At 39.2% G+C, this 57671-nt stretch carries 51 protein-coding genes, 2 tRNA genes, 1 other RNA gene and 1 pseudogene (1 of these 55 running past the window's edge); 36 read left to right on the top strand and 19 right to left on the bottom strand.

The window, feature by feature from the left end; translation table 11 throughout:
* A protein-coding gene (locus AABE15_RS01590; RefSeq protein ID WP_338329529.1) for a hypothetical protein crosses the window boundary here: on the top strand, positions 1 to 41 show its 3' end. It extends 577 nt beyond the left edge of the window; the window shows 41 of its 618 coding nt (coding positions 578-618); its start codon lies beyond the left edge, outside the window; the stop codon is at positions 39 to 41.
* Positions 42 to 181: 140 nt separating this feature from the next.
* On the opposite strand, the gene AABE15_RS01585 is transcribed toward AABE15_RS01590, so the two are convergent.
* Positions 182 to 1690 carry a succinate CoA transferase gene (locus AABE15_RS01585; RefSeq protein ID WP_338329528.1) on the bottom strand — a complete coding sequence of 503 codons (1509 nt, stop codon included), beginning with the start codon at positions 1688 to 1690 and terminating at the stop codon, positions 182 to 184.
* Between the two features lie 163 nt (positions 1691 to 1853).
* Here AABE15_RS01585 and AABE15_RS01580 point away from each other — a divergent pair, with 163 nt between their 5' ends.
* From AABE15_RS01580 to AABE15_RS01565, 4 genes and pseudogenes are all read left to right on the top strand, one after another.
* On the top strand, positions 1854 to 2546 hold the full coding sequence (locus AABE15_RS01580; protein ID WP_338329527.1) for a metallophosphoesterase: 693 nt from the start codon (positions 1854 to 1856) through the stop codon (positions 2544 to 2546).
* Between the two features lie 37 nt (positions 2547 to 2583).
* The gene (locus tag AABE15_RS01575; RefSeq protein WP_338329526.1) at positions 2584 to 2901 is read left to right on the top strand and encodes a chorismate mutase; all 318 of its coding nucleotides are present in this window, start codon (positions 2584 to 2586) and stop codon (positions 2899 to 2901) included.
* Positions 2891 to 3400, top strand: coding sequence for a histidine phosphatase family protein (locus AABE15_RS01570; RefSeq protein WP_338329525.1), 510 nt, complete (start codon positions 2891 to 2893; stop codon positions 3398 to 3400). Before AABE15_RS01575 ends, AABE15_RS01570 begins: the two co-directional genes overlap by 11 nt.
* 100 nt (positions 3401 to 3500) lie before the next feature.
* Positions 3501 to 4825: pseudogene (locus AABE15_RS01565) on the top strand (citrate synthase).
* 28 nt (positions 4826 to 4853) lie between these two features.
* Here AABE15_RS01565 and AABE15_RS01560 read toward each other — a convergent pair.
* Positions 4854 to 5096 carry a hypothetical protein gene (locus tag AABE15_RS01560; protein ID WP_338329524.1) on the bottom strand — a complete coding sequence of 81 codons (243 nt, stop codon included), beginning with the start codon at positions 5094 to 5096 and terminating at the stop codon, positions 4854 to 4856.
* Positions 5097 to 5296: 200 nt separating this feature from the next.
* Here AABE15_RS01560 and AABE15_RS01555 point away from each other — a divergent pair, with 200 nt between their 5' ends.
* Together AABE15_RS01555 and murI are read left to right on the top strand one after the other, a co-directional pair.
* The gene (locus AABE15_RS01555; protein WP_338329523.1) at positions 5297 to 6058 is read left to right on the top strand and encodes an orotate phosphoribosyltransferase; all 762 of its coding nucleotides are present in this window, start codon (positions 5297 to 5299) and stop codon (positions 6056 to 6058) included.
* 12 nt (positions 6059 to 6070) lie between these two features.
* Positions 6071 to 6889: a glutamate racemase gene (murI, locus tag AABE15_RS01550; protein ID WP_338329522.1), complete on the top strand. Its 819-nt coding sequence runs from the start codon at positions 6071 to 6073 to the stop codon at positions 6887 to 6889.
* On the opposite strand, the gene AABE15_RS01545 is transcribed toward murI, so the two are convergent.
* Positions 6886 to 7887 carry a polyprenyl synthetase family protein gene (locus AABE15_RS01545; RefSeq protein WP_338329521.1) on the bottom strand — a complete coding sequence of 334 codons (1002 nt, stop codon included), beginning with the start codon at positions 7885 to 7887 and terminating at the stop codon, positions 6886 to 6888. The genes murI and AABE15_RS01545 overlap by 4 nt on opposite strands.
* Positions 7888 to 8076: 189 nt before the next feature.
* On the opposite strand from AABE15_RS01545, the gene AABE15_RS01540 reads away from it, so the two are divergent.
* A complete protein-coding gene (locus AABE15_RS01540; RefSeq protein ID WP_338329520.1) occupies positions 8077 to 8877 on the top strand; it encodes an N-6 DNA methylase in 801 nt (266 codons plus the stop codon).
* A 68-nt stretch (positions 8878 to 8945) separates the two neighbouring features.
* A complete protein-coding gene (locus AABE15_RS01535) occupies positions 8946 to 9950 on the top strand; it encodes a ribonucleotide-diphosphate reductase subunit beta (RefSeq protein ID WP_338329519.1) in 1005 nt (334 codons plus the stop codon).
* Positions 9951 to 10070: 120 nt separating this feature from the next.
* Here AABE15_RS01535 and proP read toward each other — a convergent pair whose 3' ends face one another.
* The 5 genes from proP to guaA form a co-directional block, all read right to left on the bottom strand.
* Complete coding sequence (gene proP, locus AABE15_RS01530) at positions 10071 to 11573, bottom strand: glycine betaine/L-proline transporter ProP (RefSeq protein WP_338329518.1); 1503 nt, start codon at positions 11571 to 11573, stop codon at positions 10071 to 10073.
* 314 nt (positions 11574 to 11887) lie between these two features.
* Positions 11888 to 12727: an aldo/keto reductase gene (locus tag AABE15_RS01525; RefSeq protein WP_338329517.1), complete on the bottom strand. Its 840-nt coding sequence runs from the start codon at positions 12725 to 12727 to the stop codon at positions 11888 to 11890.
* 77 nt (positions 12728 to 12804) lie between these two features.
* Positions 12805 to 14664 (bottom strand): ribonucleoside-diphosphate reductase subunit alpha, encoded by a 1860-nt coding sequence (locus tag AABE15_RS01520; RefSeq protein WP_338329531.1) that lies wholly within the window; start codon positions 14662 to 14664, stop codon positions 12805 to 12807.
* A 370-nt stretch (positions 14665 to 15034) separates the two neighbouring features.
* Positions 15035 to 15850: an abortive infection family protein gene (locus AABE15_RS01515; RefSeq protein WP_338329516.1), complete on the bottom strand. Its 816-nt coding sequence runs from the start codon at positions 15848 to 15850 to the stop codon at positions 15035 to 15037.
* Positions 15851 to 15957: 107 nt separating this feature from the next.
* Positions 15958 to 17538 (bottom strand): glutamine-hydrolyzing GMP synthase, encoded by a 1581-nt coding sequence (gene guaA / locus AABE15_RS01510; protein WP_338329515.1) that lies wholly within the window; start codon positions 17536 to 17538, stop codon positions 15958 to 15960.
* A gap of 157 nt (positions 17539 to 17695) precedes the next feature.
* On the opposite strand from guaA, the gene AABE15_RS01505 reads away from it, so the two are divergent.
* The 3 genes from AABE15_RS01505 to AABE15_RS01495 all read left to right on the top strand — a co-directional run bounded on the left by AABE15_RS01505 (position 17696) and on the right by AABE15_RS01495 (position 18718).
* Positions 17696 to 18148 (top strand): hypothetical protein, encoded by a 453-nt coding sequence (locus AABE15_RS01505; protein ID WP_338329514.1) that lies wholly within the window; start codon positions 17696 to 17698, stop codon positions 18146 to 18148.
* 62 nt (positions 18149 to 18210) lie between these two features.
* A tRNA-Arg gene (locus tag AABE15_RS01500) sits at positions 18211 to 18287 on the top strand.
* Between the two features lie 284 nt (positions 18288 to 18571).
* On the top strand, positions 18572 to 18718 hold the full coding sequence (locus AABE15_RS01495) for a hypothetical protein (protein ID WP_338329513.1): 147 nt from the start codon (positions 18572 to 18574) through the stop codon (positions 18716 to 18718).
* Positions 18719 to 19236: 518 nt separating this feature from the next.
* On the opposite strand, the gene cas13a is transcribed toward AABE15_RS01495, so the two are convergent.
* Positions 19237 to 22896: a type VI-A CRISPR-associated RNA-guided ribonuclease Cas13a gene (gene cas13a / locus AABE15_RS01490; RefSeq protein ID WP_338329512.1), complete on the bottom strand. Its 3660-nt coding sequence runs from the start codon at positions 22894 to 22896 to the stop codon at positions 19237 to 19239.
* Between the two features lie 357 nt (positions 22897 to 23253).
* Between cas13a and AABE15_RS01485 the strand changes: the two genes are divergently transcribed.
* Positions 23254 to 23622 (top strand): response regulator, encoded by a 369-nt coding sequence (locus AABE15_RS01485; RefSeq protein WP_338329511.1) that lies wholly within the window; start codon positions 23254 to 23256, stop codon positions 23620 to 23622.
* 7 nt (positions 23623 to 23629) lie between these two features.
* On the opposite strand, the gene AABE15_RS01480 is transcribed toward AABE15_RS01485, so the two are convergent.
* From AABE15_RS01480 to AABE15_RS01470, 3 genes are read right to left on the bottom strand one after another with little or no spacing between them, the layout of a single operon-like run.
* Complete coding sequence (locus AABE15_RS01480) at positions 23630 to 25081, bottom strand: glycosyltransferase family 39 protein (protein WP_338329510.1); 1452 nt, start codon at positions 25079 to 25081, stop codon at positions 23630 to 23632.
* The gene (locus tag AABE15_RS01475) at positions 25078 to 26166 is read right to left on the bottom strand and encodes a glycosyltransferase (RefSeq protein WP_338329509.1); all 1089 of its coding nucleotides are present in this window, start codon (positions 26164 to 26166) and stop codon (positions 25078 to 25080) included. The genes AABE15_RS01480 and AABE15_RS01475 overlap by 4 nt, the downstream gene beginning before the upstream one ends.
* 36 nt (positions 26167 to 26202) lie before the next feature.
* Entirely contained in the window at positions 26203 to 26694 is a 492-nt protein-coding gene (locus AABE15_RS01470; RefSeq protein WP_338329508.1) for an Lrp/AsnC family transcriptional regulator, read from the bottom strand.
* Between the two features lie 138 nt (positions 26695 to 26832).
* On the opposite strand from AABE15_RS01470, the gene trxB reads away from it, so the two are divergent.
* The gene (gene trxB / locus AABE15_RS01465) at positions 26833 to 27795 is read left to right on the top strand and encodes a thioredoxin-disulfide reductase (RefSeq protein WP_338329507.1); all 963 of its coding nucleotides are present in this window, start codon (positions 26833 to 26835) and stop codon (positions 27793 to 27795) included.
* A gap of 33 nt (positions 27796 to 27828) precedes the next feature.
* On the opposite strand, the gene AABE15_RS01460 is transcribed toward trxB, so the two are convergent.
* From AABE15_RS01460 to AABE15_RS01440, 5 genes are all read right to left on the bottom strand, one after another.
* Positions 27829 to 29253, bottom strand: coding sequence for a mannose-1-phosphate guanylyltransferase/mannose-6-phosphate isomerase (locus AABE15_RS01460; protein ID WP_338329506.1), 1425 nt, complete (start codon positions 29251 to 29253; stop codon positions 27829 to 27831).
* A gap of 39 nt (positions 29254 to 29292) precedes the next feature.
* Positions 29293 to 29595, bottom strand: a complete 303-nt coding sequence (locus AABE15_RS01455; RefSeq protein WP_338329505.1) for an integration host factor subunit beta — start codon at positions 29593 to 29595, stop codon at positions 29293 to 29295.
* Between the two features lie 23 nt (positions 29596 to 29618).
* Positions 29619 to 30557, bottom strand: coding sequence for a signal peptide peptidase SppA (gene sppA, locus AABE15_RS01450; protein WP_338329504.1), 939 nt, complete (start codon positions 30555 to 30557; stop codon positions 29619 to 29621).
* Between the two features lie 104 nt (positions 30558 to 30661).
* Complete coding sequence (locus AABE15_RS01445; RefSeq protein WP_338329503.1) at positions 30662 to 31111, bottom strand: MucR family transcriptional regulator; 450 nt, start codon at positions 31109 to 31111, stop codon at positions 30662 to 30664.
* A gap of 1313 nt (positions 31112 to 32424) precedes the next feature.
* Positions 32425 to 32515: transfer RNA gene (locus AABE15_RS01440), tRNA-Ser, on the bottom strand.
* Positions 32516 to 32753: 238 nt separating this feature from the next.
* On the opposite strand from AABE15_RS01440, the gene rplU reads away from it, so the two are divergent.
* The 3 genes from rplU (at position 32754) to obgE (ending at position 34509) form a co-directional block, all read left to right on the top strand.
* Positions 32754 to 33068 (top strand): 50S ribosomal protein L21, encoded by a 315-nt coding sequence (gene rplU / locus AABE15_RS01435; protein WP_338329502.1) that lies wholly within the window; start codon positions 32754 to 32756, stop codon positions 33066 to 33068.
* A gap of 44 nt (positions 33069 to 33112) precedes the next feature.
* A complete protein-coding gene (rpmA, locus tag AABE15_RS01430) occupies positions 33113 to 33382 on the top strand; it encodes a 50S ribosomal protein L27 (RefSeq protein WP_338329501.1) in 270 nt (89 codons plus the stop codon).
* 83 nt (positions 33383 to 33465) lie between these two features.
* Positions 33466 to 34509, top strand: coding sequence for a GTPase ObgE (gene obgE / locus AABE15_RS01425; RefSeq protein WP_338329500.1), 1044 nt, complete (start codon positions 33466 to 33468; stop codon positions 34507 to 34509).
* 1028 nt (positions 34510 to 35537) lie between these two features.
* Here obgE and AABE15_RS01420 read toward each other — a convergent pair.
* Positions 35538 to 36143, bottom strand: a complete 606-nt coding sequence (locus tag AABE15_RS01420; protein ID WP_338329499.1) for a DUF948 domain-containing protein — start codon at positions 36141 to 36143, stop codon at positions 35538 to 35540.
* A gap of 109 nt (positions 36144 to 36252) precedes the next feature.
* Positions 36253 to 36513 carry a DUF2312 domain-containing protein gene (locus tag AABE15_RS01415; RefSeq protein WP_338329498.1) on the bottom strand — a complete coding sequence of 87 codons (261 nt, stop codon included), beginning with the start codon at positions 36511 to 36513 and terminating at the stop codon, positions 36253 to 36255.
* A gap of 257 nt (positions 36514 to 36770) precedes the next feature.
* Between AABE15_RS01415 and zwf the strand changes: the two genes are divergently transcribed.
* The 19 genes from zwf to ftsA form a co-directional block, all read left to right on the top strand.
* Complete coding sequence (zwf, locus tag AABE15_RS01410; protein WP_338329497.1) at positions 36771 to 38243, top strand: glucose-6-phosphate dehydrogenase; 1473 nt, start codon at positions 36771 to 36773, stop codon at positions 38241 to 38243.
* A gap of 4 nt (positions 38244 to 38247) precedes the next feature.
* A complete protein-coding gene (locus AABE15_RS01405) occupies positions 38248 to 38709 on the top strand; it encodes a hypothetical protein (RefSeq protein WP_338329496.1) in 462 nt (153 codons plus the stop codon).
* A gap of 26 nt (positions 38710 to 38735) precedes the next feature.
* Positions 38736 to 39353: a ubiquinol-cytochrome c reductase iron-sulfur subunit gene (gene petA, locus AABE15_RS01400; RefSeq protein WP_338329495.1), complete on the top strand. Its 618-nt coding sequence runs from the start codon at positions 38736 to 38738 to the stop codon at positions 39351 to 39353.
* Between the two features lie 64 nt (positions 39354 to 39417).
* Positions 39418 to 39810: RNase P RNA component class A (gene rnpB / locus AABE15_RS01395), an RNA gene on the top strand.
* A 215-nt stretch (positions 39811 to 40025) separates the two neighbouring features.
* Positions 40026 to 40499, top strand: a complete 474-nt coding sequence (mraZ, locus tag AABE15_RS01390; RefSeq protein WP_338329494.1) for a division/cell wall cluster transcriptional repressor MraZ — start codon at positions 40026 to 40028, stop codon at positions 40497 to 40499.
* Positions 40492 to 41475, top strand: coding sequence for a 16S rRNA (cytosine(1402)-N(4))-methyltransferase RsmH (rsmH, locus tag AABE15_RS01385; RefSeq protein ID WP_338329493.1), 984 nt, complete (start codon positions 40492 to 40494; stop codon positions 41473 to 41475). The genes mraZ and rsmH overlap by 8 nt, the downstream gene beginning before the upstream one ends.
* Positions 41472 to 42536 carry a hypothetical protein gene (locus AABE15_RS01380; protein WP_338329492.1) on the top strand — a complete coding sequence of 355 codons (1065 nt, stop codon included), beginning with the start codon at positions 41472 to 41474 and terminating at the stop codon, positions 42534 to 42536. Before rsmH ends, AABE15_RS01380 begins: the two co-directional genes overlap by 4 nt.
* 27 nt (positions 42537 to 42563) lie before the next feature.
* A complete protein-coding gene (locus AABE15_RS01375; RefSeq protein ID WP_338329491.1) occupies positions 42564 to 44531 on the top strand; it encodes a penicillin-binding protein 2 in 1968 nt (655 codons plus the stop codon).
* Entirely contained in the window at positions 44528 to 45994 is a 1467-nt protein-coding gene (locus AABE15_RS01370; RefSeq protein ID WP_338329490.1) for a UDP-N-acetylmuramoyl-L-alanyl-D-glutamate--2,6-diaminopimelate ligase, read from the top strand. Before AABE15_RS01375 ends, AABE15_RS01370 begins: the two co-directional genes overlap by 4 nt.
* Positions 45991 to 47391 carry a UDP-N-acetylmuramoyl-tripeptide--D-alanyl-D-alanine ligase gene (murF, locus tag AABE15_RS01365; RefSeq protein ID WP_338329489.1) on the top strand — a complete coding sequence of 467 codons (1401 nt, stop codon included), beginning with the start codon at positions 45991 to 45993 and terminating at the stop codon, positions 47389 to 47391. The genes AABE15_RS01370 and murF overlap by 4 nt, the downstream gene beginning before the upstream one ends.
* Positions 47381 to 48472, top strand: coding sequence for a phospho-N-acetylmuramoyl-pentapeptide-transferase (mraY, locus tag AABE15_RS01360; RefSeq protein WP_338329488.1), 1092 nt, complete (start codon positions 47381 to 47383; stop codon positions 48470 to 48472). Before murF ends, mraY begins: the two co-directional genes overlap by 11 nt.
* Entirely contained in the window at positions 48473 to 49867 is a 1395-nt protein-coding gene (gene murD, locus AABE15_RS01355; RefSeq protein ID WP_338329487.1) for a UDP-N-acetylmuramoyl-L-alanine--D-glutamate ligase, read from the top strand.
* Positions 49868 to 49875: 8 nt separating this feature from the next.
* Positions 49876 to 51039 carry a putative peptidoglycan glycosyltransferase FtsW gene (locus AABE15_RS01350; RefSeq protein WP_338329486.1) on the top strand — a complete coding sequence of 388 codons (1164 nt, stop codon included), beginning with the start codon at positions 49876 to 49878 and terminating at the stop codon, positions 51037 to 51039.
* Positions 51036 to 52130, top strand: coding sequence for an undecaprenyldiphospho-muramoylpentapeptide beta-N-acetylglucosaminyltransferase (gene murG, locus AABE15_RS01345; protein WP_338329485.1), 1095 nt, complete (start codon positions 51036 to 51038; stop codon positions 52128 to 52130). Before AABE15_RS01350 ends, murG begins: the two co-directional genes overlap by 4 nt.
* 38 nt (positions 52131 to 52168) lie before the next feature.
* Entirely contained in the window at positions 52169 to 53587 is a 1419-nt protein-coding gene (gene murC / locus AABE15_RS01340; RefSeq protein WP_338329484.1) for a UDP-N-acetylmuramate--L-alanine ligase, read from the top strand.
* Between the two features lie 5 nt (positions 53588 to 53592).
* On the top strand, positions 53593 to 54546 hold the full coding sequence (gene murB / locus AABE15_RS01335; RefSeq protein WP_338329483.1) for a UDP-N-acetylmuramate dehydrogenase: 954 nt from the start codon (positions 53593 to 53595) through the stop codon (positions 54544 to 54546).
* A gap of 5 nt (positions 54547 to 54551) precedes the next feature.
* Positions 54552 to 55499 (top strand): D-alanine--D-alanine ligase, encoded by a 948-nt coding sequence (locus AABE15_RS01330; RefSeq protein ID WP_338329482.1) that lies wholly within the window; start codon positions 54552 to 54554, stop codon positions 55497 to 55499.
* Positions 55487 to 56356, top strand: coding sequence for a cell division protein FtsQ/DivIB (locus tag AABE15_RS01325; RefSeq protein ID WP_338329481.1), 870 nt, complete (start codon positions 55487 to 55489; stop codon positions 56354 to 56356). Before AABE15_RS01330 ends, AABE15_RS01325 begins: the two co-directional genes overlap by 13 nt.
* A gap of 55 nt (positions 56357 to 56411) precedes the next feature.
* Positions 56412 to 57671 (top strand): cell division protein FtsA (gene ftsA, locus AABE15_RS01320; protein WP_338329480.1); only part of this gene is annotated, 1260 nt, incomplete at its 3' end.

The raw sequence follows: 57671 nt of genomic DNA, 5'->3' as shown, positions 1-57671 counted from the left end.
ATCGCAATCATTTTAAAGCAGTGCATTATACCCGGTATTAATTTTTATTCATCACATTAGCACCAAAAATTAAGATAATAAAGAGTATGGCTGCAATTTATTACGCGCAAACAATTATGAAAAGCCATTTCACTTTATACATAGGATTGCTACCATACACAAATTTTAAAACAGATTGGGTCTAAGCCATTGAACCTGTTTCTACAAATTTATCATGCCATGAAAGCGCTTCTTTTAGGAAAAGAGGTGTTTGTATCGATGGGTTTTGTAAACCTAATTGATAATATTCTTGCAATAATGGTTTATAAATGGGATGGGCGCAATTTTGAATAATTAATTTTGCACGTTCCTTGGGTGATAACCCTCTTAAATCCGCAAGTCCTCTTTCGGTTACAATAATTTGAACGTCTTGAGAAATATGATCTACTCGTGGCACCATAGGCACTACAGAAGAAATTTTTCCTTCCTTTGCTAGAGAAGGTGTCATGAAAATAGAAATGTAAGCGTTTCTAGCATAATCCCCAGATCCACCAATACCATTCATCATTTTTGAACCCATAATATGCGTCGAATTGACATTACCAAAAATATCAACTTCAATAGCACCATTCATGGCAATACAGCCAATCCGTCGAATAATTTCAGGATGGTTGCTAATTTCTTGGGGTCTAAGAACAACTTTTTTCCGAAAGAGCTGAATATTTTCATTAAAATATCTAGCTTTTTCAGGACTTAAGGAAAAAGACGTTGCGGATGCTGCGATCATTTTGTCCGTTGCAAGCATCGCTAACATACCATCTTGAATGACCTCAGTATAGGCTTTTAAATCGTAAAAATCCCCTTCACTGAGCGCTTCTATAACTGCATTAGCTACATTGCCAATGCCCGATTGTATAGGCAACATGTGGTAAGGAATATGACCTTTTTTTATTTCATACTTGAAAAATTCCATGATGTGGCCCGCAATTGAGCGGGCATTCTCATCGGATGCCGTAAATGGCGCATTACGATCTGCGGAATGCGTTTCCACCACAGCAACAATTTTTTCCAAATCAACCGTCATATAGGGAGAGCCAATACGATTTGAAGGATCGGAAATAGGAATTATTTTATGGGGAAAACTAGACGTTACTTCCCATATATCGTGCATACCTTCCAGTTCAGCACATTGCCAACTGTTTACCTCTATTATTACTTTTTTAGCACTATTTAACCAAAGCTGATTGTTTCCTACTGCGGTTGACGCAACCAGAGATCCATCCGCGTTGATACTTGAAACTTCAATAATAGCGACATCCATTTGTCCTAAGGCACCGCAACGGTAAAGCGGTGAAAGGCCACTCAGATGGGTATCCAAATATTGGGTATCCCCTTCATTAATGCGCTTTCTCATTTTAGGGTCAGAATTAAAAGGAGCGCGATAGGAGACACCATTAACGTCTGCTAGAGCGCCATCCAACTCAGGTCCTGTAGAAGCACCGGTTAACAATTTAATCTGAAAAGAATCCCCTTTATCATGAAATTCTTTTATTCTTTTAGCTAAAGCTTGAGGAACGGCTTTTGGATAACCAGAGCCTGTAAAGCCACTCGTTCCGACAACATCACCAGGTTTAATCCACGCAGCGGCTTGCTCTGCGCTACATAGTTTACGTTTTAATCCTAAATGCCTGATACGTTCATTATACTTCATATTATCTCCCGACCCATCGAAACTGACTTCACCCTATTCAACGTTTTCCTGAAAAATAAAAGCCTTAGTTTAAATCAACTACCTATGAATTTTTTTTCAAGAATATAAATAGTTAGAAAATATATTAGATACAAAATTATTCTTTTTAGATAAAATAAACTCCATGTCTATAGAATTCCTATCAAACTCAAAATTATTTCGCATCATCGGTGACGTACATGGCGACATTAAGGCCTTTGGTCATGCTGTCGAGACGGATAAATTCATCATTCAACTTGGAGATTTAGTAGACTACGGCCCAGATAGCGCTGGTGTTTTAGACCTTATGCTTGAAGTTCAAAAAAAACATAGAGGTCTTTTTATAATTGGCAACCATGATCGAAAACTTGGATTATATTTAAAAAACCGAAAAATTATTAAAGATTCAGCATTAACCGAAACAATTGAACAAATACAAAACCATCCAGATTCCAGTTTGGCAAGCAAAATCGAAATCGCACTTGAACGAGCGCCTGCTTGGCTTGTATTCAAAAAAACAATTTTTGTTCACGCTGGTTTTCACCCCAAAATGCTTTTTGAACCCCCACCCGATCCTTTAAAACCCGTTAACACTTTACTTTCCAGAGCTTTATATGGGGAAGTCACTAAAAAAACGAATGCACATGGCTATCCTATACGTAAATCAAACTGGATCAACCAAGTTCCTCAAGGCTACACGCTTTACTGTGGTCACGAATGTCGCTCGACCGACGGACGGCCGTGGAAATACCAAACCCCGACCGGTGCAACAATTATTTTTATGGATACAGGTGCGGGCAAAGGAGGGCATTTATCGTGGATCGATATCACTTTATAACTCAACTTTAGCCTTAAATTCAACAAGGGATTCTACAATGACTAAGCTATCCGCAGACAAACAAGCGCTTCAAAAATTAACCAAACTTAGGTTAAGTATTGATAATATTGACAACGCACTAATACATATTTTAGCAGAACGTTTTTGCTTAACGCAAACAGTGGGAGAACTAAAAGCAGCCTACAACTTACCTGCTGCTGATCCCAAAAGAGAATCACAGCAAATTGTTCGCTTACGTGCCATGGCGAAATCTGCCCATTTGGATCCAGATTTTGCCGAAAAATTTCTCAACTTTATCATCAAAGAAGTCATTCAACACCACCAGGCTATTGCTAAGCAAAAACATGACACATGAAACATATACACTTAATTTATATCTTTTAAGACATGGAAAAGCAGTCGAAGACTTTGCCAATGACTTTGATCGACCCTTAACACCCCGAGGACGAGAACAAGCAAAAGAAAAAGGACAATTGCTTAAAAAAATAGTACGTTCTTTAAATCTGATTGTATGCAGTCCTTCGTCCAGAACGCGTGAAACGCTCGACTATCTCAACATTAATCATTTCCAATCTAGGGTTTACTTTTTCAAAGAACTTTATTTAGCCACTTCTGACGACCTTATTAAATCAATACAAAATTTTAAAAACACAAACTCAATGCTCATTATTGGTCACAATCCTGCATTGCATTGCCTTAGCCATCTTTTTCTTTCCTCATCCTATTCTTCTTCAGAAAACCCAACAAAACTAACTTCTTTTCCAACTGCCGCTTTGGCACATTTTTCTTTAAATATTCAGAACTGTCATGAATTAAACATACGGCAAAGCAACTTAATTGCATTTTATCCTTAGAGCATTTTAGTCTCTTAAACGTAAATATTTCCTTTTTTTCTTATTATCCCATTCATACTATTTGTTTGGTTAACGTACTTCACAGCTTGGAAACCCGTGTATGAATAAAGACTTAATAGAAACCACCTCTTTTTTACCCCTACAAGATGAAGGGGCTGTAACGCTAACCTATACAGGTGAAACCTGTAAACTTCCTGTTTTATCTGGATCCAACGGAAATAACGTCATATATATTCAAAACCTTTCGCCTACTTTGAACCTTTTTACGTTTGATCCAGGTTTAGGCATGACCGCTTGTTGTCAAAGTAAAATCAGTTTTATTGACGGTAAAAAAGGAGTTTAACTTTATAGAGGGTACCCTATTAATCAATTGGCTGAAAAATCTTCTTTTCCCGAAGTCGCTTACCTTCTTCTATACGGCGAACTTCCCTCCCCTGACGAAAAAGATCGTTTCGTTGCGCGTTTAGAAAAAAAATCCTTACTTCACGAACAAATACGTAATTTTTTTAATGGGTTTAGGCGCGATGCCCATCCCATGGCAATTCTCTGCGGCACAATTGCAGGTTTATCTGCATTTTATCCAGAAGGGGCAGATACCTCCAATGAAATCAGTCGTAACGTTGCCGCCATACACTTAATTGCTAAGATGCCTACCTTGGCCGCTTGGGCTTACAAATACTCGTTAGGTGAACCGTTCGTTTACCCAAAGGTTGAATATTCTTACGCCGAAAATTTTTTAAATATGCTTTTTGCAAGACCCGACCGTAACTATGTGATTAACCCAGTTTTAAGTCGTGCTTTGGACAGGATTTTCATTTTACACGCTGACCATGAACAAAACGCTTCCACTTCCACAGTACGATTAGCCGGCTCTACCGGTGCCCATCCTTTTGCTTGTATCGCTGCCGGAATCGCAGCGCTATGGGGACCTGCGCATGGAGAGGCCAACGAAGCGGTTTTAAAGATGCTCCATTCCATAGGTTCCAAAAAAAATATTCCCGAATTTATCTCAAAAGTAAAAGCAAAAAATAATGAAGTACGTTTGATGGGCTTTGGTCATCGTGTTTATAAAAATTTTGATCCACGTGCACAAATTATGAAAAAAACATGTGACGAAGTTCTAGATGAATTAGGCATAAAGTTTGACCCTTTATTTGAATTAGCCATCGAACTGGAAAAAAGAGCTCTTGACGATGCTTATTTCGTAGATAGAAAACTTTACCCAAACGTTGATTTTTATTCAGGTATCATTTTAAAAGCTATGGGCATACCCGAAACGATGTTTACGACTTTATTTACAGTAGCCAGGACAGTCGGCTGGGTCAGTCAATGGAAAGAAGCTTAGCGACCCCCTAAGGCGCATTTACAGACCTAGACAAATTATACACAGGACCTGGAAAAAGAAACTTCAATAACCCATGCTAATAAAGTAAAGATACTAGGGACGGATTTTCTATTCATCACAATCGCATCCTTTAGGTGCGTTACGATGTTTATCGTAGATATGATAATCAATCCATTCCGACACCAACAACCTTGCTTCCGTAAGGGACGATTCAGGATGATAAATTCGATACAAATTGATACAGCTTTCGAATATTTGCAACTCGTCTATACCCACCAATTTTAATTCTTGATAAGCAGTCACCACTGAGCGTTCGCACCGACGAGGGATATGTTTTAATTGAGCAGCCACGATTAAATTCCAAATCAAAAGACAAGCTATAATGCCAAAGCATAAAAACCTATATACATTGAGTCAAAGACAGTTTTGACAAAATTGTGAAATGAATTACTTCTTTGATATTTTTGACACGATAACTGCTGCATTTTAAAATAAAACAGAGTATAAGTAATTCACTCCTTAGTTATCGACCGTTATAAGGCAACCTCCTAATGGCTCAAAACAATCAACAAATTTCATCAAACCAACCCCGTTCCCCCCGAGTGACCGAATGGGATCACGACGCTGCGCTTATAACAGCGAGATTATTGCTTGAAATTCAAGCGGTTAATTTTCGTCCCGAAGACCCTTATTTGCTGACGGCAGGGTGGAAATCGCCTGTTTATATTGATTGTCGTAAAATTATATTTTATCCAAGAGCGCGAGCTAAAATTATTGAATTAGGCGTTGAAAAAATTTGCAGACATGTCGGCTATGAATCTTTTGATGCGGTGGTAGGCGGAGAGACGGCAGGCATTCCATTTGCAGCTTGGTTCGCGGATCGCATGATGACACCTATGGCTTATGTTAGAAAAAAACCAAAAGGGTTTGGAAGAAACGCACAAATAGAAGGGGATATCCCTGAAAATATGCGCACGCTTCTCGTAGAAGACTTAACAACGGACGGTATGTCAAAAATAGGATTTGCCAAAGCATTACGGGATGCAGGGGCTATTGTTAATCATGCTTTTGTGGTTTTTTTCTACGGAGTGTTTTCTAGCGCTTATCAGACACTAAGTGAAATTGGCATCACCTTACATTCTCTTTGCACGTGGTGGGATATTTTAGAAGTAAGCTCAGAATACCCTTCTTTTTCTAACGGAAATACAGCAGAAATTCGTCGTTTTTTGGAAGATCCCTGTAGCTGGTCTGCCAAACACGGTGGAGTAGGAAATGAAAAAGAAGCATTGGCATATAAACAGTCTCGTCTATAAATTCAAATCATAATGGCTTATCGTATTTTAGCTTTTGATTCTGGAATAGGTGGGTTGAGTATTATCCAAAATCTCTATCCCCTTCTAGAAAACTATGCTTTGGATGCCTCCATAAGTTTTTTAGCCGACAGTCTTGTTTTTCCCTACGGAGAACAAGAAGATGCTTTTTTGATTGAGAGGATCATCGATTTAATAGATCGAGCAATACGAAAACTTCAGCCCGACATTATTATTATTGCCTGTAATACAGCCAGCACGATCGCCTTAGATCAGCTACGTGCGCTTTATCCCACCATCCTTTTTGTTGGCTGCGTGCCCCCTATAAAATGGGCAGCACAAATCAGCCAAAGCAAACATATTGGACTTCTAGCCACGCGCGCCACAGTTAGTCGTTCATATCTTGTACACTTAAAACAACATTTTGCTTCTGATTGTGAGCTTATCGCCTATGGCTCACCCATTTTAGCTTCCATCGCAGAAAAAATATTTCAAAACCAACCCTATAATTCTCATGTTATAAAACAAGAATTACAAAATTTACTAAGCCTTCCTTATGCAGAAAAAATTGATGTTATTTGTTTAGGGTGCACCCATTATACGTTCATCCTTGAGCAACTGCGATACTTCTCTCCTAAACCTATTCAATGGCTAGATCCTGCTCATGCCGTTGCCAAACATACTGTCGATCTTTTACAAACACAATGCAGTCCTTCTTCAAACAAAAGAAAACTAGATAGCGTTTTTTATCACACCTCTGCTTCCTATAAAGATAAAACATTTTTTGAAAAAATTAAACGATTAGGCTTTAATACGATTACTCAATTTGTCTAAAAATGCCGATAAACGGTATAATTAGCTATCTCTTCCAAAAGCGATTTTAAGGTGCTGGTCGGAAAACATTCCAAAGCTTGGCAAGCTTTTAGTGCGAATTTTTTTGCTTCATTTAACGTTGCCTCTAAAGCTTTATAGTGATGAATCAATTCTAAAGCGGATGCGAGATCTTCTTTATTTTGCTCTTCTTGTTCAATAACACGTTGCCAAAATGCTTTTTCTTTTTCTGTGGCTTGAGCATAGGCAACCAAAATTGGGTAAGTAATTTTTCCTTCTCGAAAATCATCCCCCACCGTCTTGCCCAGTTGCTTTTGATTTGCAGAATAATCCAAAGCATCATCAACCAGCTGAAAAGCCATCCCTAAATTCAACCCATAACACTCCAGCGCCAACTCTTCACGAGAAGGGCGTTCCGCAACCACTGCACCAACTCGGCACGATGCAGCAAACAACGCCGCTGTTTTTCCATGAATAACTTCGTAATAACGCGCTATGGAGGTGGATAGATCGTTTTGAGTGGTCATCTGTAAAATTTCTCCCTCCGCTATGGTAGCGGAAGCCTGAGAAATGATTCTCATAACGTCTAAAGAACCATCTTCCGTCATAATTTGAAAAGCACGAGAAAATAAAAAATCCCCTACCAATACCGAAGCGGAATTACCAAAGGCAACATTCGCACTGGCAGAACCTCTACGCAATTCACTTTCATCAACAACGTCATCATGCAATAACGTAGCCGTGTGAAGAAATTCAATACAAGCCGCCAAACGTACATGACGAGGTGAAACGTCTTTTTCAGGGTCATACCCACATAATCGAGCCGCTGCCAACGTTAACAAAGGACGCAATCGTTTCCCACCAGCCACAATAAGATGAGAAGCCAATTTAGAAACCAACTCGACAGAACTTTGCATCCTATCTGTGATCACTCGATTGCAAAGATCCATATCGAGAGCTAAATAATCTGACAATTTTTTTAAAGGGTCTTGTTTGTCCATAAATTCAGGCTTCTCAATTCTTTACCTTTTTAATATTCGTTCTTTTCATTCCAAGCGACTATATGTAACACTAATTAGGTTCTTTTTCAGTTATTTTCGCTATAGTAAACTTCATTACCTTTAACACTTTGTTAAAAGTTAAGCTAGAATACAATTTATCTATTAAAACATCTTAGCGGTTTGTGATTTATGCATTTGCTATCGTTTACTTCGAATTTTATACACCATAAATCAAAAAATACATCAGATGGAACCCTACTTGAAGGAAAGATTTTTTACAAACAATTTCAGGATGGATACAGAACAGCCTTAGAGCCTATATTAATGGCTGCAGCTATTCCAGCCAAATCCGGCCAAACTATTATTGAAGGAGGGTGTGGTGCTGGCGCGGGACTTATGTGCTTGAGTTACCGAATTCCTCATATTACAGGGATAGGATGGGAGCAACACGCTGAAACCATTGAATTAGCCAATGAAAATTTTATACTCAATCAAATGCTTAATCTTAAAGCAATTCAAGTCATGTTACCCAAATTACCCAAACGTCCTTTTGCTTTTTTAGCCAAAGGACAAGAACATGTCGACCATGTATTCGCAAACCCTCCATGGAACCGTCATAACACCACACGCTCTTCAGATTTTCAAAAAGATTTAGCTAAACGCTTGCCTAAAGGATTATTATCAGAGTGGATTTACGCGCTGAGTAGACCCTTAAGGCAAGGAGGAACGTTAACCTTAGCCCTTTCCGCAGGTTTATACGCTGAAGCCAGCGCTACCATGCACCACTATAAACTGGGCTCTTTAATTCTTTTTCCTCTGTGGCCAAAACTCAATCGGCCTGCACGTATTGTTATTTTACAGGGCCGTATGGGATCTACAGGGGACAGTTACGTTGCACCGGGCTTGGTTTTGCATCAAGATAATGGTGAATTTACGCTCGAAGCTGATCGGATTCTTAGGCAAGGGAAAAAGCTTTCGCTCTTGTCCTGACAATAGGGTAACTACTAAAACCGTCTTGAGCAAAATTATTTAGATATTACCAACCAAGGAGGAATACGTTGGATCCTATTCAACACAATAAAAAACAATCGTTTGGCTTAATGACCTACAATCCAGTTTATAAGCCATTTCATTACCCTTGGGCTTATGATGCGTGGTCAACCCAGCAACGCCTTCACTGGATACCCGAAGAGGTTCCACTGGCCGAAGACGTTAAGGACTGGCATAAAAAATTGAACGACGCTGAACGAAATTTGATCACACAAATTTTTCGTTTTTTCACCCAAGCCGACGTTGAAGTGAACAATGCTTATATGAAATATTATAGCCAAGTCTTCAAACCCATCGAAATATTGATGATGCTTTCGGCTTTTTCAAACATAGAGACCATTCATATCGCAGCATACAGCTACCTTCTAGATACCATTGGTATGCCAGAAATCGAATATTCTGCATTTCTTAACTATAAAGAAATGAAAGATAAATACGATTATATGCAAAATTTTTCGGTTGATAATCCGTATGAAATTGCCAAAACAATGGCTGTTTTCGGTGCCTTTACCGAAGGTTTACAACTTTTTGCATCCTTCGCCATCTTAATGAATTTCCCACGTTTCAATAAGCTAAAAGGCATGGGGCAAATTATTTCCTGGTCTGTACGGGATGAAACCTTGCATTGTTTATCAATTATAAAATTATTTCGTACTTTTATACAAGAACATCCCCATTTGTGGACTGCCGAATTTCAACAAGAACTAAAAGAAATTTGTATTACTATTGTACATCACGAAGATGCCTTTATTGACCTCGCTTTTGAAATGGGTGAGGTGGAAGGATTAAATGCGAAATTGGTAAAAGATTATATTCGTTTTATTGCAAACCGTCGGTTAACACAGTTAGGATTGGATACACTCTATCCTATTGATGTAAATCCACTTCCTTGGATGGATGAAATGATCAATGCCATAGAACATACCAATTTTTTTGAAAATCGGTCGACGGAATACAGCCGCGCAGCAACAGAAGGAACATGGGAAGAGGCCTTTCAGGACATGATGTCTTAAAGGAGCTCTATACCCGTATGTGCTCTGATCGAAATTAAGCGGCTATCAAGTGTTTTCTCCTATTTAAACTGTTCCCTCTTTTATGCCTTTTGGTAAATTGAGGGAATATTTTAATAGGTATTAATCCAATTTAGGGTGTTGATCTACCAGCGTTTGGCGAGTGCTTTCCAATTCTGAAATCTTCTCATCAATCTCATCAACCTTTTGTTCAATAGTCTCGAAATGATCTTCTAAAATTTCCTTTGCTTCACTTCGACTGGAGGCGACTGGCATCCCGCCATGTAGCGGTTTGTTTGCTGTTTCGGGCATCTTTAATCCCGTCCATAAGCCGATAGCCGCAACAACCATTAAATAATATGCAGGCATATAAAGATTATGGGTCGATTCAACCAACCATGCTGCAATCGTTGGCGTAAGCCCTGCCACAATGACTGAAATATTAAACGAGATAGCCAAAGCACTGTAGCGAACGCTGGTTGGGAAAATAGCAGGTAACGTCGAGGCCATGACGCCCGTAAAACAATTTAACAATATGGCAATTACCAGCAAACCCAAAAAAATATACCCTATAGAATTGCTTTGGATAAGCGTAAAGGCTGGATAAGAAAGAAAAAGTAACCCAATGCTTCCTGCAATAACAAATGGTCTTCTACCCACTTTGTCACTCATTAACCCGATAAAAGGTTGCACGAAAAGCATACCCACCATTATAGCAATAATAATTAACAGTCCGTGATCTTCGGTGTAGTTCAAACTGTGCGTTAAGTAGCTTGGCATATAAGTTAAGAGCATATAGTACGTAACATTCGTGGCGATAACGATACCCACACACACCAACAAACTTTTCCAAAATTGAGTGAGCACCTGACGATAGGAAACATTGGGAGGATCTTTTATCGTTTCCTTATCTTCGCCTACCAAATTATCCACGTGTTTTTGAAAAGCCGGGGTTTCTTCCAATTCATGACGCAAATAAAGACCTACAATTCCCAAAGGCAGTGCCAAAAAGAAAGGAACTCTCCACCCCCAATTTTGGTAATTGGCTTCGGTCATCGTACTGGAAATAAAAATAACCAGACCCGCTCCTAAAACAAATCCAATAATTGAACCAAAATCGAGCCAACTGCCCATAAACCCACGTTTACGATCGGGAGAATATTCGGCTACAAAAATTGCTGCACCAGAATATTCTCCGCCTACGGAAAACCCTTGTGCCAATTTGGCAATTAACAATAAAAGAGGAGCCCACAAACCAATGGTGGCGTATTCCGGAATAAGGCCAATGCAAAACGTGCTGATGGACATGATGATAATGGTTACTGCCAGAATTTTTTGACGACCATAGCGATCCCCTAATACACCAAATACAACCCCTCCTAAAGGGCGTATCAAGAATGGAACGGAAAAGGTCGCCAAGGCTGCGATGGTTTGTAAGCCAGGGGCAACGTCTGGAAAAAAAACTCTCCCTAAAATTGTAGCCAGAAAGCCATAAACACCAAAATCAAACCATTCAATTGCATTCCCTAAGGCAGCTGCGGTAATGGCTTTGCGCAACTTGTGGTCTTCAATAATCGTTATGTCGCTAAGATGTAAGGGTGCATGCTTTCTCTTCATTAACTTCATAGAAACATCCCTCTCTATAAACGCTCAGTTTAAGCATAGGATATTAGTGTTGTTCATTCTTAAAAAAGATTTAAGGTTTTATTAAGAATTATTAAATATAACTTAATAAAGTTTATATTTTTATCGAGAATTGCATTAACTTCATAAGTAATAGCAACAAGACTAAAATAATAGTTTAGATTTATCAATTCATTATTTGAACAAACTTACCGATTTGAAACCAAGCTAAAACAAATCGCATAACAAAACAGGCAAATCTCTTTAAGAGGGATCTGCCTGTTTTGATGGGATTAACCCTTTATAAAAAATTTTACTTAAAATTCTTCATATTGCGCAGGATTCTGATTTTTTAAACGACCATTTTCTTTGGTGAGAGCATTAATTTTTTCCATATCGGTAGAAGAAAGCTCAAAGTCAAATAAAGACAAATTTTCGCGTTGACGCGTTTCGCTAGCAGACTTTGGTATAGGCACACAACCTAATTGCACATGCCACCGTAAGATAATTTGAGAAGTTGTTTTTTGGTGCGCCACCGCTATAGTTTCAATAACCAGATCGTTTAATACCTTGCTGGCACGCCCCATAGGGCTCCACGATTGAGTCAGAATACCGAGCTTTTTATTATATGCTCTTTGTTCTTTTTGTGAAAAATAGGGATGCAGTTCTATTTGATTTAAGACTGGCATAACCCCTGTTTCATTAATTAATCGATCTAAATGTTCCGGTAAAAAATTACAGACGCCTATAGATCGAATATATCCCCGTTTTTGCCCTTCAATTAATGCCTGCCATGCTTCAATATAAAGATCGGTAATAGGGTTTGGCCAATGAACTAAATAAAAATCGTAATACTCTAATTGTGCCCTCCACAGCGATTCTTGTATGGTCTGGACGGCTTCTTGATAGCGATGACGCCGACCAGGTAGTTTGGAAGTAATTTGTAGTTCACTGCGCGGGACTCCACATTCTCTAATTGCCTGACCGACTGCCCCTTCGTTTTCGTAATTGAACGCTGAGTCCAACCAACGATATCCGTTGTGGACCGCTTGAACGATGGCTTTCTTGCCTTCCATTCCGTTTAATTTATACGTCCCGAATCCTATTGCAGGAACAACCATTCCATCAGCTAAAGTATAAGTTGGTATAAACGTCATGGTGCACACTCTCTTGTTAAAAAAACCAAAACATTCTTTCTTAGAAGCATCTTATCAAGACAACGTTTAATTCCATCTTACTGACAAGAGAGACATTCTTCGTAATCTATCGCTTGTTTTGGTGAGGCTTCAATTCCTGTTATAATATCTTTTTTAATTGCTACGTTACTCACATCGTCTGCACGTTGTAAAGAGAGGGAACGACAATAATAAAGCGATTTCACCCCTTTTTTCCATGCTTGATAATGAATTTGGTGCAAATCTTTTTTATGGATATTGGCGGGCAAAAACACATTAATAGACTGCGATTGACAAATAAACGGGGAACGATCGGCAGCATGCTCAATAACCCAACGTTGATCCAACTCAAACGCGGTTTTAAACACATCTTTTTCATCTTGAGTTAAAAAATCAAGATGCTGAACGCTGCCATTTTTAAGCGTAATAGAGGACCAAACGGCGTCGTTATCCTGATCTTTTTCCTGCAATAGTTTTTTTAAATGTCTGTTTCTTACGGTAAAAGAGCCAGACAGGGTTTTTTGCAAAAATACGTTTGCGGTAATAGGCTCAATTCCAGGGCTGGCATTTCCAGCAATAATGGAGATCGAAGCCGTAGGGGCAATAGCAATTTTATGGGAAAACCGCTCGTCAATTCCATAATCTTTGGCATCGGGGCAAGGTCCCTTTTCCTTTGCCAGTTGTTTGGACGCGTTGTCCGCTTGAGCACGAATATGCTTAAAAATTTTTTTATTCCAAACTTTGGCCATAACGCTTTCAAAAGGGATGTTTTTATTCTGCAAAAACGAATGAAATCCCATCACCCCCATACCAACCGAACGTTCACGCTCGGCAGCATATCGCGCTTTTTCCATTTCATTCGGGGCTTTATCAATGAAATCCTGCAATACATTATCTAAAAACAACATAACATCGGGAATGAACTCTTTGTTCTCTGACCACTGATCCCAATATTCTAGGTTTAAAGACGATAGACAACAGACAGCGGTGCGTTCTTTTCCCAGATGATCTAGACCCGTTGGCAACATGATTTCTGCGCAAAGATTAGACGTTTTAACTTCCAATCCAGCCAATTTATGCTGCTCTGGACGTGCATTATTTACCGTATCGGAATAGACAATATACGGCTCGCCCTGTTCAATCCGCGTCGTGAGCAACCGTATCCACAGAGAACGCGCCGAAAGGGTGCGAATTACCGTTTGGTCTTTGGGCGAAAGCAAGGCCCAGTCCTCGTTGCGCTCCACCGCGCGCATGAACGCATCCGAAACTAAAACGCCGTGATGCAAATTTAACGCTTTACGGTTAGGGTCACCGCCCGTAGGTCTGCGCAACTCAATAAATTCTTCAATTTCAGGGTGCCAAATGGGTAAATAAACCGCTGCCGAGCCACGGCGCAGAGAACCTTGGCTGATGGCCAAGGTCAAACTATCCATCACGCGAATAAAAGGAATAACCCCAGACGTTTTTCCGTTTTTGCTTACATTTTCACCAATTGACCGTAAATTACCCCAATAGGAACCGATTCCACCTCCACGTGACGCAAGCCATACGTTCTCGTTCCATAATCCAACAATTCCTTTTAAACTATCCTCCGCTTCATTCAGAAAACAAGAAATGGGTAGTCCTCGAGAAGTCCCCCCATTGGATAACACAGGGGTGGCGGGCATGAACCAATGCTGGGACATGTAATCATACAAACGCTGGGCATGTTGAGCGTTACTGCCATAATACGAAGCAACCCGCGCAAAGAGATCTTGATAGGTTTCCCCTTCAATCAAATAGCGGTCGTCTAAGGTGGCTTTACCAAAAGGCGTTAACAACGCATCACGAGAGGGATCAATTCGTACTTGATAGCAACCGTATAATTGCACCTCACCCGCTAATGCTTCAACAAAAGCATCAGGAAGCGAAGCGTTCACCGCATTATCAAAAGCACGAGACTTTCTCTCAAGCAAATCAGCGTGATTCACGATACAACACCTCATAATTTAGAAAACGGTAAATTTACTTAGACTGTGATAGCGTGTACCAAAATAACTACATTTAGTATAGATCTCGATTGGACACACTATATATACATATCGCGTTATATTTTATTTATCAACAAGATTGAACATTATACGCTGATACGTAATTTTTGTATCTCTATAATTAATCTATAAAAACCGTAGATTTTTCAATGAATAATCTTGCCCTCACTTATTTCCACTGGAACAAAGATTTATTTTAGCTCAAGTGTAAATTATAAATAAATTTCTATGTTTTTGGTTTATTTGTAAAATATATGTGTTAGAAAAAATTACTATGATCCCAATTATCTTGTTCAGCCGTTAGCTTTTGAACCCCGATTTTCGTCTCTAACGACTTAATAAACCGCACCAGGGCTGCAACATGATTAAATATTAATAAACTTTCCTCATAGTTCAAAATTGGGTTGTCGTGTGCAAGACTTCTGTTGTTACGTACATCATTGAAGGTTTCTAGTACTGAGATACTGGATTTTAAGATGCGCTCGGTCATCGGAGAATTAAGATGGCCGCTTTCCCGGAGTGCCTTTACGTACTCACCAAAGACGCTATGCATTGGCTTATCACGCGTGATAGAAATTCCGTATGGCGTGCAGGTAACGCGAATGAATTTATTAACGAATGTATGCAGCCGATCCAGTCCACCCTCGGGTTGGTTCTTTTCGATCAATTCACGAATATGCTCCGCCACCACTTCAAAATCGCGCTCATCTGCGATGGCGATCAGCGCATCTAGCTCGGCTACTGGTTGATTATTAAGAAGGCGCTGGGCAATCTTCTGGCACTCTTCGATCAGCTGCGAATTGCTGTTATCGCCGAAGCACTCTTCTTGAATACCCGTAGTAATCAAACCTTTTAGTACACGACCAACAATAGCATTAGAAGCTACATTCCAAAACGTGCGCATCCGCTTAGCCTTTGAATCGCCACCGGTTCGATACTGTTCTGCATCGATTTTCACGTGATAATCATTGAAGAATTCGGCATAGGTGCGATCGGTAAAGTTTAAAACGTAACCGCCCCTCATTCCCAACAATTTTTCGAGCGTACGACGCTCAAAAGAGGTTAAGTTAGACATATATTACCCCCCTCTACCCTATGAAGGGCCACTATTACTGACATTTAAAAACAACATGTTTTGGATAAATACGCTAAGCTTCACATGCTTTAATTAAAATTAAAAAATTATTCCCATTCGATGGTACCAGGGGGTTTTGAGGTAATATCGTAGGTTACACGATTGATGCCTTTTACCTCGTTAACAATTCGTCCCGAGACACGGGTTAAAAAGCCCATATCAAACGGGTAAACATCGGCCGTCATGCCATCAACGCTGGTAACAGCCCGTAAAGCACACGCATAATCATAGGTGCGACCATCCCCCATAACCCCCACTGTACGAACCGGAAGCAATACCGCAAAGGCTTGCCAAATTGCATGGTATAGTTTGGCGTTACGTATTTCCTCAAGATAAATCGCGTCGATACGACGCAATAAGTCGAGTTTTTCTTGAGTAACATTGCTTAGGATACGGATGGCCAAACCTGGCCCTGGAAAAGGATGCCTGCCGACAATGGTTTCAGGCAGGGTTAATTCTCGACCCAATGCCCTGACTTCATCCTTAAACAAATCCCTTAACGGTTCAACCAATTGCATGTTCATCTTCTCTGGCAACCCCCCCACATTGTGATGGGATTTGATCGTTACCGATGGGCCGCCTGTTACACTGACGCTTTCAATAACGTCAGGATACAACGTGCCCTGGGCTAGGAAATCGGCCCCGCCCAGCTTTTGCGCTTCGCTATCGAACACTTCAATAAACAATCGTCCAATAATTTTTCGCTTTTGCTCCGGATCGGTAATCCCCGACAATTCCCTTAGAAAAAGCTCAGACGCATCTTTTTTAATTAACGGTATGTTAAAACGTCCCGTAAAGGTTTTAACCACCTCGTCCACTTCACCTTGTCTTAACATCCCATGATCGACAAAAATGCAAGTTAGCTGATCACCAATCGCTTGATGAATTAACACCGCCGCTACGGCGGAATCGACACCCCCCGATAAGGCACAAATTACTTTCTTTTTTCCGACCTGTTGACGTATGCGTTCGATTTCCAAATCCCGAAAGCCTGCCATCGTCCATAGACCTTGGCAACCCACGATACGATGCGTGAAATTCTTTAATAAAGCAGCGCCATGTGGCGTATGCACCACTTCGGGATGAAATTGCACCCCGTAAATACGACGCCCCTCATCGGCAATCATCGCAAACGGGGCATTTTCACTGGTACCAACGGCGCGAAAGCCTGGCGGCAATTTGACCACGCGATCGCCATGGCTCATCCACACTTGTTCACGTTTTCCCTTTGACCAGTCGCCCCGACACAATGAACTGTCTTCCACAATGTCAACATGCGCACGACCAAATTCACGGTGTTCACTGGGCTCGACTTGACCCCCCAACTGATGGCACAGTGCTTGTTCACCGTAACAAATTCCTAGAATAGGAACGTTTAAGGCAAATACCTCTTTTGGAATGCTGGGGGCATTTTTTTCAAGAACGCTGGCAGGGCCACCCGATAACACAATCCCTTTTGGGGCAAACAAACGAATCTTTTCCGCAGAACTGGAATACGGCCATATCTCGCAATAAACCCCGCTTTCTCGTATTCTTCTGGCAATTAATTGCGTAACTTGACTGCCAAAATCAAGAATAAGTATTTTTTCATCGTGTACAGAATGCTCAAGGGCGCTGATCGGATCCATAACTAAAATTTCTTTTCCACAGGTCGAAAACTATGCTTTCATACCACATACGAGAAAAATTTTCAGATAAAAAAAAGTTTTTATAAAAATGTTTTATCTATATTGTAGAGAACAAACATTTTGGAAAAGATGACCACCATCCCTTTTACTGGCTATTATGTGGAGAGGCCTTATGCCCACGCCTAAAACACTTTTTTCGCTGGCGCACCCTTTTGTTTTGGCGATAGGAACCCTTTTCCTTGCCCAGTGCAGCAGCAAACTGGCCGAAAAAAATCCAGAGGGTGACTGGTTGGGAACGTTGAAGGTAACGCAAGGGATCTGTCCCACCGATCGAAGTGCGGCCCTAACGATCGAGAAAAAAACCATTTTGTTCTCCCCAGACAATGGGGCACTGATTTTACGCGGTGTGTATAATAAAAAACAAAGACCCCGGCATTTTGTCGCGCGACTGGATCGCAGCGATATGGATCACAAACCCTATCCATTGGTGTTTGAAGGCAGACCCCAGGGCGAGACTATCATAGGCATCTATGGCACCCCCGATTGCCGTGCCACGGTGGTTCTTCACCGACCCAAAGCCTATGGTGTAAAAGATTTTATCGCACATTAAGCGCGCTGCATTGAAAAAAACCTTGCAGTCACCGATAAGATCGGTTAAAACCCTTTTCATGCGCACCCGTAGCTCAATTGGATAGAGCACCAGACTACGAATCTGGGGGTTATGGGTTCGATTCCTGTCGGGTGCGCCATTTCCCTTGAAAATCCAACAAAATAATTTTAAGCATGTGGGGATCGGCGTTGCCTAACAGCGTCATAGCGATTCCGAAATCATACCACGATCAATACGCCCCATAAATCTAGCCCTCCTTCCCCAAGCCAAAACCTACCCACGCCTCCTTTATCGTATCCTGTTGCCCGAGTTACAACCACAACGATTGAACACAGGGTAGGTTAGGAAAGCACAAAACCAAGAGTTACGTTCGTTCACCTTTATCCTTATGCATTCTATTTCCCGACTTTATGAAGCAAGGCAATGCTTGAGCCAAGCCAAGCCAGCAAAAGAGGGCTGCGTGGTATCCCTTTTTTAAATATATATTTATTGGACGACCAACGCTTATCCAGTCTTTTTTGCAAACGCTTTTACCCATCGTGCTGGGACGAGAATATTATGCCTGTTTAGGTGCATTAACACTAGGTTTAGTCCCCATATGGAATACGTCTTATCCTAAGGCAAAAACTTAAAATTGCATATTTTATAGCCCGCTTAACCCATCTATCGATAGGGTAAACTTTTAATAAATAATGTTGAACTTCTTTTTGTATTACTAGGCTATCGCCTGCATTCCAACCCCATAAACACCGAATGTATTGAACACTCCCGTATAGCCGTACAAAATGCACTTCTAGGATAAAAATAACCCTGAAAAATTCCCAAATCTTTTCTCGGACAAAATTATTTTGTGCGTTTTTAGTTTTTTTAAGATTAAAGCAATCTAAGACTACCTCTCAAATAGAGGTAGTCTTAGGTGTTAAGGGCTGACGGGTTAATGATTGGGGGCGTAGTCCTCTCTCAAATAGAGGTAGTCTTAGGTAGGTTAGGCGTAACCCCTTGAACGGTCAAGAAAATTTGGCATTTTCTTGCAAAAAAAATGAACCTTTTTTCCTTTTTTTGTCTTTTTTTAAGCATTTTTTTTCCATTTACCTGTTTTTAGGCCATGCCTTGGTTGGGTCAACCAGTTCTTTAACCATCTGAACAAAAAAATCGCTACGCAAGCTTTCCTTTATTTTTTTATCGCCAAGATGGTCAATCGTTTTTGCTTGCACAGACTCAACGTTTAACTGATGCTCGTTATTATCCATGGTGAAGGAAATATTAATCCCCTCTTTCTCGAACAAAGCTTTGAACGCTTTGGTCACCGAGTTTTTTAATTTACGATCGTAGGCCATTAACCGCCGAATATAACGAAGCTCGTTTATCAAACAAAGAGGGGTTTCGGTGAGCAGGTTTAAGTGGGCAATGCGGTTCCTTATCCAGATGCAGGGGTTTTGTTCTTGCAAGATTTCAGTTTGCTTTTTTATTTGTTCCTGTTGCTCCTCGTAGGAAAGCGCTTTAGAACAATTTTTTTCAGATAATTCAGCCGTCCACGTTAAAGCAAAATAACGCTCCAACGACTGCCTTAGGGGTGATGGGGGTAAAAGCGCAAAAGCTTCGACAATTTGCCCTTTTTTGATTTTTTTAAAGGCCTCTTTGCTTATAGAATTAAAAAATGTTTTCTGCGTGGACGTATCGCTATGATGGTAATTCAATGCTAATAGTACAAAATACAGATCCCGTTCCCACAAGCCTGCATAATCAATCAATCGTCCCATTAACCTTAAGAAAAACCGGTGAAGATGAAGGTGATCTTGCAATAAAACCTGTGCCGTATGGTGGCGATATGCCTCGACCTTTTTCAAAGCTGTCTTGTAGTTCTTTAAATATTCTTCCAACCACTCTTTTTTTGCTTTCGTCCTTGTCCATTTCCAATACAACAACTGAAGTCTGTTTTGATCGTCACTTATGGTTTCCCCACTTTTGATCCAATTTTCTACCAAGCTGGACAAGATAGCATGTTTCTTATACAACTCGTATAAACACAGTTGCCCAAACCGTAGCATCTCGCGTACCCCACGTTTGGAGAGAAATGGCATTGAAGAAGAATTTTCTTGTTTGAAAAGCCTGTCAAAATCCTCAGATTTCTCATAAAACTGTTTTAATGGGTCAACCGTATGATTATCGCAAAACGATATTTCCTCACCCACAAACTGGGCGTCGTGCATGGCCAGGTAAAGATCAAAAACACCTAACAACACAATCAGTTTTTTTTCCCCTTCGTTACGGGAAAAAGATTCTTGACCCGCTGGCGATAGAATGGCTTGATCCTTTGTGACTACCGAACCTGAACGCGCTTTATGGGTAACAATTTGCCATTTTTTCAACTGTTGTCGCAGCTCGCCAACCATTTCTACTGGTAGCAAATGCAGGACAGCATAAAGCTTTATAGCCCATGCCTCAGGGAATTTTAAGGAAGGAAGGTTTTGACGACGCTTTTCAAGATGGTGCGTATTCTCATTAAGTTCTGAGGGGACCCCATCGTTTCTTTGAGAAAAAGGGGTTCTGCTTTTTTCCCCTAAAAACTCTAAGTTTTTTTCTTTTAGATAAGCTTCAAACGCAAGTGCCACGACGTCATGTTTAAATTTTTCAATATATTCCGATTGTTCTTGGGCGGCTTGGGGGTTACTTTGGTAACCCTTTTGAACGCGCATTTCGCTTGCGGTCGCAGCGCTCAACTGAAAGAAAAAATCTTGACCATTTATTTCTATATTTTGCCCCAATAAATGGCTGGCTTTAGCAACAATTAACGCATTAAACGGATCCTTTGCGTGCATCGCTTGTGCTTGCTTGGTGGTATGCTCTAACGCGATCTTAATATACGGTGAAAGGTCGGATTGTTGTGCCAACCACGCTGCAAAAGGCCCCTCGTAAAGCAGTTTAAGCAATCCGTATTGACAATTTAACTTTAAATCTTGTTCTCTTTCCTGAGCGGTATGATACGGGGGCAACGTTCGTTCATAGGGTTTCCACCCATCTTTTACACGGTTTAACACCCGTGCCAACCGTGGAAGGGGAAAGGGACTACCACTGTCACACTGTACTTCCATACACGACGACGAAGGCAACAATTCATCACACAATTGTGAAAGTTCCGATAAATGCAAAGTGTGGTCTGCTTTTATCGCCTCCATTATTTCAATCGGCCGTTTTTGAAGCCGTTTACTATCGGTTCTATACAAATTTTCCAACGTGACAAAAAGGTTCTTATCCTCGTTCTCGGACGTTTTAAATAATGCGATGCTGAAATCACTTATTTTTTTAAAATGAAAGCTGGCGTGCCGTAACGCGGTTAATTTATCTAGGTAAAAAAGAACCAGCTTTTTTTTCTCTTCATTGCTTTTTTCCATTAAGCCGTGGTTGCCGCCAAAAAGAAGCCCCCATTTGCGATCAAAAGCTTTGGGACAGAAATTGTCTTTGATGTACTGTTTACTTAATAAAATATCCCCTTTGATGGTATCCTTGGGATCTATCCAATCTTTTAAATTGCGTGCGGCGAACGCAATGGCGCTTCGCCAAACCCGGACAAAGGCCTCACTTTGTTTGATACGGGTTTGCCCTTCGCTGGACCAAAAAACACTGTGGCCAATTTTTTCCTTATCGATAATCTCGTCACAAAATTGCGTATTTTGTTTCTTTGCACCCCCCATGGTTTCGTAATGAATAATTTTTCCTAACCGAATAAGCCCATTGATGTTTTTATTCTGAGTTCGTGCTTTTAATAGTTGCAGCAAAGTTTCTTTGTTTTCAGGTAACCGATAGTCAATGGATTTTATCTTTTTTCCCTGTAACAAATATTTATAGAGTTCTTTTACCTGTTGATGAAAGGCAAGCAATTCTTGATCGTCTATTGGGAGCGTCTGTTTAAATTCACGGCAATGCCGCATGGCCGTAATGTAAGGAGATTCCCATGTAAACAAAGCCTCTTTATTCTTTTGTTTTTGTTGCGCTGTTTGCTTGTCCTCAATGGCCTGTTTGATGGCACACGCTATATCCGTATCGCTTAAGGAAAAGTATTTCTCTGCTAGATCATCGTCTATTTCAATTGTAAAATCATCACGCAGTACGGCAACATTTTGTTCTATGGTACAATTACGATACGCAATATACCCTTTACGTTTATTGCTTGAAGATAGCGTTTTCCTTTGTTGAGGAGAGGCTTGCTGCTCTGATGTCATGATAAGGCGATATGCGTGCTCGTACAAATGCGTTTCAATATTGCCTGCAATTTTTTCTGCGTCTTGCTGAATAGCCTCTATATTGCATATATCTGGCCCACCGAACGTTTCATACCACCGTCCTTTTAGATTTTCTTTATTACTCGAATTGCCTTTTCGCCTTGGTTGCGTTGCCTGAATCTTCCAATCCCATCTTTTCTTTAACGCTTCTAACTCTCCAGGTTGCCCTGACAAACCCGCACGCTTTAGCCGCGCTTCAACCCTTTCCCAACAGGCGTTTCCTAAACACACGCGAATTTCAAGACAATGCTTTTGAACATCACTTTGGCAACCCTCTATCGGTTTGCGAATAATTTTATCAAGCACCGATATCCATTGGGCAAGAATAAGCTTAGAATTTACGCGCGCAAATTCGTCAACAGAAATTATGGGAGCAGAAGCCAAGGTCAGATCTAAAATTTCACGTTTACGAGAAGCATCTCTTGAGGATTGGATCACTGTTTTTCCATACGGCTTGACGACTAGCATACTTCCCCATCCTTTTCTGCACGATAACATTTGAACCACGTGCAAAAATTTTTGACCGTCAACCCATCATTTTAATACACGCTAAGCAAAAGTTTAACGTACAGAATATCCTTAACAAAGCCTTAACAACGCCTATTCTTATCACTCTTAATTGATGCAAATCCCCTGATACACGCCAATAGTGGGGTAAAAAACTTAATGCATAGCACACACAAAGGATTAACCGCCTTGAAATTTCATCTGTTTCCGCTTACCTAAAGATAAGGACTAAAAAATATCTGTATCATTGTTCACGCATTTGCTATCAATGATTTCGAAAATTTAATTGTATCGATTTCTTAAAAGACTTTAATTTTAATGACCTTATATCCTTCTTCCGTACTGATCGTCGAAGATCAACCCGAAATATGTGATCTAATCGAACTAAGCCTATTGGATAAGGTTAACCATATTCGTAAGGCCTATTCCTGCGCCCAAGCTTTAGAGTTTTTTAAGCATAATCCCTCGTTTAATCTTGCCATTATTGATACATGCTTGCCTGATGGAGATCCCTATAATCTTATTGAACATCTGTTGCCACGAGGCTGTAAGATTTTACTAATGAGTGGTAATTTTGAACTCAACAAAAGATTGGCGTGCCTACCTTTTCCCAAATTGACTAAACCTTTTCGTATCCATACCCTTGTTCAGTCCATTGAGCAGGCTTTTCTTTCTAAAAGTTACTAAATTTTTTCTAGGGCAATCGAACGGTTTCTGTTTGAGTCTGTTTATCGTTTTGCAACATTACCTTATACAAACTATACGTCCCTGCTACTTGATCCTTACGTTTGCGTTGTAACGTATTTAGTGGAGCAAAAGAGGAAAAGCGTTGCGGGGTGGGAGAGTCCTTACGTTTTTGCGAACGTATAAGGTAACCCCGATGAATCACCGATTTAGGATACTCAAAATAACGCCAACGATGATCAATAGCAACTATGGTTCGTTGCGGTAAATAAAACCGTAATTCTGAAGCCAGCCCATATTCTTCAACCATTAAAACATCAGACGTTGGTACTCTATTGTTCAGCTGTTCAGCAAACTCTTGCCAGCCTCCTAATTGTCTTAGGGTTACGTCAAATTTTGCGGGCAAAGGGAACACCCCCCAACTCGCTTGCGCATAAACGAACGCACTGATAATCAGCCCCAACGCAACACCTGAACGTATTTTGTATTGACCATATAACGCGGCAATCAACGCAAAGGGAGGATAAAGTATTCCCAACCAATTGGCTTGAACCCGATCGCCTAAAGCATGTTGAATAAATATAACGAGGGGAACCATTGCCAGCAGGAACAACAAGACCGCTTTGCTATCGCGTGTTTTAAAAACATATTGACCTAATTTTACCGCACCTACTACAAATCCTATAAACAGCAAAGGCGTCGCCAGACCAAATTGCCCCGCTATCAGCTCTGCTAAAAATTGGAATGCACGATGGGGGTTCCACTCCCCTGTCCTGCCCCCTTGTTTAGCAAAACTGACCCATTGATGATGGGCATTCCACCATACAACCGGGGAAAAAAGTAAACACGTAAAGGCGCCCGCCCCCCATAATGGAATTTTTTTCAGCTGAATACGTCCCTCTTTGTCCACTAAACACCAGAGACAAAAGGCCAAAATAAACAAGATAGCGGTATATTTGCTTACCAACGACAATCCGAACCCAAGGCCAATTAACCCGTAATAAAAGGGCCGTTTGGTTACCAACAACCGTCCACAAGACCACAACGAAAAACAAGTAAAAAATAATAAGGGCGTATCGGGTGTCATCGTTACCGACCCCGCATTAATGGCCAAAGTAGCATTGAAAATCAAAACAGAATTATTTGCCGCGCTTATACGCCCTGAATAAGAGGGGTTAAAATCTTTTGCAGAAAAATACAGTAAAATACTGCCAAAAAAAGCAGCAATTGGGCCCAGGAGCCTTACTCCTAACGAAGAGTGTCCCCCTAACCAACAACCGAGTTTAATCCACAAAGCCACCATCGGTGGATGATCGTAATAACTGTAACTTAACTGTTTCGACCATAGCCAATAATAGGCCTCATCGGGAGATAAAGGCATAACGTGCGCCACGGCTATTCTTATTAATGTAAGAATAAACAGCAGTTCCCATAACCACAGTTTTTTTATCTTGGTTATCACCGTATTGAACCAAAATAAGCTATAAGCCACTCAAACCAAATCATGCCTAGACCCGCGCCTATTAAACTGCCTTGGTTAAAACTTAACCCCGATTGAAAAAGATAAAGGGTCAGCTTTGTATTGAAATACACGCCTACCAAACACAGTGCATAAAAGCTAAGTTTCTTAAATTTTTTCTGATGTAAACCACATTTATGGGTATAGATAATTGTGCCTAGGTAAGAAGTACCAAGTGCACCTATAAATTGTGAAACCATAGGAGTAAATTTTACCCGAAGGCCCAGCTTAAAACACAAAAAATTTATCAATACACCACAAATAACCATACCCAGAGATGAAAGAAATGCCAAAGGAAACTGATTTTTCGTTAGCTTTTGCAGTAGCATCCCTATGAACTGTATCATCACTTGTAGATCAAGTTTGCTTTTGCCAAAATTTCTTGAACGAAATTGAAAAGGTATTTCTTTTATCTTCGTTTCTGCAGGACAAGCCATAAGCAAATCCAACAATATTTTGAAACCTTTGCCCGAAAGTTTGGGCAATTGCTGAATAAAAATTTCTCTTTTAAAAAGGAAGAACCCACTCATAGGATCCTTTATAGGCTTTGGCATGACGCGTTGGGCAAGCCAAATACCCTTATTGGATAAAAAATGGCGCCAACGGTTGGCCAATCCTGTAGCTTGACCGCCTTCAATGTGTCGACTCCCGACAACAATGTCACAATGCCGTTGCTTCACACTATCAAGCATTTCGGATAATTTGGTTTCATCATGTTGTAAATCACCATCAATGACAGCAATATAAGGGGCAGAAGACGAAAGCACGCCCTCTATAACCGCGGAGGATAGTCCTCTCCGGTCAAAACGCATTAATCCACGCACCCTTCTATCCTTTTGGGACAACTCCCACACATGATGCATCGTGTCATCGGGTGAGTTGTCATCCACATAGATAACTTCCCAATCTATCCCTATCAGCGCTTTAAGAAGAGCATGGTAAAGGAGTTTAATATTTCCATGTTCATTGTAACAAGGAACAATAACGCTTAACTCAGGTCCATGTTCAACAGTTTCTGCATTGCACATAAAAGAAAAATCATCGTCCTAGTTGATTTGAAAAGTTTATTGTCTTTTGTTTCCGCTGTATTCCAAAGGCACACCCGCACGTTCCATACGCGTACGAATGGTTTGTAAGGTTTGTACTTTAGAAACATGCGGATTGCTAGTTAATTCGTGGGTTAATCGGTTTTCATCTTCAGCATCACGGGCCACAAAACGTATTAAAAAATCGCCGCCGCCTCTAACCATATGGCATTCTCTAACCTCTGGAATTTGCTCCATTTGCAGTTCAAATTCTTCTAATACAGACTCTTTTTGACTGACCAAGCCGATCAAGGCAAACACCACTAACGACCAGCCGATCGAGGGTCCGTTTATGGCAGCATGGTAACTTTTAATTACCCCAGAAGCTTCTAGCCTACGTACACGCCTTAAACAGGGAGGCGCCGAAATCCCTACGCGTTGGGCCAAATCAATATTGGTAATACGACCATCTTTTTGTAATTCATCCAAAATCATCCAATCAATTTTATCAAGTTCGACTAACTGTACCATTCAATCATCACTCGCTCTGGCGTAATAAGGTATATTAACTAAACATTTTATTGTTAAACATAGCTTTCTATTTATACAATAGGCAATTTACAGATCAAACTTGATTGAACGATAAGACAAAACAGGATTATTTCAATTATGTCAGAACCAACTTTTACTAATTTATTAATTATTGGCGCAGGTCCTGCTGGGTATACGGCTGCAATTTATGGCGCCAGAGCTAATTTAAAACCAATTTTAATATCTGGATTACAACCCGGTGGACAATTAACCATCACCAACGAAATAGAAAATTTTCCAGGTTTCGCCGAAGCTATTCAAGGGCCATGGCTTATGGAGCAAATGTCCAAACAAGCCGAAAACGTAGGAACTCGTATCGTTATGGATAGCGTTTCGCAATGTTCTTTAACGGACTCTTCTCAAGACAATAAATTCTTTACGTTTGTAACCGACATGGGAACGCTCTATAAAGCTCGATCCGTTATTATTGCAACCGGGGCCCAAGCACGCTGGCTTGGTCTTGAAGCAGAAGAGCGACTGCAAGGTTATGGAGTTTCTGCATGTGCGACATGCGATGGGTTTTTTTATCGTGGAAAAAAAGTGGCGGTTGTGGGTGGCGGAAACACCGCTGTTGAGGAAGCTTTATACTTAACCCGCCATGCTTCTCATGTTACGCTTATTCATCGAAGAAACAGTTTACGAGCCGAAAAGATTCTGCAAGATAGACTGTTATCCAACCCTAAAGTTTCTGTATTATGGGATAGTATCGTAGAGGATATATTGGCAAGTGAAAATCCTGTTTCGGTGACAGGATTGGCTTTAAAAAATGTAAAAACCGGTCAAAACTCTATTCTTAATGTTGATGGTGTTTTCATTGCTATTGGGCATTCGCCTAATACCTCTCTATTCAGAGATCAACTTGAACTCGATCCCGAAGGGTATATCGTCACCAAACCAGGAACCCCTTTGACGTCTCTACCGGGCGTTTTTGCTGCAGGAGATGTCCAAGATAAAATTTACCGACAAGCGGTTACGGCTGCTGGAACAGGATGTATGGCAGCCCTTGAGGCTGAGCGTTACCTTAATCTCTTAGATGATTGAAATTGATCTTTATACTCGATGAACGTGGCGCCCTTATCGATTATAAGCATCTTCAAGACGAACAATATCATCTTCGTTTAAATAAGATCCTGATTGTATTTCAATCACCACCAAAGGAATACGTCCAGGATTTTTTAAACGATGAATGGTGCCTTGTGGAATATATATGCTTTCATTTTCACGTAACAAAAGGTTTTCTTCACCCCTTATAACTTTTGCTACGCCAGAAACAACCACCCAATGTTCAGAGCGGTGAAAATGTTTTTGTAAAGAAAGCTCACCCCCTACATTAACAATAATTTGTTTTACTTGAAAACGATGGCTGTTGACTAAGGTTTCATAAAATCCCCAGGGGCGGTAACATCGTCTATGACTTACCGCCTCATGTTGATGGGTTTGATTTAAATGATGAACGATTTTTTTTACATCTTGCGATTTTTTCCGATCCGTCACTAAAACCGCATCTTTAGTAACCACCACCACTACGTTCTCAAGTCCATTTACTGCTGTCACAATATCGTCAGAGCGTACATAACTATTGTGTGTATCTTCCAAAAGTACTTTACCCTTGGATACATTGCCCCCTTCGTCTTTAGAACTTATATCCCACAACGTGTCCCAACTACCAATATCTGCCCATACAAACTCACTGGAAACAACAAGCATGCGCTTAGATTTTTCGGCAATCGCATAGTCAATCGAAATATCAGGGGCTTTTACAAACTCTTGTTCATCCAACCTCTCAAAATATAAATCAACATGCCTTTTTTCAACAGAATGGGTTACATGGGTTAATAATTCCGGGACGTAATGTTGCATCTCTTGCAGCATAGTACCTGCAGAAAATACAAACATACCTGAATTCCACAAATACTTTTGAGAACTCAGCATTTTCTCTGCCAACACTAAATTGGGCTTTTCAGTAAAGGCCTGTACTGTATTTACTTTTGTCTGATTATTTACTGGTTGTCCTATCTCGATATAACCATACCCTGTCTCAGCCCGTGTAGGCTTTATACCAAACGTAACAATGTGGCCTAATTTTGCATACGTTTCCGCCTTAAATACATCTTGAATCAAAGCCTCTTGATCTTCAACCACGGCATCGGCCGCCATAACCCACAAAATCTTTTCTAAATTGTCTTCAGATGCTATAAGACTAGCAGCAGCAATGGCTGGGGCTGAATTTTTGCCCACAGGTTCAAGTATGATTCGGGCACATGTATTATTAATAGCTCTCAATTGCTCAGCAATTAAAAAACGGTGGTTATTATTACAGATAATAATTGGATCTGCAAAACAGTCGCGATTTGCGCGAAGAATGGTTTCTTGCAACAAGGAGTTTTGAGAAATTAAAGACCAAAGTTGCTTTGGATAGCTTGCTCGCGATAGTGGCCACAAACGACTACCAGATCCACCTGATAATATGACCGGAACTATACGAGCTGCTGTTTTCACCGACCTTATCTCCTTATTAATCGGAATCCTCAAAACAAATTAAATGGACATTTTGTGCTTTACATGTTGATTAGTACGTTTTTTTAATTCTTTTCCTGTTTTGAAAAAAGGGACATATTTTTCTTCTACAGCTACGATTTCCCCGGTCCTAGGGTTTCTACCACTGCGAGCTTTACGTTTTTTTATAAAAAAAGCCCCAAAGCCACGTAATTCAATACGATCACCCTTTGTTAATACCGCTTCCATTTCATTGAAAATAGTTGATACAATGAGTTCTATGTCCTTAATTAATAAATTAGGATGTGTTTCAGCCAATTGTAAGATAAGTTCAGATTTAGTCATTCATTTTACTCAAAATTAATACATTAAGGGGCCCAAATGGCAAGTGCGCCGTCGAGATGATCTTGACTATCATAAACGAGGCTATGCATAAAAGATCCTACAGAACTACCAAATACTTTGCCTATAAAATGCGAAATCCACTCTGAATTTTTTTGATTTTTTAATTCTTTAACTGGCATATTTTTTTGGAATTTATAGGTTTTAATAAGCCAATTTTTAGCAGCTTGTTCGTTGCCTATTTGATCAATAAGTCCCAAGCTAAGCGCTTGCTGACCCGTATAGGGACGACCATCACCTAACTGTTTTGCTCTCGCAATACTCATGTGACGACTTTTGACTACCATGGATATGAATTGATCATAATAATTGCTGATTAACCCTTGAAGCATTTGTCTACCTTGATCGGAAAGAGGCTTTACCATAGAAGGTTGTCCTTTCATCGGACCAGAAACCAATTGGTCAACGTTTACCCCAACTTTATCAAGCAATTTTGAAATATCTGGCGATTGCATTAACACCCCAATTGAGCCCGTTAAGGTAGAATTTAAGGCAAATATGCGTTGTGCAGGCAAGGAAATCATATACCCTGCTGAAGCCGCAACCCCCCCCATGCTGACAACAACTGGTTTTTTTTGAGCAAATCTTTCAACAGCGTCATGAAGTTCTTCCCCCCCTGTTACCGCTCCACCGGGGCTATTTACATATAAAATCAAAGCCTTGACCGACGGATTAGAGGAAGCTTTATCTAATAACTCGATCTGTTTTGTCACATCCGACTTAATCGTTCCTTCAATCTTTAACTTGGTAATGTAGCCTGAACTTCCTTTTAACTGCGACGTAAAGGTTTTTGCAGATAACGAAAGACACGCCAAAATGAATAAGCAGAATGCAACCACTCTCCATCGTATTAGTTTTCGACGTATGCGTTGACGTTCAAGCAAAAGATCATTCTCAAGAGACATAAATCTGACCTAACCAACATAAATATAGTGTAAATTCTTATTTATAAAAACTTCAGCCTGTTTTTATCAATTTAAATCGCAAAATACCTCATAATTTTAAAAAATTAATTTTCATTCTTATTACGACGGAATCGGCTTTCAACTCTCGGATGAACAATGTTTTTTCTTCCTAGACCGATTTCACGGGCTAAGTTTGAACGACGTTCTGCATAATTAGGCGCTACCATAGGATAGTCAGAGGGTAGATTCCAGCGTTCACGGTATTGTTCTGGCGTTAATCCATAAGCACTTTGGATGTGCCGCTTTAACATCTTCAACTTTTTGCCATCTTCAAGACAAATGATATAATCGGGGAAAACCGAACGCTTTACCGGAACAACAGGTTGCAACTTTTCGGTTTCATTGCCATTTTTTTCAATAGTAGTTAACGTCCGATATACTTGACGTAACAAGTCGGGTAACGACTCAGGACTAACGCTATTATTAGAAATATGAGACGAAACCACTTTAACCGTCAATTCTAATAAAGATAAGTTTTTTTCTTCTAATTCCATTTTGATTTATCCAAAAACATGAAATATTTTGTTTGTATTAATTTTTAAGTAAAGAAATATATAATTAATATGATTTAACAAGGCAGATTTATAAAATATTTAAGCTATCATACAAATATTAAACAAAGGAGTTCATATAATATCAACGATTTTTTAAATATTCTTTACTTTTTTCTAGTATGCGTATGTAATGAAGTTTTTTAAAATAAACTTATACCTCTCAATAAGCTCCGATGAACAGCGACATAAATACGATTTTTTTAGAGGACTGATGACCCAAATGAGTAAACATAAAGAACTACTTATAATTTTGATGATTTCACTTTCGATGGTAAGCTGCTCAAATCAAACACATTCTCACGGTCCTTATGTTCAAACAGGGTTAGGGGTATTGCATTAAATACGATTAATTCGTTTTTTGTAAAAAACGAATTAAAGCAATACTATAAAGGTAAAATAATTATTATAGATATACTAAAAGTTAATTTACTTTATAGATGAAACAAAAATTATTTCAAGCTATTATTTTGTTTTTCATGAATTTAAACTGTATCTATTTTTATTTTAAATATAGTGATGGTTACTTTTTAAACTTTAAATAAATGATCTATAACGCTTTAATTCACAATGTAATTAAATTTTAAATCTCCTTTTTGAAAGCTAGGCTCTTCTTAATTCTTCTCAATAATATCTAGCTTAAAATTGATCAATATTTTTATTCATGTCAATTTTGTAAACGTTTCCATACGACATAGGATTTAAAACACAATGCTCTTTCCAGTAACAAATTCAAAGATTTATTAAAAAATTTAATCGCTCATAAAAAAGAAAAAATTAAATAATCAAGCTTCAAAAAATTTAAATACAAAACTAGCAAAAAACTATAAGAGTAAAAAAAATTATAAAATCTCTGTAAATTAACGTTGGAATAAATGAATGATTTTAAAGAAAAAACGAATACAATTCAAATATACGCCTATTAATCAAAGAACAACAGACTATATTTTTTATCATTTTTTTTGTCAAAAGCCCACTACGGCATTATTAAAAAATAGAAAAACTAGATACAATACCCATTAAAACTGAAAAAGAAACCGTTTTTTTAAACGTTCAAGACTGTATTTTAAGCATTATTTGCAATTTTTAAATCATAAATATTGATTTCTAACGCAGTAATAACTCAATTCGAAAAATCTATTTTTCCACATTTAAAATAAAATTATTATTTCGGCCACTATAAATATCCTAATTGAACTAACCATGCGCAACGTCTAAAAATCAAAAGATATTTAAATGCATCCTTACATATGGGTTGGCGGAGAGAGTGGGATTTGAACCCACGGTACGCGATAAGCGTACAACGGTTTTCGAGACCGTCCCATTCGACCGCTCTGGCACCTCTCCCATTATGCTGATCGAAAACTATTTACAACAAAAATCCGTCCGATGGCAAATAAAATAGTGAATATTTAAGTATAATGCACAATTCTTTATATAATAATTGACTTTCATTTAAAAAAATAGATATAAGACAAGCTTCATAACCATTATTTCGTTATAAGTTTTATAATAAAATTAATCTATAAAAAGAAACTTTGCTTTGTTTTTATAAAGTAAAAAGTTTGCAGCCAGAGAGTTAAATATGTTTGCAATTATACGCACAGGGGGAAAGCAGTACCGTGTTACCCCTGATATGATACTAAAAACCGAAAAACTTGATGCCGAAGCCGGAAGTTCCGTTATGTTTTCTGAAGTCTTAGCCATTGGGACAGAAGACTCCAGCACCATTGGTTCACCACTTGTTGAAGGTGCTCAGGTAAAAGCTACTGTCATCGCGCAAGATCGTTTAAAAAAAGTTATTATTTTTAAAAAGCGTCGCCGTCAAAATAGCCGTCGTAAAAATGGACATCGTCAACCCGTCACCGTGTTGCGCATAACAGAAATTAGCGCCGCATAATTTTTGTATCGTATTCATATTTACTTTAAATCAGGAGATAAACTATGGCCCATAAAAAAGCAGGAGGCTCCTCCAGAAATGGTCGCGATACCGCAGGTCGCCGTCTTGGAGTTAAAAAATTTGGTGGGGAACGCGTTATTGCTGGAAACATTATCGTGCGTCAACGGGGTACCAAAATTAAACCTGGCCGTAACGTAGGTCTAGGAAAAGACCACACCCTATTTGCCCTTATTGATGGTAACGTACGCTTTGAAAGCAGAACCAAAGGAAACGTTCAGGTTTCCGTTGAAATGTTAACCAACACTGCTGAGTAACTATTCCTTTTTTTGGAATCGAATCACTTAAGAAAAGGGTCGATCTTATGGTCGGCCCTTTTCATTCTAACTTTGGAACAAAAATGAAATTCCTTGACCAAGCTAAAATATACGTAAAATCCGGCGACGGTGGGAATGGCGCCGTCGCGTTCAGGAGGGAAAAATTTATCGAATTTGGAGGACCTGATGGAGGGGATGGGGGTAAAGGTGGTGACATTATTTTTGTAGCCGTTAATAACTTAAACACCCTCATTGATTTTCGCTATACACAACATTTCAAAGCCAAAAAAGGTGGAAACGGTTCAGGATCAAACAAAACGGGTGCGAACGCGCCCGATGTCATTATTAACGTTCCTATTGGAACCCAGATATATGACAACGATAAAGAAACCCTTCTTGCCGATTTAGATGAAGCAAATAAACGTTTAACTTTGTGTCGCGGTGGGGATGGTGGTTTTGGAAATACTCGATTTAAATCAAGTACAAACAGGGCTCCACGAAGAGCAGACAAAGGATGGCCTGGGGAAGAGCGTTGGATATGGTTAAGATTAAAATTGATTGCTGACGTGGGTTTAATAGGCTTACCCAATGCAGGCAAATCGACATTTTTATCTGTCGTTTCTAGTGCAAAACCAAAAATAGCAGATTACCCTTTTACAACCCTGCATCCTCAACTTGGAATGGTAAGACTATCAGCAACCGAAGAATTTGTTATCGCAGATATTCCAGGGTTGATCGAAGGGGCCCATTCCGGTAGCGGTTTAGGTGTTCGTTTTTTAGGACACGTAGAGCGTTGCGCTGCATTATTACATTTGATCGATATTACCTCGGAAGATATTGTTAGCACGTGGAGAATGATTCGTAACGAGCTTAAAGCCTATGATATGTGTTTGTATGATAAAAAAGAAATTATTGCACTGAATAAAAGCGATTTAATCTCTTCAGAAAAAGCGCAAGAACAAAAAAAATTACTAGAATCAGTGAGCGAACGTAAAGTTTATTTGCTTTCAAGTGTAACCCATCAAGGGATAAACGAATTGTTACGTTATTTACAGAATTACAACAACGATTACAAATTAAAGCATTCTTCCGCTCAGGACGGGTATAACCCGATAGAACGGCTTTAAAACTAAAGGCGAATAAAACACGTTAGTATCAATAATGGTGATACGTTTAAATCAACATAGAAAAAATTTTTATAGGACACTTTAGAAGAAGAAATCTTTAATAAGTTTAGTCTCTTTGAAAATTAAAATGTCGCGCAATGATTGCGATTTTTGTTAATACTTCCAATTTGGCACGGCATAAATTTTAACTAATTAACATTCAGAAACAAGTGTGTCTCACACTGAGGGTAATTGAACTTATGCCCAGTCAAAAGAAAATTTTGGCACGTCTGTAAACATTATTCTTAAAATTCCGCTTACACAAAAAAATAAAAAGCCTAACCCCTTTCTTAAAGTCTACTTAAAGCTAATGCATTAATAGAATTAAATGAGGCATGTACCATCAATAGGAATGAAATGACCATTTAAACATAAACGCTTTTAACGATAATAATGATAATCGCGCTACTGAAATGACAAAGTCATTAAAACTACTCGGTTTGTTATGTTGTCTGCTTGAACAATGCAGATTTTAAAAGTTGAATATCTGCCTACTATAAATTAATTCTTTTGAAAAAATGACGGTTTACGTAGTCTGCAGGATTTTTCTAAGCTATTTTCTTAAAAACCAAACAATGCTAGAATAATTCTTAAACTAGGTTTTATTACAGCCAGCACTTAGAAAAAAGTTTGACCCCCTTTAACGTCTATCAAAAGATTTTTAATAAAACCCACCTTTTAACCCAGACAAAAAACAGTAGATAGCTGATAAAAAAAATCAACCCTATCGTTTGTTCAAGTACACGTGCTGAATTGTCTATTCATGGTACCAAACTTCATCACTTTTTTATTAAAAATAAAAACATTATATAAAACTTTTAAGAGTACTTTTATGAAAAGTACCGATTAAAAAACCATTACCAATATAAAATAACGACACAAAACAACGCCACATTATAATGTATTTTAGGCAATCGCATGAAGTAAACGCCAGCACTTAACGAAACCTAGAAGAATTCTTCTATAATACTAAGGCCGACTAAAGCTATTTAGCCCGGAGGCCAGCGTAAAATAGGCTCTATTCGTTTTTTATTGTTTTTAACCGATTCTCCTGATTTTTTATTTTCTTCCAAAGTAGGAGGATCGTAAATATGATCTTTGGTTTTATTATAAAATATTTGGTCCGACTTTCTATCGTTAGAAAAAGTTTTTTTTGGATATGCATCAAAAGACTGCTGTGACGACGGTTTCACCTGTGAAGCATCTATTTTTGGCTCAGGAGTACTAATACTCTTATTTCTTTTTTGTAACTCATCATAATAGCCCGTTTTAGGTCTAGTCATGACAGGAGAAATAGGTTTATTATACGTTTTTGACGATTTAGGTTGCTCAACAACGGAACCTTGCTCATCCTTTTCCACCGAGAGAGGATGAAGTCTTACGTCAAGAGAATTCTTCGTTTCGGGCAGCCTTTTGAGTACAACATTCAATTGTGCTTGCATATCTTCGAGATGTTGATTGAGATATCTAAGACGACCTTTAATACCAAACACAGCAAAGGGCATCAAAAGATAACATACAACAAGAAAAACGACGGCCACTATGAGAAGTATTTGTAACCATCCAGGTATCCAATCAGGGAAAAAAAATGACATCAACGTGACCGACCTATTTTTTTAACAACGATCATAATAACTAATATTTAAGCACAGTTTTCTTAATATTGAGAAACAAAATAGACTCTTGTAAGTCAAAAATTGTATTTTACATACCTAACGCATGTCTATACACATCAAAAAGAGTTTCCTGCTCTTCTACCTCTGAAGGCTCTTGTTTACGTGCACGTATAATACGCCGAAGGACAGGTACATCAAACCCCGCAGATTTAGCTTCGGCGTAAATATCTTTGATATCGTTTGCTAATGCTCTACGCTCTTCTTCTAAGCGCTCTATACGCTCTATAATACTTCTTAAACGATCTGCAGCAATTCCACCGACCTGTGTTGTGTTCTCTAACTCACTCATACTTATTCCTGTATCCTTTTTGGGATTTAATTCAAAAATCACGTTAAGTAATGTCTAATTATTTATTACACAAATAGAAAGCATATTCGATCCTGTATAATTTTAATTTTTTAAAATGCAAATTCCGCTATTAAGCAACTAAAAAATTCATGATATGGAGAGAATAAATGATAGATTGAATATAATCGCAAATATTTTAATAATTTCTTTTCAATAAGAACACGATTGAGCAAGAGATATCGGAAAGGTTGATTTTCATGGAATCACAACAAAAAAGTGCCTCCTTTGACTTTATTATCTTTGGTGCAACGGGAGATTTAACTACAAGAAAATTACTCCCCGCTTTGTTTTATCGCTATATTGACAAGCAAATTTCTGACAACACCCGAATTATAGGTGCTGCTAGATCTCCGCTAAGTATAGAGTATTTCAGACAACGGGCAAAAGATGCTCTTCATCAGTTTATTCGTGAACCCGATCGTACCGTCCATCACATTGATAAATTTATAAAACTGATCTATTACGTCAGTTTAAATGGAGCCGAAGCAGAAAGCAACTGGTCATCCCTATCGACTCTTTTGAATGATGATAAACAAAATCCGATCCGCATCTTTTATTTTGCAACGTCTCCTAAACTTTATGGTGACATATGCGATAATTTATCCGAAAAGAAATTAATTACAGATACAACGCGCGTAGTATTGGAAAAACCTATAGGAACCTCCCTCGAAACTGCCCAAGAAATAAACAAACGTGTAGGCAAACATTTTCCCGAAAATCGCATTTTTAGAATTGATCACTATTTAGGAAAAGAAACCGTTCAAAACATTATCGCGTTGAGATTTGCTAATCCAGTCTTTGAAAGACTTTGGAACTCTGATGCCATTGACTATATTCAAATCACCGCAGCAGAAACGGTGGGCATTGGCAATCGCGGTGGTTACTATGATGGTGCGGGTGCTTTGAGAGACATGGTGCAAAATCACTTATTACAAGTATTATGTATGGTAGCAATGGATCCCCCTATCTCCCTAAACGAAGAAGATTTAAGAAACGAAAAATTAAAGGTTTTACGTTCTTTAAAACCAATGACCCCAGAAGATGTAAAACACGATACCGTTCGTGGACAATATTGTTCGGGCAGTCACAATGGGGAAAAAATACCAAGCTATTTGGAGGACCTAAAAAAATCTCATAGCACTACCGAAACCTATGTTGCCATCAAAGCACTCATCAACACTTCTCGCTGGAGCGGAGTCCCTTTTTACTTAAGAACAGGTAAACGATTAGCTGAAAAAACCAGTGAAGTTGTCATACAATTTAAACCTTCAACATGGTCTCTTTTTCCAACCTCACCCCAACCGAATAGACTACACATACGTATTCAACCTGACGAAGGGGTATCGCTTTCCTTACAAGTAAAAGACCCTAGTAAATCCCATACCAGTCTGAGGAACACATTTATTGATATTGATTTTTCACCCGCGTTCCACATACGTTATCCTGACGCGTATGAAGGTTTACTTATGGACGTCGTTAAAGGCGATCCTTTACTTTTCATTCGTTGTGACGAGGTAGAGGCAGCCTGGCGCTGGATTGAACCTATACTCAATAACTGGTCTAAAAATAACCCGCCCTTATGCTACTATAAGTCAGGAACATGGGGACCAAAGGAAGCTCAAGAATTATTGGCTAAAGACAACCACTTTTGGCATGAAGATATGTTTTAATTCAATGAAAAATTACAAAAAAGACTTCTCAGACAAAACTTCTCACTCCTCTTCTTCCAAACTCAATGTATTCACCCGCAAAAGAATATGGCAAAGGGTTTTAATTGCTCTTTTTCTTTCGGCTGGTATCATTTTTGCTCAAAAAGCTGGCTGGCTTGATCAATTTTCGCGTCAACTCACTCAACAACATATGAATTGGTCAAATAATAGCGATGTCATTGCTTATCTCAAAAAAATAGTTGCTAATAACCAACTGACAAAGACCTCCCCTCATTGCCTTGTATATGTGATTAATAACGATAACGGCCAAGAAACTGTACGGGTAGAAGTTAGAGAACAACACAATTCTGTTTGCACAAACACACGTAAAGACTTCCCTCTTTTATTTACCTTCGAAATCAATCGTATTCAAAAAACAGTACAAATCGATAAAGGTTCACCCAACCATTTCTATCCTATACAGTGAACCACCTTCATAAATAGGCTCTGCTTATGACGAACAAATTGAAATTCGAATCCAAAGATGGTTCACGAAGAGATTTTTTAACTCTTTTAACAGCCAGTTCCATAACAGTTGGCGGTATTGCCATGACATGGCCTTTTTTAAATAGCCTCTATACACAAGATATTACGGTTGAAAATAGCTTTGTCGATATCGATATCTCCTCGTTACAAGCGGGCCAACAAATAACATTTACTTGGCAAAATTACCCTATATTCATTTTAAATAGAACCAAAACCATTTTAGAACATTTACAAGACAAAACATTAAGAACGCGTCTCCGAGACCCAGATAGCAAAGAATTGCAACAACCTGCTTATACTCAAAATTGGCACCGTTCCATAGAACCTGAAATTATTGTCATGGTAGGTGTCTGCACACATTTGGGATGTATACCTACTTTGAAACTGCGTGATACGTTGGACGGTTATTATAATTGTGCCTGTCACGGCTCAAAATTTGATTTGGCTGGCCGAGTATTTCAAGGAATGCCCGCCCCATACAATCTTGCTATACCCCCCTATAGATATTTAAAACCGACAGTTATACGAGTTGGCGAAAATCCCAAAGGGCACGATTTTGACATTCATTCGGTTCAACAAATATAATGCCATATAAATTAATATGTGAAACACTTGACTTTTTTTATTAAAACTCGCACTTTATAAAGCGTCAGATAGCCAGATGATCGCTATGGATAACTTATGTCAATAGAGGAAAGTCCGGGCTCCACGGGAAAATGGTGCCAGTTAATGGCTGGCGAGGGTGACCTCAGGGAAAGTGCCACAGAAAATAAACGGCTTACCAGTTTGCAGTTACAGCACACGTAAGTCAAGGTGAAATGGCGTGGTAAGAGCACACCGCATTTTTGGTAACAAAAATGGCAGGGTAAACCCCACCAGGAGCAAAACCGAATAGGAATAACTGATTCGTTAAAAATCAAAGGGTTCCCGCCTTGTTATTCGGGTTGGTTGCTAGAGGTACGATGCGAATCGTATCCAAGATGAATGATCATCATTTATACATTGTATAAAACAGAACCCGGCTTATCGGTTATCTGACTTCATATTGTATTCATTTTATTCAATTGTTTTAAAAGTATGCGTTAGATTTATTTCGTCTCTTTTGTACACAAAATGAATAAAATATGAGAACTATTGTCACAATTATTTGACCTCCCATGTTTTCCCATGCTATCCCATAAACATACATAAGAGACTTTTTGGGTATTCTTGTCTTAATTATTAGGAATTTTGCTTATTTAGAGGGTAACGCAACTTATGAATTTATTCCTCGGCACCCATCATAATCGTCTTGACATCAAGGGAAGAGTATCCATACCCGCAAGCTTTCGTACCTGCCTAAAACAACAAGAAAAACACAATTCTCTTATATTTCGTCCCTCTCATAAAATGCCTTGTATTGAAGCATGGCCTTTCGTTGTTTTTATGCAATTAACGCTTTCTTTGAATAATTTAGATCCTTTATCGGATGAACATGAAGATATGGCTACCGCTTTATACGCAGAAGCTTGGCCCATTGACCTTGATAAAGAAGGACGTATAATTCTTCCAGATTTTTTAAAAACCCATGCCCACCTTACCAATAGTGTCACTTTTTTAGGATTAGGAACTATATTTCAAATATGGGAACCTAAAACAGCATTGCAACGTTGCTCGTATGCACGAGAAAAAATCAAAAAAAACGCAGTTCCCCTCTCTCCATTGGTGATAAGGGAAACATTTCATGAATGATGCATATCACTCTCAAACAGTAACCAATGGGCATTACCCTGTTATGCTTAAAGAGATGATGGCGTTACTTCAACCCCAGCCAAAAAAACTCTATATCGACGCGACATTCGGTGGCGGTGGTTATAGCAAAGAAATATTAAGCGCAACATCTTGCAAAGTTATTGGAATTGACCGAGATCCTGATGCAATTTTAAGAGGGATGGAATTACAAAAAACTTTTCCTAATCTTGACCTGATACAAGGGGAATTTGGTAATATTGATAAATTACTCCAAGCCCATCATATCAAGCATTGTGACGGTATTATTCTTGATCTTGGAGTGTCTTCTTATCAAATTGATCAAGCTGAACGGGGCTTTTCTTTTCGCTTTCAAGGCCCACTTGACATGCGCATGAGCAAAGAAGGGAAAACTGCTTACGATCTTGTTAACTTTTTGTCAGAAGAAGAATTGGCTGATATATTATGGTATTATGGTGAGGAACGGTTTTCTAGACGTATTGCTAAAAATATTGTCAAAGAGCGAGCGAAAGCCCCTATTCAAACCACACAAGATCTCGTAACGCTAATTAAGAAAACAATTCCAACTGAAAAAAGTGGCATTAACCCTGCAACACGCTCTTTCCAAGCCCTTCGCATTGCCGTAAATAACGAATTAGAACAAATACATTCGGTAATGAAAAAAAGCCTTTCTCTTTTGAATCCGGGGGGAAAGCTTCTTGTAGTTTCTTTTCATTCACTTGAAGATCGAATTGTCAAGGAGGTCATGAATAGAGCTATCGGTAATATTGCCAAACCTTCGCGACACCAACTTATTCGTTTGCCCAAGCATGATAATTGCTTTGACTTTACGCTATTAACGCACAAACCCTTAAGACCTTCGCAACCTGAATGCTTGATAAATTCTCGGTCAAGAAGTGCTCGTTTAAGGGCAATAAAACGTAATGATCAACCTAAAGAAAGGAATTATTCCTTATGATGGTTCGTCCAATTACGCTTGTATGCGCCTTTACCGCTGGTCTGTCAGGGCTTTTACTTTACTCTCAAAAGCATAAAACGACCCAATTGGATCAATATATAGCAAAGATAATTTACGATACACAACGGATAAAATCCCGTACGACGATGTTACGCACAGAATGGACTTTATTAAATCAACCCGACCGACTAAAAGATTTAGCCTCACATTTCATACCTACCTTACAACCTTTACAACCAGCACAATTCGTACAAATGTCTGCTATAGCAAGTGTTTTACCCCCAGTGCAAAAAAATGCACAACCAGATAAAATAAGAGAAGAATTAACAAAGGCAGTTGCAATAAGCCGAGGTCAACCCCCTCTTCCCAGCGATAATAAAGAACACACACCTACTCCAACCCTCGCAGCAGATTTTGACCACACGTCTATATCTCAGGACATCCCAAAAGCAAGTTATGATGATACGAGAACAACGAAACAACTTCCTCAAAAGAGAATTTTAACTTCGACGGACAATAATAATATTTTCCCCGATATTGATGACCAACAAGAAAACATTTCGAGCAAAAAAAAACCAATTATGCTTTCAGGCAATAAAACAAAAAGTAAAACGTTCGCTGCCTTAGTACGAAAAAATGAAATGATAGATTCGAAAGATGTTAAAACGGGAAATCATCTAAAACAAAAAAAACCATCGTCAGATGAAATAGACAATGATCTTACCCATAACGACACGCAGCCTCAAAAAGAATATCTCGTAAAAAATGTTTCGTTTAATATAAATTCTGATAAATCGAAATTTTTAAAACCATCCACGGAATCAGCCCAGAAACTAACAACGACGAAAGACCAGTCTAACTTAAGCACCAAACATGTTATCAATCGTAAAAAAAGTAAATACGAAGATAAAACTAGAACCTTATCCAATTCATCTCATCAACTGACGCATGAATTTACCAGACTTAGTCGGAATGAATCATCAAGAAACCAGTTTTCAGAATCGGCATTAAGTAATCATCAAGAAACAGCATTGCCAGCCCCAGTCCCCTTTACTCGGTAAATATATTAATTAAGGTTTGAACGATAAATGCAAAACCGAGACGAGCGTGACAAACATTACTCTTATCAGCACACCCGGAATTCCCCTTCGACTTTAAGAAAAAAAATTGAAAGAGGCACTTACGATTCATTAGAAAAAACAAGAGTACGACTGCTATTAACGGCTTGCGCTTTTTGCTTTTTTTTTGGGGCGGTTGCTTTTAAATTAATATTGGCTACCATTATTATGCCACTCCCCCCCCAAAAACAACAGATCGCTCCCCAAGTCCCTCCAATACCCGTAAGTGATCCTAAAGGTATAATGGCCGGAGATTTTTCTCTACCCCAAATCAAAAGAGCCTCTATTATTGACCGCAATGGTCAAATACTAGCCATTTCACTCCCTGTCGCCCAAGTCTATGCCAATCCTATGGAAATTATTGATCCTGTTGATGTCACGAACAAACTAAAAGTTATTGTGCCACAATTGAATACCAGTCAAACAACAAAACGTTTGTCTTCCAAAAAACAATTTGTGTATATATTGAGAGATATTACCCCTCAACAAGAAATTGCTATTAACAATCTGGGGATACCAGGCCTTTATTTCGAAGCTGGCGAACGTAGACATTATCCCTTAGGCCGTATGGCCGCCCATATTTTAGGTGGCGTTGATATTGATGATCATGGTATCGCTGGTATAGAAAAATACTTTGATCAATCGTTAATGCACCTTCATAAGCCGTTAAGGCTTTCCCTAGACACCCATGTGCAAACCGCAGTACAGGAAGAAATAGAAACAGCCAAAAATACCTTTCAAGCCGAAGCAGCTTGCGGGATTGTTATGGACGTTCATACAGGCGAAATTATTGCTATGCTGAGTCTTCCTGACTTCGACACCAATAATTTTAGCAAAACACCCCCTAACTCGAGATTTAACCGGGCAACAAACGGAATGTACGAACCGGGTTCTACATTCAAACTTCAAAATGTAGCGATGGCTCTTGAATTAGGTGTAGTACATATTTGGGATCGCTTTGCCACAGCTCCCATACGCGTGGGGCGATTTACCATAACGGATTTAAAAACAGACCATTTCCCTCCTTACCTTTCTTTACCAGAAGTAATGGCTTATTCTTCAAACCCTGCGTCTGCTCATATTGCATTGGATGTTGGTGCAGTTCGGCAAAGAAACTGGATGAAAAAAATGGGGTTTCTTGACCGTGTGCCTATTGAGCTACCTGAATCGGGGCGCCCGCTCGCCCCTTCCGTAAAAAATTGGGGAGTATCCACTGTAATGACTGTGGGATTTGGTCACGGTGTTGCCGAATCCCCTCTTGCTATTGTTAGAGGAACAGCAGCAACCGTTAATGGTGGTTTTTTGTTAAATCCTACATTACTCGCTCAAGAAGAAGAGGGGATTTCTGATGACTCCTCGAACGTTAACGAAGTAACCGATTTAGAATATAAAGGAGAACCTGTTATTTCCCCTAATATCTCTGCCCTTTTAAGAAAAATATTACGTTTGGACGTTACCAGAGGCACCGGGAAAAATGCAGAAGTACCCGGTTATTTTGTAGGAGGAAAAACAGGTACAAGTGAAAAAGTCAGTAAAACAGGGGGCTATCTTAAACATGTAAATGTATCGGCTTTCACCGCAGTTTTCCCAATGAATAATCCAAAATATGCTGTGTATGTCATGCTTGACAGTCCAAAACCAACGCCGTTTACTCATGGCTGGACGACAGCCGGGTGGAATGCTGCCCCAACGGTGTCAAAGATTATTGCTCGTATTGGACCTATGTTGGGTATTTTTCCTAATTTAAAAGAAATGCGTTCAATTGATGCGGAAATGGCTCTTTCTTTACAACCAACTGTTCCTAGGGGTGTACGAGCATTAGGTCCAGGAAACGATCCTGGGGATCCTCGATTATCAAATTCTAGGGCACTAAAAAATAAAAAGAAAAAAAATTCGTCTGTTCAAATAGAACGTATAAAACAAAGTCACTTGCAATGATTACTTTAAATGACCTTTTACCTGCTATGGGTTTGCCTACTATTGAACCGACTATCCCTATCAAAAATATAAATTTTGATAGTCGATGTGTTAAACCCGGCGATCTTTTTGTTGCTATACCTGGTAACCAAACCAACGGATGTGCTTTTATTGAGGAAGCGGCTGCCAAAGGAGCATCCGCCATTGTTATGCCTCCACATACGTTTATTGATAAAAATCATTCTTTTTTTCCTGTTTACCACGATAATCCCAGATTAGCCTTATCGCTCATAGCTGCGTCAGTCTTCCCCAAGCAACCTCATCACCAAATTGTTGTCACAGGTACTAATGGAAAAACGAGTACCGTTGATTTTATACGTCAGATGTGGGAATTCAAACATTTACCTACAGCCAGCATTGGTACGTTAGGCGTTGTTAATAATGTTAACTATCTTTACGAAGGGCCTGCCTTAACCACTCCAGATTCCCTTACCCTACATCGTATCTTAAATGATTTGGTCAAACGTCATGTACAGCATGTTGCTATAGAAGCCTCGTCTCATGGCCTATCACAGTTCCGATTGGAAAATATTGTTGCACAAGCTGCTGGCTTTACTAATTTGACCCGAGACCACCTTGATTATCACGGCAGTTTAGACAATTATTTTAACGCCAAACTTCGATTGTTTAACACAATACTTCCTGAGGGCGGCATAGCTTGCATCAACGCCGATATAGAACCTAAATTTCTACGTACAATAAAAGAAGTGACAATAAAAAGAAAAAATCAACTGAGGTTAGTCGGGGAAAATGGACAATTCATCAAAATTTTAAACGTCAACCCTACGCCCTACGGTCAAGATTTCAAAATCATGACGTGTAAGGGAGAACAATACTCTCTTACCGTTCCTTTATTGGGTCGCTATCAACTTGATAATATATTATTGGCCCTGTCTTTAATCACTTCAGACGCAGATGAAATGAGTGAATATCTACCTTACCTTCCTGCCTTACGAGGGGTTAAAGGACGTCTGCAACAAGCAGCTCTATTACCAAATGGTGCAGCAATTTACGTCGATTATGCCCATACACCCGACGCACTTAGTCATGTCTTACAATCGTTAAGATCTCATACGCAAGGAGAGCTTTATATTGTTTTTGGAGCTGGCGGAGATAGAGACAAAGGGAAGAGGCCTTTAATGGGAAAAGCAGCTGCCAAATGGGCGGATCATCTTATTATTACGGACGACAATCCAAGAACCGAAAACGCAGATCACATAAGGAAAGAAATAAAATTAGGCTGTGAAACGGCCTTAGAAATACCGGGTCGAGAAGAAGCTATAGCAGAAGCGATAAAAAAACTTAAAAAAGGAGATATTTTAGTTGTAGCTGGCAAAGGTCACGAACAAGGACAGACCATTGGTCATAAAACATATCCTTTTGAAGATGTAAAAATTATACAACACTACGCGAGCAACTTATGATATGCCAATGGACAGAAAAAGATCTTTTGCTTGCAACAAATGGAACCCTTACTAAACCGCTTAACACAGTCGGCACAGGCGTGTCTATTGATACACGAACTTTAAAAAAAGGAGATATTTTTATTGCTTTGGTTGGGGAACGCAACAACGGGCATCTCTACGTCAAAAAAGCGTTTGAGCTCGGCGCGTGTTGCGCAATTGTAAGCCAATCCATTGATGAGAAAAAAAGCAATATTTATCCACTTCTTCGTGTACCCAATACCTATGATGCCCTTACAAAAATGGGATTTTACGCTAGAACGCGTTTTAAGGGAAAAATGATCGCCATTACAGGAAGTGTAGGCAAGACAACCACAAAAGAAATGATGAAAGTTGTTTTATCGCACTTTCACAAAACGCATGCAGCACTAGGTTCGTATAATAACCATCTTGGCGTCCCCCTAACCCTAGCTAATTTGGATAAAAATGCCTATTATTGTGTGTGTGAAATAGGAATGAACCACCCCAATGAAATAGCTCCACTGGCTCACATGGTAAAACCGAATATTGCTATGGTTACGGAAATTTCTTCCTCACACCTAGAATTTATGCAAAGTTTAGATGATATTGCTTTAGAAAAAAGTGAAATTGTTAGCGGCTTACTTAAAAATGGCACACTTATTTTGCCGGAAAACCTATACGGGCTACAATATTTCATAAATAAAACTTTAAATAAACCTATAGAAATTCTTAAAGTAGGAATCTCTGTAAGCGCCGATATTTTGTTGAAAGAAATACAACTGACAAAGACGGGGTCCAACTTTGCGTCAGTCATAAACGGACAACATATTCCTTTTTACCTTAGTGATCCTGGGTATCATTTGGTAAAAAACGCTGGTCTGGTTATCGGCGCTGCGAGTTCTCTCGGTTTGGATATGAAAAAAGTTGCTCAAGCACTTTCTACCTTTAATGCAGGAGCAGGTCGCGGTAAGCAAATTCTTTTACACTATAAAAATGTTGTTATTTTAGATGAGAGCTATAATGCTTCTGCTTTGTCTATACAAGCTTGCCTCAAAACGCTAAAACTCATTGCCAGCAAACGCAAAATTGCTGTGTTAGGCGATATAAAAGAACTCGGTCAATTTAGTCAAAATGAACATCTGTCTTTAATACCTTATCTTTTAAAATATACGGACAGGGTTTTTGCTTGCGGACCCATGATGAAAATCGTATTTGATCACCTTCCACAACATTTACAAGGGGCATGGGGTCCAAGCGCAAACAACCTTATCCCCTTTATCCAAGACGATTTACTTGAATACGATACCTTATTAATTAAAGGAAGCCATAGCATGAATATGAATACCATTATCCATGCATTAACCGTTTTAGCTAAAAGGAATAAGGATGCTTTATAATTTTATTATGCATCACGGGCTGGAACATAAGACCCTGCTTAATCTGTTTCGTTACATTACCTTTCGAGCAGGGGCAGCGTGTTTTACCGCCTTCTTATTAAGCCTATGGCTTGGACCTCTTATCATCGCAAAATTAAAAACAATACAACGGGAAGGTCAACCCATAAGAACATTGGGGCCAGAGCGTCACATCATAGAAAAAGCGGGCACACCGACTATGGGGGGGGTGTTAATCTTATCCAGCTTGACCTTGTCAACTCTTCTCTGGGCAGATTTAACCAATGGTTTTATTTGGATTACCCTTTTAACTACATTAAGTTTTGGTTTCATTGGATTTTTTGATGACTATCATAAATTAGCAACAAGAAGCTCAGATGGATTGAGTAAAAAAACACGTTTGGGTGCAGAATTTTTGATATCTTTATGTGCCACTTATTTTTTACAACACATAACGCCTCCAGTACTAGCAAATATGATTGCTCTACCTTTCTTTAAAAACATATTAATTCCTTTGAACTACTTTTTTCCATTATTTGGCATGATAATCATTACAGGATTTGGTAATGCCGTTAATTTTACGGATGGTTTAGACGGTTTAGCAATCGTTCCTGTTGTTATTTCTTTTTTGGTCTTTTCACTTATCGCTTATATTGTCGGAAATATGGTCTTTGCCGATTATTTACAGCTTCATTTTGTTCCAAAAACTGGGGAACTAGGTATTTTTTGTGCAGCAGTTATTGGCTCTGGCTTAGGATTTTTATGGTTTAATGCACCCCCTGCTTCTGTATTTATGGGGGATACTGGATCCTTATCTTTAGGAGGAGCTTTAGGAACCGTTGCGGTTGCGGTTAAACATGAACTCGTTCTCTGCATTGTAGGTGGATTATTTGTTGTAGAAACGTTGTCCGTTATTATTCAAGTGGGATGGTATAAGCGTACCAAAACACGCATATTTTTAATGGCTCCGCTCCATCACCATTTTGAAAAAAAAGGGTGGGCTGAACCTAAAATAGTCATTCGTTTTTGGATTGTTTCGATTATGTTAGGTCTTATTGGTCTTGCTACCTTGAAGTTGCGTTAAATGGAATTTTCATCATCTCTTTTAAACGGAAAACGGTACGCAATTTTGGGCCTTGGAAAGAATGGCGTTGCCGTGGCTGAACGTCTATTATCTATGGGAGGATTAATACAAATATGGGACGATTTACCTTTAAAAAGAAAAGCGATTTCCAAAAAACTACAACCTTACCTTTCCCCTTTAAACAATTTAGAATCTTTTGATGCCCTTATTCTTTCTCCTGGGATTCCTCATCAATTACCCAGTCCGCATCCTGTCGCGCAACATGCAATCGCTATAAACCTCCCCATTTTATCCGATGCTGAACTCCTTTTTCGTGCGGTTAGAGCCTCGGGGTCTAACGCTGTATTTGTTTCAATTACTGGCACAAATGGCAAATCAACCACAACCGTTCTATTAACGCATCTTCTGAATCAAGCTGGCATACAATCCGTTGCAGGCGGAAATTTAGGGCCGGCAGCGCTCGCTTTACCATTGCTAGGGGATAAAGGCGTCTATGTATTGGAAATGTCTTCCTATATGCTGGAAAGACTTGATACCTATAAGGCTAATATTTCTTGTCTTTTGAATATCACACCCGATCATCTTGAAAGGCACGGCACCATGCACCATTACATCAATGCAAAACGTCATGTTTTTGATCGACAAAATCAGCAAGATCTTGCAATCATAAGTATTGATGACCCTTTATGTGCAAACATTGCCACCGATCTGATTTATAATCGCCAAACAAACGTTCAAACGTTCTCAATAAACCAAGACAAATGTAATTTTTACATTCAAAACGCGATCATAAAATATAAAAAACATTACATCGCCAATTTGAACCAAGCCAAATCTCTACCCGGGGCACATAACGCCCAAAATGCTTTAGCTGCGTCGGCTATAGCCTATCGACTGGGCTTAACGTCTGAGCAAATACAAATAGGGTTAAATAGCTTTGAAGGATTAGATCACAGGCAAAAACCAGTAGCAACCATTCGCTCCATTACATTTGTTAACGACAGTAAAGCAACCAATGCAGATGCCGCCGCGAAAGCTCTTTCTTGTTATCCTAAAATTGTTTGGATTGCTGGTGGATTAGCAAAAGCAGGGGATATTAAAAGCTTAGTTCCTTATTTCCCACAAATAGAACTTGCTTTGCTTATTGGTAAGGATGCTCAAATTTTAGCCCAAACCTTAGAAAGTCATTCAGTACGTTTTCGTATTGTTAAAACCTTAGACAAAGCCGTGCAACAAGCTTATTCTTTTGCCCTAACAAATAAAATTAACACCGTACTTTTATCTCCCGCTTGCGCCAGCTTTGATCAATTTAAAAATTTTGAAGAACGCGGCGAACTTTTTACTCAGCTGGTGAATAATTTATCCAAAAAAGTCTTACAACATCAGATAATTTAGGTTGTTAAATGGCAAGCATATCACGTATCGATAATTCAAAATTAGGCTCCTGGTGGCGTAATATTGATCACTGGACTTTGGGATCTGTAGGATTGCTTATTGGGTTTGGTTACATACTCATGCTGGCAGCCAGCCCTGCTGTCGCCCAGCGAATTGGCGCATCAAGAGATATGTTTATTTTTAAACAAGTAATGTTTCTAAGTCTTGCAACCTTTATTATTTTAGTAAGCTCTATGCTTTCAACCACCGGGGTAAAAAGACTGGCACTTATCGGTACAATTATCTCCATTTTAGCGACTGCTTATACATTAGTACACGGTATGGATATAAAAGGAGCACGACGATGGATAGCTTTACCCATCATGTCCATACAACCTTCCGAATTTCTTAAACCTTGTTACGCTATTTTAACGGGTTGGATACTAAGTCGATGGAATAATAGATATTATATACCCAGTTTTGTAATCGTTTTGGCTCTTTTTGGAATTATTTTGGTATTATTAAAATCTCAACCCGACATAGGCATGCTTGCAGTTATTACCGTGGTACTATTCACTCAACTTTTTATTAATGGATTGAATATGTTTTGGGTTTTATCGGCTTTTGGCAGCATGATTGCCGCATTTATCGGTGCCTATACCGTTTTTCCTCACGTTCAATCGCGTGTTGAGCGCTTTATTCATCCAAACATTGGTGATCATTACCAAATTGATACGGCCTTAAGAGCATTTGGTAATGGTGGTCTTATGGGTCGTGGACCAGGGGAAGGTCGCGTAAAAGATTTATTACCCGATGCGCATGCTGATTTCGTGTTTGCCGTAGCCGGTGAGGAATATGGTATGATTGTATGTATGTTCATTATTGCTATTTTTTGTTTTATAGTCGTACGAACATTGCTAAAATTAATTAAAGAAGATGATCCTTTTATTATTCTTTCTGCTTCGGGATTAATTACAGGGTTTGGATTGCAAGCATTTATTAATATGGGATCGACCTTGCATCTAATTCCAACCAAAGGAATGACCTTACCTTTTATTTCTTATGGAGGCTCTTCAGCCATTTCAATTGCTTTAACACTTGGAACCCTACTCGCCCTTACCCGAAAGAGAATTGAAACGCCCAAATTTCGACAAAATAACCTTCCTTTTAGCAAAAGGAATTTAATGCAATGATTAAACCTAAAATCGCTATTGTTGCAGGGGGCACAGGAGGTCATTTCTTTCCTGCTAAAGCTTTGGCCATGCAACTTAAGGAACGGCATTATCCTCTTCTTTTTATAACCGACAAACGCATTGAAGATTCACACCTAGCAGAATGGGATAATGTACAGCAATTTGTTGTTGACAGCGCTGGTTTGGCTAAAAAATCTTTAACACATAAGGTACATAATAGTTTTGAACTGATAAAAGGAATTTTTCAGTCTAGAAAAATTTTAAATGAAAATCCGGTCTCCGTTATAATTGGTTTTGGTGGGTACCCATCTATTCCTCCTCTCTTCGCAGCAAAATTATTTCAAAAGAAAAAAAGGCCGATTATTATCCTTCATGAAGGAAATGCTATTATTGGAAAAGCAAATAAATTGCTTATACCGATTGCCAACGCCATAGCCACTTCTTTTCCTAAAGTTAAAAACTTACCTAAGGAAAAAATAACAGTTAAAGAGACGGGCCTACCCGTTCGATTTGAAATCGAAAATCTTTATGGATCGCCTTATCGCTTGCCTACCGATAAAATTAACCTCTTAGTATGGGGGGGCTCCCTTGGTGCAAAAATTTTCAATGATATTGTTCCCCATGCTCTTACCAAGCTACCTAATTTTATTAAACAAAAACTTTCAATTGTACAACAAGTCAGGTCAGAAGACATAGAAACGGTTTCTAATTTCTATGATAGGGCACAGATTCAAGCACAAGTTTTGCCCTTCATCGATGATGTAGCGTATCAACTTAAACGAACACATTTAATCATAGGCCGTGCAGGAGGATCTTCCATAGCAGAGCTATCGTTAATCAAGCGTCCCGCTATTCTAATTCCTTATCCTTTTGCTGCTAACGATGAGCAATATTATAATGCTATGGCTTTACAAAATATGGGAGCGGCTTGGGTTATAAAACAAAGCCAATTTACTGTTTCAGCCCTAACTGGCTTACTAGATGATTTATTGGAACATCCTTTTAAATTACATCAAGCCGCCAACTCCAATTGCCTCCACTATCCTAAAGCAGCAAAAAAGCTCGCCGATTTAATAGAATCTTATATATAGTCACTTTGCGCCTTCTTTTTTGAGAAAGAATATTTACTATGCGATCCCTTCCCCTTTCTATTGGCACTATTCACTTTGTCGGTATAGGCGGTATCGGTATGTCAGGAATTGCAGAAACATTACATTATCTTGGTTATTCAATCCAAGGTTCCGATATATCGGAAAATTCTAATGTTCAGCGATTAAGAAAACTCGGCATTACGGTTTTTATCGGTCATAAAGCAGAAAATCTTGGTCATGCCCAAGTTGTTGTCGTTTCCACCGCAATTAAAAAAAATAATCCAGAAATTGTTACCGCGCGTTCTTGTTTTATTCCTGTAGTTCGTCGCGCAGAAATGCTAGCAGAACTCATGCGTCTTCGGTGGTCTATCGCTGTAGGTGGTACGCATGGAAAAACAACCACGACGAGTTTAATAGCCACGCTGCTTGAGCACGCTAAATTAGATCCTACTGTCATTAACGGTGGCATTATTGAAGCTTATGGAACCAACACGCGTATGGGGTCAAGCGACTGGATGGTTGTTGAGGCAGATGAAAGCGATGGCTCGTTTTTGCACTTACCTCTCGTTATTGCTGTCGTCACCAATATGGATTCTGAACATATGGATCATTGGGGAACGGTTGAAGCAATGGAAAACGCATATCAGCAATTTGTTTCTCGTATACCTTTTTATGGTTTCGCTGTTCTATGCATTGACCACCCTGGTGTTCAGAAAATGTTACCGACGCTATCGGATAGACGTATTATTACGTATGGATTTTCACAGCAAGCCGATATAAAAGCCGATAAAGTCATTTCCGATAAATTGGGCACTACTTTTCATGTTATAATAACCGACAGAAACAAAAAAGTTCATCGTCGAATTGGCCCTTTTCGCTTACCCATGCTTGGACAACACAACGTACAAAATGCCCTGGCTGCAATAGCCGTAGCGGTAGAAATGGATATCAATGTAGACACAATTCGGTCCGCTTTTGCTGGTTTTAAAGGCGTTAAACGTCGATTTACTCGGGTTGGCGAAATTGGAAAAATTACCATTATTGATGATTATGGCCATCACCCTGTTGAAATTGCCGCTGTGTTAAAAGCAGCCAGGCAAGCAACATCTCATAATGTCATTGCTGTTGTCCAACCTCATCGTTACACACGATTAAAAGATTTATTTTCTGAGTTTTGCTCCTGTATGAATGACGCGAGCACCGTTATCGTTGCCGATGTTTATCCTGCAGGAGAAGAACCTATTGCAGACTATAATCGAGATACGCTTATAGAGGGATTGCGTGCTCATGGGCATCAATCCGTTGTTGCACTGCATCATCCCGATCAACTGGCAGAAATGATCAATGCCATTGCTTTGCCTGGCGATTTTGTTATTTGTTTGGGAGCAGGTTCTATCACACATTGGGCACATGCCTTACCCGAACAACTTACCCAATTACAAAAAAAACATCATTAAAAGTCATGACGATCAAACACGTTTTTACGCAAACAGCAATACAAAATTTGCTTTCTAATTTGCAAGGTAAATGCCTATTTAATGTACCTATTCACAAAAAAAGTTGGTTTCGGGTGGGTGGAAATCTTGATGTGTTAATTCAACCTGCAAATGAAAAAGATTTAATTTATCTTTTACAGTCTATCCCTGCCGACTGGCCTATTTTCATCTTAGGAGCAACATCCAACCTCCTTATAAGAGATGGAGGTATCGCAGGAATATGTATTCAACTTCGTAAAGGGTTTAACGATATTGTTGTTGAAGAAGACGGACTCGTAGTAGGTGCTGCTTGTTTAGATTCAACTGTAGCAGAGCAAGCAGCTTATTATGGTTTTTCTGGATTGGAATTTCTTACGGGTATTCCAGGCACTATAGGCGGAGCCATCAAAATGAACGCAGGGGCCCACGGCTCCGATATGGCTTCAATCTTAGATTGGGTGGAAATTGTTACCAAAGATGGAAACCTTATACGTTTATCCAGTGCACAAGCGGGATTAAGCTATCGACATTCCTCTTTGCCTCCAGACGTTATTATCGTAAAAGCTCGTCTTAAAGGAATAATTGGCGACAAAGCTGAAATTCAAAAAACAATGTCACGTATTAAAGCGCGTAGAGAACAAACACAACCTATACGCTCTCGCACCGGGGGCTCAACATTTCGTAATCCAGAAGCTTCACTCTCTCCCTACAAAGCCTGGCAACTTATTGATATGGTCAATGGAAGGGGTTTAAAAATCGGCGGGGCGCAAGTAAGTGAAAAACATTGTAACTTTCTTATTAACACGGGAAATGCAACGGCTCTTGACATAGAAAATTTAGGGGAGGAAATTCATAAGCGTGTTTTAAATCATTTTGGTATTAATTTACTATGGGAAATCAAACGCGTTGGACGTCTTCAATCCTATGAAAGGATAAATTAACAACAATGAAACGTGTGACAGTCATCCGAGGAGGTATTTCGTCTGAAAGAGACGTTAGTTTAAAAAGCGGGGAAAACGTTATCAAGGCCTTACGCCAAAAGGACTACCGTGTAAGCGATTTAATCGCAAACGACGACTTGGAAAATATTATTCAACTTCTCCGTTCACAAAAACCAAACGTGGTTTTTAACGCTTTACATGGTCGCTTCGGCGAAGATGGTGCAATTCAAGGCGTCTTAGAATGGTTAAATATCCCTTATACACACTCTAGGATTTGCGCTTCGGCTATGGGGATGAATAAAGTGGTGACTCGAACCTTACTTGCCGAATCAGGTTTGCCTGTTGCCAAAGGTAAAGTGGTTTCTTTTGATAAATTTTTAGAATGCGATCCTTTTGCTGTCCCTTATGTTGTTAAACCTATTGAAGAAGGGTCTTCCGTAGGCGTACACCTTGTACAAAGTAAGAGCCCAAAAGAAAGACAAGAACAGAGACAACATATTTTAAATAATTGGCATTATGGTGATAAAATTCTAGTTGAAGAATTTATACCTGGTAAAGAGTTAACCGTATGCGTTTGCAATGATGAAGCATTAACTGTTACGGAAATAGCTTCTAAAAATCATATATTTTACGATTACGAAGCAAAATACAAAACAGGCGAATCCAAACATACATTACCCGCAAAAATACATCCTAACGCATTTGAACAAGCCTTAAATTATGCTGTGTCTGCGCACAACATATTAGGATGTTCACCCGTTTCAAGAACAGATTTTCGCTATGACGACCAAAATGAAAAGGAAAACAAACCAGGGAAATTGTACATTCTCGAAGTAAATACGCATCCTGGAATGACAGAAACTTCTTTATTACCAGAGCAAGCAGCCTTTCGAGGAACCACCTATCCATATCTTTGCTCTTGGTTAGTGGAAAACGCGAAATGTCGTACCTAAACAAACCTTCTGATTATCAAAACGACAGGCCATCTAAAGCCAGCATTACATTTAGACGACTAAAACGTTTAGCAAAACCTTTCATCCTGCTCGTGTTCATTATAATTTTGCTAGGCGGAGGAGAATGGTTTATTTACAAAACATTTTCTCCTAAAGACTATATCACAATAGAAAATAAAATTGCCTCTTTAATTCCTATGAAAATAAGCGAAATAGAAATTACAGGTTGTAAGCTCACTCCTGAACAAGAGGTTAAAAATGCACTTGGCATGCCTATGGGAAAGTCCATTTTTACTTTTTCCATTAACAATGCACAAAAAAGGCTAAATGAATTACCATTTGTTGATCATGCATTGGTCAAAAGACAATTACCCAAAACCATTATTGTTAATATCGTCGAACGTCGTCCCTATGCAATATGGCAAAATCAAGGTAAATTTATGCTTATAGATCACGAAGGGAAAATCGTAAATGACCAAGGCATGAGCGGCAAAGACGAACAAGCCTTTTTAAAATTACCCTTAGTTGTCGGTGTAGGAGCCAATAAAGCTGCTTCAGATCTACTGGACGATTTAGCTTCCCAACCAGAAATTCAAAAACGTGTCGTCGCCGCAGTAAGAGTAAGAGAGAGGCGTTGGAATCTAGATTTAAAAAACGGTATCATTATTCGCCTGCCTGAAAATCAAGAACTTCCTGCTTTGCAACGATTAACTACATTACAAGAGCAAATTCAGCTTTTAGATCGTCCCATACAAGTGGTTGATTTGAGATTATCAGACCGATTAATTATTCAAGAAAACAAGAATTCCCTTCATACACCTAGGGACGAAACCCCTGATTTGGCGCATACTCCATAATTTAACTCCTTTGTAATGCAATATCATCAGAGATTATCATAGTTAGGTATCCTTTATGAGTCAGCTTCTTCCTACTCCAAAAAAATCTAAGAAGCCTTTAATCCCAAATGGGAACTCGTTGACCCTTGCATCCTCTCGTCAATTAATAAAAAGCAATTCTTTTCCACCTGATGATTTAATACATGAGAAATGGTTACCGGGTGTTTTTGGTGTTCTTGACATCGGAAGTACTAAAATTACATGTCTGATTGGACAAGGAAAATCCAATGGAAAGCTGCAAGTGCTCGGATACGGATGGAGACGTTCTCATGGTGTTCGACAAGGAGGGATTGTTAGCCTCAAAGCTGCAGAACGTGCTATTCGCTCTGCTGTTGGGCAGGCTGAAGAAGCCGCAGAACGTAGACTAAATAAAATTTACGTCAATTTATCAGGAGGCAAACCTTCCAGCCAAATCTTTCATGTTGATTATCCTATTGGTGGACGAGAAATTAACACTCAAGATATTTATAGAATAGTTAATGAAGGCGTACTTAGAGCACAAATTAACGGACGTGAGATCATACATGCTTTACCTCTAAGTTTTGAAGTGGACGAAACCGCTGGCATAGAAGATCCAAGAGGGTATCAATGCAATCGATTGAGTACTCAAGTACATGTCATCGACACTTCTTCAACTTCTTTAAGAAATCTTGCTACCGTTTTAACAAAAGCTGAACTCGAAATTGAAGCCATTGTATCGACACCTCTCGCTGCAGGCTTAGCGGTGATGACCGCCGATGAAAGGGATCTTGGGGCCACCATCATTGATTTGGGAGGGGGAACCACTTCAATCGGTATTTATAGCGAAAATCAACTTATTCATACTTCACAGATACCTATAGGAGGAACGCATATTACACGAGACATAGCAAGTATTCTTTCCACCTCAATAGATACGGCGGAGTGGTTAAAAACAACTCGAGGAAGCGTTGAGTATTTGTATGGTGATTCTCAACAGATACCTATACAAATTATGGGTGATAACGATTATGATTCTGTGATAAATATATCATTATCAAAAGTTATTTCAATTATCCGACCAAGAATTGAAGAAACGCTTGAGCTTATCCGTGATCGTTTGGATAATGTAAATGTTGGATATAACACTAAAAATCGTGTTATTTTAACAGGAGGAGGGTCTTTACTTGATGGAATAGGCCCCTTAGCTGCTAAAATACTGAATCGTCAAATAAGGCTAGGAAAACCAAACAATATTATAGGGTTACCAGACGATAATACGACAGCTGCAACATTTTCTACCGCCGCAGGATTACTT

The organism is Commensalibacter sp. Nvir (assembly GCF_963921845.1).
GTDB lineage: Bacteria > Pseudomonadota > Alphaproteobacteria > Acetobacterales > Acetobacteraceae > Commensalibacter.
Note: the sequence above shows the minus strand (reverse complement) of the source record. Positions and strands in the feature narration are given on the sequence as shown.

Excerpts from the sequence above, each read along its gene's own strand:
- trxB (WP_338329507.1), top strand. The coding sequence starts at position 26,833 with ATGTCAGAACCAACTTTTACTAATTTATTAATTATTGGCGCAGGTCCT.
- rplU (WP_338329502.1), top strand. The coding sequence starts at position 32,754 with ATGTTTGCAATTATACGCACAGGGGGAAAGCAGTACCGTGTTACCCCT.
- AABE15_RS01350 (WP_338329486.1), top strand. The coding sequence starts at position 49,876 with ATGGCAAGCATATCACGTATCGATAATTCAAAATTAGGCTCCTGGTGG.
- obgE (WP_338329500.1), top strand. The coding sequence starts at position 33,466 with ATGAAATTCCTTGACCAAGCTAAAATATACGTAAAATCCGGCGACGGT.
- petA (WP_338329495.1), top strand. The coding sequence starts at position 38,736 with ATGACGAACAAATTGAAATTCGAATCCAAAGATGGTTCACGAAGAGAT.
- AABE15_RS01540 (WP_338329520.1), top strand. The coding sequence starts at position 8,077 with ATGCATTTGCTATCGTTTACTTCGAATTTTATACACCATAAATCAAAA.
- AABE15_RS01475 (WP_338329509.1), bottom strand. The coding sequence starts at position 26,166 with ATGTGCAATGCAGAAACTGTTGAACATGGACCTGAGTTAAGCGTTATT.
- mraY (WP_338329488.1), top strand. The coding sequence starts at position 47,381 with ATGCTTTATAATTTTATTATGCATCACGGGCTGGAACATAAGACCCTG.
- murD (WP_338329487.1), top strand. The coding sequence starts at position 48,473 with ATGGAATTTTCATCATCTCTTTTAAACGGAAAACGGTACGCAATTTTG.
- AABE15_RS01525 (WP_338329517.1), bottom strand. The coding sequence starts at position 12,727 with ATGACGTTTATACCAACTTATACTTTAGCTGATGGAATGGTTGTTCCT.
- AABE15_RS01330 (WP_338329482.1), top strand. The coding sequence starts at position 54,552 with ATGAAACGTGTGACAGTCATCCGAGGAGGTATTTCGTCTGAAAGAGAC.
- AABE15_RS01545 (WP_338329521.1), bottom strand. The coding sequence starts at position 7,887 with ATGGACAAACAAGACCCTTTAAAAAAATTGTCAGATTATTTAGCTCTC.
- AABE15_RS01455 (WP_338329505.1), bottom strand. The coding sequence starts at position 29,595 with ATGACTAAATCTGAACTTATCTTACAATTGGCTGAAACACATCCTAAT.
- zwf (WP_338329497.1), top strand. The coding sequence starts at position 36,771 with ATGGAATCACAACAAAAAAGTGCCTCCTTTGACTTTATTATCTTTGGT.
- AABE15_RS01485 (WP_338329511.1), top strand. The coding sequence starts at position 23,254 with ATGACCTTATATCCTTCTTCCGTACTGATCGTCGAAGATCAACCCGAA.
- AABE15_RS01585 (WP_338329528.1), bottom strand. The coding sequence starts at position 1,690 with ATGAAGTATAATGAACGTATCAGGCATTTAGGATTAAAACGTAAACTA.
- cas13a (WP_338329512.1), bottom strand. The coding sequence starts at position 22,896 with ATGCTAGTCGTCAAGCCGTATGGAAAAACAGTGATCCAATCCTCAAGA.
- AABE15_RS01555 (WP_338329523.1), top strand. The coding sequence starts at position 5,297 with ATGGCTCAAAACAATCAACAAATTTCATCAAACCAACCCCGTTCCCCC.
- AABE15_RS01570 (WP_338329525.1), top strand. The coding sequence starts at position 2,891 with ATGACACATGAAACATATACACTTAATTTATATCTTTTAAGACATGGA.
- AABE15_RS01415 (WP_338329498.1), bottom strand. The coding sequence starts at position 36,513 with ATGAGTGAGTTAGAGAACACAACACAGGTCGGTGGAATTGCTGCAGAT.
- AABE15_RS01405 (WP_338329496.1), top strand. The coding sequence starts at position 38,248 with ATGAAAAATTACAAAAAAGACTTCTCAGACAAAACTTCTCACTCCTCT.
- mraZ (WP_338329494.1), top strand. The coding sequence starts at position 40,026 with ATGAATTTATTCCTCGGCACCCATCATAATCGTCTTGACATCAAGGGA.
- AABE15_RS01580 (WP_338329527.1), top strand. The coding sequence starts at position 1,854 with ATGTCTATAGAATTCCTATCAAACTCAAAATTATTTCGCATCATCGGT.
- AABE15_RS01505 (WP_338329514.1), top strand. The coding sequence starts at position 17,696 with ATGTGGAGAGGCCTTATGCCCACGCCTAAAACACTTTTTTCGCTGGCG.
- rsmH (WP_338329493.1), top strand. The coding sequence starts at position 40,492 with ATGAATGATGCATATCACTCTCAAACAGTAACCAATGGGCATTACCCT.
- sppA (WP_338329504.1), bottom strand. The coding sequence starts at position 30,557 with ATGTCTCTTGAGAATGATCTTTTGCTTGAACGTCAACGCATACGTCGA.
- AABE15_RS01445 (WP_338329503.1), bottom strand. The coding sequence starts at position 31,111 with ATGGAATTAGAAGAAAAAAACTTATCTTTATTAGAATTGACGGTTAAA.
- AABE15_RS01325 (WP_338329481.1), top strand. The coding sequence starts at position 55,487 with ATGTCGTACCTAAACAAACCTTCTGATTATCAAAACGACAGGCCATCT.
- AABE15_RS01515 (WP_338329516.1), bottom strand. The coding sequence starts at position 15,850 with ATGTCTAACTTAACCTCTTTTGAGCGTCGTACGCTCGAAAAATTGTTG.
- AABE15_RS01420 (WP_338329499.1), bottom strand. The coding sequence starts at position 36,143 with ATGTCATTTTTTTTCCCTGATTGGATACCTGGATGGTTACAAATACTT.
- proP (WP_338329518.1), bottom strand. The coding sequence starts at position 11,573 with ATGAAGTTAATGAAGAGAAAGCATGCACCCTTACATCTTAGCGACATA.
- murB (WP_338329483.1), top strand. The coding sequence starts at position 53,593 with ATGACGATCAAACACGTTTTTACGCAAACAGCAATACAAAATTTGCTT.
- murI (WP_338329522.1), top strand. The coding sequence starts at position 6,071 with ATGGCTTATCGTATTTTAGCTTTTGATTCTGGAATAGGTGGGTTGAGT.
- AABE15_RS01495 (WP_338329513.1), top strand. The coding sequence starts at position 18,572 with ATGCTTGAGCCAAGCCAAGCCAGCAAAAGAGGGCTGCGTGGTATCCCT.
- AABE15_RS01370 (WP_338329490.1), top strand. The coding sequence starts at position 44,528 with ATGATTACTTTAAATGACCTTTTACCTGCTATGGGTTTGCCTACTATT.
- murF (WP_338329489.1), top strand. The coding sequence starts at position 45,991 with ATGATATGCCAATGGACAGAAAAAGATCTTTTGCTTGCAACAAATGGA.
- AABE15_RS01470 (WP_338329508.1), bottom strand. The coding sequence starts at position 26,694 with ATGGTACAGTTAGTCGAACTTGATAAAATTGATTGGATGATTTTGGAT.
- AABE15_RS01575 (WP_338329526.1), top strand. The coding sequence starts at position 2,584 with ATGACTAAGCTATCCGCAGACAAACAAGCGCTTCAAAAATTAACCAAA.
- murG (WP_338329485.1), top strand. The coding sequence starts at position 51,036 with ATGATTAAACCTAAAATCGCTATTGTTGCAGGGGGCACAGGAGGTCAT.
- murC (WP_338329484.1), top strand. The coding sequence starts at position 52,169 with ATGCGATCCCTTCCCCTTTCTATTGGCACTATTCACTTTGTCGGTATA.
- guaA (WP_338329515.1), bottom strand. The coding sequence starts at position 17,538 with ATGGATCCGATCAGCGCCCTTGAGCATTCTGTACACGATGAAAAAATA.
- AABE15_RS01380 (WP_338329492.1), top strand. The coding sequence starts at position 41,472 with ATGATGGTTCGTCCAATTACGCTTGTATGCGCCTTTACCGCTGGTCTG.
- rpmA (WP_338329501.1), top strand. The coding sequence starts at position 33,113 with ATGGCCCATAAAAAAGCAGGAGGCTCCTCCAGAAATGGTCGCGATACC.
- AABE15_RS01375 (WP_338329491.1), top strand. The coding sequence starts at position 42,564 with ATGCAAAACCGAGACGAGCGTGACAAACATTACTCTTATCAGCACACC.